Origin of the sequence: Sphingomonas sp., assembly GCF_029239295.1 — a bacterium.
In the GTDB taxonomy this organism is placed as follows: Bacteria; Pseudomonadota; Alphaproteobacteria; order Sphingomonadales; family Sphingomonadaceae; genus Sphingomonas.
In genome coordinates, this window is sequence record NZ_JAQZBC010000003.1 from 167,846 (window position 1) to 214,177 (window position 46,332).

Below are 46,332 nucleotides of genomic sequence, written 5' to 3' on the forward strand. Positions count from 1 at the left end.
CGAGGTGATCGCCTGTTCGCCGCAGGCGCTGGGCGCGGAGCTTGCCCGGCTGGCGGCGGCGGAAGTGGTCGCGGCGGAAGGGAGCGACGCGCCGGCGACGGTGTGGCGGCCGCGCGGCGAATTCGACAGCGCGCGGGGCGAGGAGCGGTTGAAGCGGCTGCACGGCGTGGCGACGCTCGACGGCTTCGGCCAGTTCGATCGCGCGATGCTGGCCGCGGCGGGCGGGCTGATCGCCTACCTCGACCATAATGGGAAGGGCACGCTGCCGTTCCTGCGCGCGCCGGTGATCCGCCGCAGCGCCGAGACGATGGCGATCGACGCAGCGACGCGCGAGAGCCTGGAGCTGACCTGCACCGCCGGCGGCACGCGCAAGGGCAGCCTGCTCGATGCGGTGGACCGCACGGTGACCGGGGCGGGCGCGCGGCTGCTGGCGGCCGACATCGGTGCCCCGCTGATGGACAGGGCAGCGATCGAGGCGCGGCTGGCGCTGGTGACGCTGTTCCACGACGATGGCGACATGCGCGCCCGGCTGCGCGAGCGGTTGCGTGCGCTGCCCGATATCGGCCGCGCGATCGGGCGGCTGGTGGCGGGGCGAGGCAGCCCGCGTGATCTGGGGCAGCTGCGTGACGGACTGGACGGCGCGTGGCTGCTGGCGGAGACGCTGCAATCGATCGAGGCGCAGCTGGTGGACGGGGCAGGCAGCGATCTGCTCGCTCAGCTGACCCCGCGGCTGCGTGGGCATGGCGAGCTGATCGACCTCCTCAAGCGCGCACTGGTGCCTTCGCCGCCGATCGACGCGGCGAACGGCGGCTTCATTGCCGAAGGCTATGACGCGGCGCTCGACGACCTGCGCGATGCGGGATCGGGCGGGCGCAAGGCGATTGCGGCGCTGGAGGCGCGCTATCGCACCGAGACCGGGATCAACGCGCTGAAGATCCGGCACAACAATGTGCTTGGCTATCATGTCGAGGTGCCGGCGAAGAATGCCGAGGCGCTGATGAAGCCCGACAGCGGCTTCACCCATCGCCAGACGATGGCGGGCGCGGTGCGCTTCAACGCGCCCGAGTTGCACGAGGTGGCGAGCCGGGTCACGCAGGCGGGGGCGCATGCGGTGGCGGCGGAGGCGGCGCATCTCGAGGATCTGATCGCGGCTGCGCTCGCCCGCGCCGAGCCGATCGCGGCGACGGCGGATGCGCTGGCGCGGCTGGACGTCGCGGCCGGGCTGGCGGAGCGCGCGGCGGAGGGCGGCTGGGCGCGGCCCGCTCTGGTGGAGCATCCGTGCTTCGAGATCATCGGCGGGCGGCATCCGGTGGTGGAGGCGGCAGTGGCGAAGGCAGGCGAGCGGTTCGTCGCCAACGACTGTACGCTGTCCGAAACGTCGCGGCTGTGGCTCGTGACGGGCCCGAACATGGGCGGCAAGTCGACGTTCCTGCGCCAGAATGCGCTGATCGCGGTGCTGGCGCAGGCCGGGAGCTATGTGCCCGCGACGAGCGCGACGTTGGGGCTGGTCGATCGGCTGTTCAGCCGCGTCGGCGCGTCGGACAATCTGGCGCGCGGGCGATCGACCTTCATGGTCGAGATGGTGGAGACCGCCGCGATCCTGGCGCAGGCGACGCCGCAGAGCTTCGTGATCCTTGACGAGGTGGGGCGCGGCACGTCGACCTATGACGGGCTCGCGATCGCCTGGGCCGTGGTGGAGGCGATCCATGAGGACAATCGCTGCCGCTGCCTGTTCGCGACGCATTACCACGAACTGACGCGGCTGGCGGAGCGCTGCGACGCGCTGTCGCTGCACCATGTGCGGGCGCGCGAGTGGAAGGGCGAGCTGGTGCTGCTGCACGAGTTGGCCGATGGGCCGGCGGATCGCAGCTATGGCCTCGCCGTCGCGCGGCTGGCCGGGATGCCGCCGGCGACGGTGGCGCGCGCGAAGGCGGTGCTGGCGAAGCTGGAGGCGGGGCGCGCCAAGACGGGCGGGCTGGCCGCGGGGCTGGACGATCTGCCGCTGTTTGCCGCCGCTGCGGCCGCCGTGCCGGAGGAGACGGTGGATCCGCTGCGCGCGGCGGTGGAGGATCTGGATGTCGATGCGCTCTCCCCTCGCGAGGCGCTGGACCAGCTCTATCGGCTGAAGGGTATCGTGCGGGAGGCGTGAAGGCACGCGCGCCCGCTTGATCCCCTGCCGCCGCGCCCCGATATGCGGGCACGATGAAGGACACACTTACCCCCAAGGCAATCGTCGCCGCGCTTGATGCGCATATCATCGGCCAGAAGGACGCGAAGCGCGCCGTGGCGGTGGCACTGCGCAACCGCTGGCGGCGGCAGAAGCTTAGCCCCGATCTGCGCGACGAGGTGACGCCCAAGAACATCCTGATGATCGGTCCCACCGGCTGCGGCAAGACCGAGATCAGCCGCCGCCTGGCGAAGCTGGCTGATGCGCCGTTCGTGAAGGTGGAAGCGACCAAGTTCACCGAGGTCGGCTATGTCGGCCGCGACGTGGAGCAGATCGCGCGCGACCTGGTCGAGGAAGCGGTGCGGCTGGAAAAGGAACGCCGCCGCAACGCGGTGAAGGACAAGGCCGAGGAAGCGGCGATGGACCGGCTGCTCGATGCGCTGGTCGGCAAGGATTCAAGCGCCGCGACGCGCGAAAGCTTCCGCCAGCGCTTCCGCGACGGGCATCTCGACCAGACCGAGATCGAGCTTGAGCTTCAGGTCGCGCCCCAGATGCCGTTCGAAATGCCGGGTGGTGGCCAGATGGGGATGATCAACCTAGGCGAGATGTTCGGCAAGCTGGGCGGCGGGCAGACCAAGCGGCGCAAGCTGCTGGTGCCGGCAGCATGGGAAAAGCTGGTCGAGGAAGAGGCCGACAAGCGGCTCGACCAGGACGAAGTGAGCCGCGTGGCGCTGGCTGATGCCGAGGCGAACGGGATCGTCTTCCTCGACGAGATCGACAAGATCGCGGTCAGCGACGTGCGCGGCGGATCGGTGAGCCGCGAAGGCGTGCAGCGCGATCTGCTGCCGCTGATCGAGGGCACGACCGTCTCGACCAAATACGGCCCGATGAAGACGGACCATATCCTGTTCATCGCGTCGGGCGCGTTCCATGTCGCGAAGCCGAGCGATCTGCTGCCCGAGCTTCAGGGGCGCCTGCCGATCCGCGTCGAGCTGAAGGGCCTGACCGAGGACGATTTCGTCGCCATCCTGTCCGACACCAAGGCATCGCTGCCGGCGCAATATAAGGCGCTGATCGGCACCGAGGGCGTTGAGGTCAGCTTCACCGAGGATGGCATTCGCGCGGTTGCGCGGATCGCGGCCGAGGTGAATGGCGAGATCGAGAATATCGGTGCACGCCGGCTGCAGACGGTGATGGAGAAGCTGCTGGAAGAAGTGAGCTTCGAGGCGGAGGATCGCGCGGGCAGCTCGGTCATCGTCGATGCGGCCTATGTCGAGCAGCATCTCGCCGGTGTGGCGCGCAACACCGATCTCAGCCGCTTCGTGCTGTAACGGCATTCCCCCCTTTTCCGCAGTGCGCGGGAAAGGGGGGGATGGGTCAAATGGCCAATTCTTGGCGCATCAGCGCAGCATAGCGTTTGGCGTGGTGATCAGTCGCGCCGAACTGTTGCTCGATTGCAGTGGCGCGGCGGAAATAATGGCCGACGGCGAGTTCGTCGGTCATGCCCATCCCCCCGTGCAGCTGAACTGCATTCTGCCCGACGAAACGGACCGCGTCCGACACGGTTGCCTTTGCCGCCGCGACGGCTCGCGATCGCTGCGCCGCCGGGCCTTCCACATGAAGCGCCGCGAGATAGGCGGCTGAGGTCGCCTGTTCGGCGGCGATGAACATATCGACCATGCGGTGCTGCAGCGCCTGGAAGCTGGCGAGCGGCTGCCCGAACTGCTCGCGCTCCTTGGTGTAGGCGACGGTATCGTTCAGCATCTTGCGGGCGAGCCCGGCGGCCTCCGCGCACAGGGCGGCGATCCCCTCATCACGCGCCTGTTCCAACAGCGGCAGTGCGCTGCCTTCCTCGCCGAGCAGTGCGTCGGCCGGCACGGTGACGGCAGTGAACGTCAGGTCGGAGGCCGGTAGCCCGTCGATCAGCGCATAATCATGCCGCGACAGGCCAACGGCATCGGCGGGTACCAGGAACAGGGACACGCGGCGCACGTCGCGCGCGCTGCCAGCGGTGCGGGCCGTGACGAGCAGCCAGTCTGCCCCCGGCGCGCCGGCTACGACAACCTTCTCACCATCAAGGGTCCAACCGTTTCCGCTCTGTCGCGCAATGGTCGAGACTGCCTCCAGCGCCTGCCGGCTGTCGGCTTCGCCCGCGGCCAGCACGGCGCGGACGCTGCCATCGGCGAGCTGCGGCAGAAGCGCACCGGCGCGCTCTCCGCTTGCCCGCCTCAGCAGGCCGGCCGCGATCACCGCGGTTTCGATATAGGGAACGGGTGCCAGTGCCTCGCCCAGCGCATCGGCGATCACCATGGTTTCGACCGCGCCGCCGCCGAGGCCCCCGGCTTCCGCCGGCAACGCCGCACCCAGCACGCCCAGATCACGCCCCAGCGCCTGCCAGAGTGCCTTCGCATCCCGCGGGCGATGCGGATCGAACGCGAAGCTTTGCGCCAGATAGCGCGTGAGCGTGTCGCGCAGCATCACCTGCTCGTCGCTGAGCGAAAGATCCATGGCCCTCTCCCGTCTTATTCTTGGAACGCGCTATGAATTGGCGCGGGAGCGGACGCAAGGCTCAGTCGGCGGCGACGGGGCCTGTGCCATTCGCTGCCGGGCGGCGGCAGAGCCACACGATGATCAGCAGCGCACCGCTGAGCCAGGCGGAGAGGCGGAAGAGGTCGGTCGAAGCGAGCAGATACGCTTGGCCAACCATCTGCCGCGTGATCACCGCGGCGGCCTGCGTTGCGTTCAGCCCCAGGTTCATCAGCGCCTCGCTCGCCATCTGATAGGGCACACCATTGCCGACGGCTTCCGACAGACGGCCCTGATGCAGTGCCTCGCGCCGGTCCCACGCCGTGGTGATCATCGATGCGGCAAAGGCGCCGGCGACGATACGGGTGAAGTTGGACAGGCCGGTTGCCGAGGGGATCCTTTCCGGCGGGATGCGATCGAGCGAGATGGTCAGCATCGCGAGGAAGAAGGTCGACATGGCGACGCCCTGCACCAGCAGCGGCAGGACGAAATCCCAGAAGCCGGCATAGGTCGTGTAGCCCGAGCGCATCCAGTAGCTGATCGCAAAGGCGACAAAGGCCACGCTTGCCAAGATCCGCGCGTCGATCTTGCCCGACAGCCGCGCGCTGAGCGGCGTTAGGAGCACGGCGACGATCCCGCTGGGTGCCGCCACCAGCCCCGCCCAGGTGGCGGTATAGCCAAGCTGCGTCTGCAGCCACAAAGGCAGCAGCAGGATGTTGGCGAAGAACACCGCATAGCCCAGGCAGAACGCGAGATTGCCGATCGCGAAGTTGCGGTTGGTGAACAGCGACAGATCGACGATCGGATTGGCGTCGGTCAGTTCCCAGATCAGCCAGGCGATGAAGCCAACGCCGGCGATCACCGTCAAAACGACGATCATCGGATCGTTGAACCAATCGGCGTTCTTGCCGAGATCGAGCATGACCTGAAGGCAGCCGACCCACAGCACCAGCAGCACCAGCCCGATCGTGTCGATCGGCACCTTGGCGGTCGGCGTCTCGCGGTTCTTCAGGTTCGACCAGCAGATCGCGATGGTGAAGATGCCGAAGGGCACGTTGATCAGGAAGATCCAGCTCCAATGGTAATTATCGGAGATGTAGCCGCCCAGGATCGGCCCCATGATCGGCGCGACCAACGTGGTCATCGACCAGATGCCAAGCGCGGTGACGCGCTTTTCCGGCGGGAAGACGGAGATCAGCAGCGCCTGGCTTCCCGGCATCATCGGGCCGGAAACGGCTCCCTGAAGCACGCGAAAGGCGATCAGCGAAGGGAGGCTCCACGCGATGCCGCACAGGAAGGAGGCGACCGTGAACAGCGCCAGCGAGACGCAGAACGTGCGCACCACGCCAAAGCGGCGCATCAGCCAGCCGGTGAGCGGCACCGAGATCCCGTTGGCCACCGCAAAAGCAGTGACGATCCAGGTCGAATTGTCCGAACTGACACCCAGATTGCCGGCGATCGTCGGCAGCGAGACGTTGGCGATCGTGGTGTCGAGCACCATCATGAAGGTGCCGAGCGCCAGCGCGAAGGCGACCAGGCCAAGCCGCGCGCCGGCCAGCGGCACCGGCTGAGCGGCGGCGGGCGCCGCGGCGCTAGCCATGCGACCACCCCATCACCATCGGCAGAGGGGATAGCGAGCGCGCCATCGGATCAGCGGTTCGCCGCGATGATCTGCGCGATCTTCGCCTCCACCGCCGGATCAGCCTCGGAGAAGTTGCCGCGATATGGTTGCGCTGCCGGCTGCGCGAGGCGCGGCCCGCGGGTGTTCGCCGTGTCCACCGTTGCCATCACCGACAGGCCGATCCGCAGGGGATTGGCGCGCAGTTCCTTCGGATCGAGCATGATGCGCACCGGCACGCGCTGGACGATCTTGATCCAATTGCCGCTGGCGTTCTGCGGCGGCAGCAAGGCGAAGGCATTGCCGCTGCCCGCGGACAGCCCGACCACGCGACCGTGGTACACGACATCATCGCCATAAGCGTCGGCCACGACCGTCGCTGGCTGGCCAATGCGGATATCCTTCAGCTGCGTTTCGCGGAAGTTCGCATCGACCCACAGGCGCCCCAGCGGCACGACAGCCATCAGCGGCGTGCCGGCCGCGATCTGCTGCCCGACCTGTGCCTGCCGCTGCGCGACGACGCCATCGATCGGCGAAACGATGTGCATGTGGCTGCGGACGATCGCTGCGCGCCGATAATTGGCGATGGCAGACAGCACGGCGGGGTTGGTGCCAACGGCCGTTCCCTGCACGGCGGCCTGCGCCTGGGTGCGGCGGCTGCGCGCGAGGTTGAGCGCGGCGCTGGCGACCTTCACCTGATCGGCGGCATGGCTCAGTTCCTCGCCAGACACTGCGCCTTCGCGCGCGGCGCCCTGGCGGCGGGCATAATCGGCGCGGGCCGCGGCGAGCTGTGCCTCCGCCTGCACCACGGCGGCGTCGGATTCGCCAACGCGCGAGAAGTCCGACCGCGTGCCGCGCACCGCGCGCGCCAGTTCCGCCTCCGCCGCGGCGAGATTGACGTCGGCGGTCAGCGGATCGAGGTCGATCAGCGGCTGTCCGGCCTTCACGGCCTGTGTGTTGTCGGCATGCAGGGCGACGATCGTGCCCGGGTCGCGCGCGGTGATCGCCACCACGTCACCGGCGACATAGGCGTCCTCGGTCTCCTCCTCCGGCTTCGCCAGCAGGAAGTGGAACACCGCCCAGATCGCCAGGCCGACCAGAACAATGATCGCCAGACCCAGCAGCAGGCGGCGACGCAGGGCGGGGCGGCCGGCGGGCGGCGGCGGGGCAGCGGTGTCGGTCATGGCGTCGGGGTCCGCGTGAGAAGGGTCGGTCGGGAAGGATCGAAGCCGCCCCCCAGGGCGACGGCGAGCCGCGCGCGCGCCGCCAGCGCATCCACCGCCAGGGTGGCCCCGGCAAGCTGGGCGTCGAGCAGGCGAATGTCGGTATCTATACCGCTCAGCCGCGAATCGAGGCCGGCGTTGATGCGGATCGCGTTCAGCCGGTTGGTCTCCGCAAAGCCGCGCACGACCGCAGCCTGAGCGTTGGCCTCGCGCGTCGCGGCATCGATCGCCGCCAGCGCGTCGGCCGCTTCGCGCACCGCGCGCACCACATTGGTGTTGTAATCGGCGATAGCCACATCGACCCCCGCGGTGGCACCTTCGAGGTCGGCGCGGAGCCGCCCCGCGTCGAAGATCGGCAGGTGAAGCGCACCGCCGAGACCGAGCGTCCCCGCCTCCGGATCGAACAGATTGCCGATCCCCACCGCCTGCAATCCCGCCAGCGCGATCAGGTTGACGTTCGGGTAGAAGGCGCGCCGCGCCACTTGCCGGCCCGCGGCGGCGGCATCCACCCGCGCGGCGGCGGCGGCAATGTCGGCCCGCCTGGCGATCAGGTCAGCGGGGATGGTCGTGGGCAGCGTCAGGCTGGCTGGATCGACCAGCCGGGTCGCGCCGATCCCTGCGGCATAGTCGGGGCCGCGCCCAACCAACGCGGCCAGAGCATTGGCGGCGAGTATGCGCGCCGCCTCCGACCGGGTCAGCGCCACGCGCGCTTGCGCCAACAGGGTGCTCGCGGCCTGAACGTCGATCTGGCTGGCGAGGCGGTTCTCGCGGCGCACGGTGACCAGCCGAAGCGCGCGCTCGCGAGTCGCGATCGTCTGGCGCGCCAGTGCGCCGACTCGTTCGGCGCGGGCAATTTCGGCATAGGTTGAAACGACCGACCCGGCGAGCATCAGGCGGGCAGCCTCGGCGTCCAGCGCGGTTGCCGCAAGCGACGCGCGCGCGCCTTCGATGGCGGCGCGCTGGCGCCCGAACAGGTCGAGGTTCCACGACAGGTTCGCCGTCGCATTGCCAAGGAAGCGGACACTGCCGGCGAAGGGCGGCGGGATGGTGTAGCGGCCTGAAATCCGCGCTTCCTGCGCGGTGACGTCGGCGGTGAGATCAGGGTCACGTTCCGCATCGCGGCGGGCCAGCGTGGCCTGTGCCTGCCGCACGCGGGCCAGCGCGGCGTCCAGTGTCGGGCTGCCGGCAAGCGCATCGGCGACGACCCGGTCGAGCTGCGGATCGCCGAACGCGGTCCACCATTGCGGGTCGATCACCGGCATCGGGGTGTTGCTCAGCCCCAGGTCGGCCGGGGCCCGCTGCGTCAGTTGCGGACGACTGTCCGGCGGGGTGCAGGCAGCGAGCCCGATCGACAGTAGCGCCAGCCCCGCCACCATCCGCACGGCCCGTCTACGCCGGCCGGTGGCAACCGCAATCGCCTTCATCCCTGGCATGCGTCGCTTTCCTCCATCGTCGTGCGCAGGCGCTGCAACATCCTCACCAGATCCTCCGCCTCGCTCTCGCTCCAGTCGCCAAGGAATCCGTTCCAGCAAGCGATCACCTTTTGCTTGGCGGACAGCGCCGCCGCGCGGCCGTCGTCCGTCAGGGTCAGCCGCACGACGCGTCGATCGCTCGGATCGCGCTGTCGCTGGACCCATCCATTTGCCTCGATCTGGTCGATGATCCGGGTCATCGCGCCCTTGTCGTGCGCCATGCGCCGGGCCAGCCCCGCGCAGGTGTCGGCATGATTGAAGTAGAGCGACACCAGCGTCATCCACTGGGTGGCGCTCATCCCTTCCTCCGCCAGCGTGCGATCGATTGCGGCCACGCTCATCTGGTGGATTACCCGCACCAGATATCCCGGCGACACATCGGGATAGAAGCTGGAGTCGCTGAAGATCATTTCCGTTGCTTAGGCAACCATTGCCTGGGCAGTCAATATTCGTGACGAAATGTTGCCCGCTTCCGCCGGGGCCGCGGGGGCGCTACGCTCCGCCCATCTGTATGGAGTTTCCCGCCTTGCGTCTGATGACTCGTCTCGCCGCCAGTGCCGCGGCGATCGCGCTCGCCATTCCGGCCGTTGCGCAGAACGCCCCCGCCACCTCGGCCACCCCTGCCCCCCCCCTTGCCGCTGCGCCTGCCACGGCCGGCACTGCGGCGGCGATGCCAAAGGCCGCGCCGGTCGCCGATCTCGTCAAGGCGATCGACATCCCTTACGAGCAGTTCACGCTGCCCAACGGCCTCCGGGTGGTTGTCCATACCGATCGCAAGGCGCCGGTCGTGGCGGTGTCGGTCTGGTACGACGTCGGCTCCAAGCATGAGCCGAAGGGAAAGACGGGCTTCGCCCATCTGTTCGAACATCTGATGTTCAACGGCAGCGAAAATGCGCCGGGCGACTTCTTTGAACCGCTCAAGCAGGTCGGCGCGACGGACCTCAATGGCACGACCTATTTCGATCGCACCAACTACTTCGAAACGGTGCCCACCGCGGCGCTGGAACAGGCGCTGTACCTTGAAAGCGATCGCATGGGCTGGCTGACCGGCGCGATCTCGCAGGCGGTGCTCGATGAGCAGCGCGGCGTCGTCCAGAACGAAAAGCGCGAAGGCGACAACCAGCCTTACGGTCTGGTCCCCTACAAGCTGATCGAAGGCGTGTTCCCCGCGGATCACCCTTACGGTCACAGCACGATCGGTTCGATGGCCGATCTGGACCGCGCGTCGCTCGACGATGTGAAGAGCTGGTTCCGCGACCATTATGGGCCGAACAATGCGGTGCTGGTGCTCGCGGGCGACATCGACGTTGCGACCGCGCGGCGCCTCGCCACCAAATATTTCGGCCCGATCAAGCCGGGCCCGAAGAGCGTCGCGCCGGCCGCACCCGTGCCGGTGCTCGCGCAGGCGAAGAGCGAAGTGATGAAGGATCGCGTCGCTGCGCCGCTGGTGGTGAAGAACTGGCCGGTACCCGGCCTCAACGATCCCGCTGCCCCCGCGCTGGAAGTGGCCGCTTATGTGCTCGGCGGGCTCGCCAGTTCGCGCTTCGACAATGCGCTGGTGAAGGGCGACAAGACTGCGGTTCAGGTCAGCGCCAACTATTCCGATTTCGCGCAGGTCGGGACGTTCAGCATTCAGGCGGTGGTCCGCCCCGGCGTCGATCCCGCGGTGGTGCAGAAGCGCCTCGATGAACTGGTCGCGGACTTCATCCGCAATGGCCCGACCGCCGATGAGGTGCAGCGCACGCTGACGACGATGGTGTCGCGGCGGATCGGCGGGCTCGAATCGGTCGGCGGCTTTGGCGGCAAGGCCGTCGCGCTGGCCGAGGGCGCGCTCTATTCGAACGATCCCGGCTTCTACAAGAAGCGGCTCGCGGAACTCGCCGCGCAGACGCCCGCCAGCGTGAAGGCGGCGGCGCAGCAATGGTTGAGCCGGCCCGGCTACACGCTGACCGTCGTTCCCGGCGAACGCGATGCTTATGACGAGGCGCAGGTGCCGCCGGCCGCGCCGCAGACCGCCGCACCTGATGTTCCGGCCAAGGGTACGCGAGAGCCGATGCCCAAGGTGGGTGAGGTTGGCGCGCTCGCCTTCCCCACCGTGCAGCGGGCGAAGCTGCGCAACGGGATCGAGCTGGTCTACGCGCAGCGTACCGCGGTGCCGGTCACGCAGATCGTCGCCAGCTTCGATGCCGGCACCGCTGCGGATGACGCCAAGCGGCTGGGCACGCAGGCGATGACCCTGGCGATGATCGATGAAGGCACCACCCGGCTGAACTCGATCCAGCTGGCGGAGGCGAAGGAGCGGCTGGGGCTCGACATCTTCACCGGATCGTCGCCCGACCGCACCACCGTCAGCTTCCGTGCGCCCAGCGCCAATCTGGCGCCCGCCGTCGATGTGTGGGCGGACCTGCTGCGCGCGCCGACGTTTCCGGAAAGCGAGTTGCCGCGCGTGCGTGGCCAGTTGCTGGCGCAGATCGCGCAGGAACTGACCGATCCGGCCGGGCTGGCCCGGCGGGTCGTGTCACCGATCGCATACGGCGCGGGCAGCCCCTATGCCAAGAATGTCGGCACCGGCGATGCCGCCGCCGTCCAGGCACTGACGCGCGATGATCTGGTCGCCTTCCAGCGCGCCTGGCTGCGGCCGGAGAAGGCCAAGATCTTCGTGGTCAGCGACCGTCCGATGGCGGAGGTGCAGCAGGTGCTGAACGCTCGCCTCGGCGATTGGCAGGGCACCGGTCCGGCCGGGACCAAGGTGTTCCGCGAGGATCGCAGCCTGCCGGCGCCGCGCGTGATCCTGATCGATCGACCGGACTCGCCGCAGTCCCGCATCACCGGCGCGCTGCGCACCAACCTGCGCGGCACGCAGGATCTGCTGCCGGTCATCACGGCGAACGATGCGCTTGGCGGCGACTTCCTGGGCCGTATCAACATGGACCTGCGCGAAACCAAGCATTGGTCCTACGGCGCCTACGGTGGCTTCCAGCGCAACGCCTTTGCCGCACCCTATCTGATCAATGCGCCGGTGCAGGCGGACAAGACGGGGCCGGCGATCACCTCGCTGCAGCAGGAAATCAGCGCCTTCGTCGGTGACAAGCCGCTGACCCAGGCCGAATTCGATCGCAGCATCACCGGTGCGATTCGATCGCTCGCCGGCAATTTCGAGACGGCTGGCGACGTGCTGGGGGCGATGCAGGCGAACGACCTCTACCAGCGGCCGGACAATTATTACGTTACGTTGCCGCAGGCTTATCGCGCGATGACCCGTGACGAACTGGTCGGCGCAATCCGTAGCGTCATCGATCCGAACCGTTTCGTTTGGGTCGTCGTGGGCGACGCCAAGGTGGTCCGGCCGCAACTTGACAGTGTCGGACTGCCGGTTGAGGTGATGAGCGCTGCGTCCGTGGCGGGCGCCCCACAGGAGAGAGAATGATGGCTGGAGTCGATGGTACCTACGACGTCGTTGTGAAGTCCCCGCTGGGCGACCAGAAGTCGACGCTGACGGTGAAGAGCGACGGCAGCACCTTCACGGGCACCAATTCGGGCGCGATGGGCGCGGCGGATGTCTCGGGTGAGGTGAACGGCAACACGCTGACCTGGAAGCAGCAGATGACCGTTCCGATGCCGATGACGCTCGACATGAACGTGACGATCGACGGCGACACCGTCTCCGGCACGGTTGGCGCGGGCGCATTCGGCAGCTTCCCGCTGACCGGCACCCGCACCGCCTGAACCGAATACCGCCGCCCCGATCACGTGATCGGGGTGGCGCGATCCTTGGGGGGCGCCCTGCGGCGGCTATTCGCCGTCCGGTCGCGTGAAATCCCCGGTCCGCACTGCGCCGTCACGCTCATAGACGGCCATGATCACGCCCGTCCCGCTGACGCGATGATCCACCAGCCGCAGCCCGGCGGGTGAGCCGCCGGTGAGTGCGCGCCGGCCTTTGCCGAGGATGATCGGCACGATCGTCAGGAACAATCGGTCGATCAACCCGGCGCCCAGCAGCGCAGGATACAGCTGCCCACTGCCCTGGATCAGCAGATCCGGCCCGTCTTCCTCGCACAGGCGAGCAACCGCGGCAGCGGGATCGCCCACCAGCGCCTGTGATCCCTGCCAGCCCAGCGTCTCGGGGTTTGAGGTGACGACGTATTTGGTGATCCGGCCAAAACGTTCTCCGACCGGGTTGCCCACGTGGCGCGGCCAGTAATCGGCAAAGATATCGTAGGTGCGCCGGCCCAACAGCAAATCATATTCGGCGCCCATGATGTGTTCACCGATGAAGTCGCTGGTCGCATCATCGTCGTAGCCGGCCATCCACCCGCCGTGCGCAAAGCCGCCGCTGGGGTCTTCGTCCGGCCCGCCCGGTGCCTGGATCACCCCGTCGATCGACATGAACAGGCCACCGGTGATCTTACGCATCGTCTCGCTCGCTCCGACGCGCCTGTTCGATCGCCGCTATGCCGATTTTGCGCATCGTCATCATCGCCTCCATCGCGCGCCTTCCAGCGGCGGCGTCCGGATCGGCAAGGGCATCCATCAGCGCGCGCGGCGTAATCTGCCACGAAAAGCCCCACCGGTCCTTGCACCAGCCGCAATCGCTTTCTTCCCCGCCATTGCCGACGATCGCGTCCCAATAGCGGTCGGTTTCCTCCTGCGTGTCGGTCATCACCATGAAGCTGACTGCTTCATTGGGCGTGAAGGCCGGCCCGCCGTTCAGGCCGATGAAGGGGCGCCCCAGCACGGTGAATTCGACCGTCAGTTCACCGCCCGCGGGCATCGACGGATTGTCCGCCGGCGCGGTCCGGACGCTGCCGACGTGGCTGTCGGGAAAGGTCGCGGCGTAGAAACGCGCCGCCGCGCTTGCCTGGCCACGGTCGAACCACAGGCAGGTCGCCAGTCGATCCGCGACCATCGGCGGCCGCTGGCGTGGGTCGCCCGTGCTCATGCCGCGGCGCCTGGTGCGGCGATGCCAAAGGCCGCGCCATCGGGGTCGCTCGCCACGATCACCCGGTCCCCGCCGGGCACTTCCATTGGCCCGACGTGAACGGTGCCACCGCCAGCGGTCACGGCCGCCGCGGCTTTCTCGATGTCGGGTGCGCGGAAATAGAACAGCCAGCCGGGGGTCGGCTGATCCGCGTTCACGTTCATCGTCGCGCCAAATGTCTCTCCGGCCGCGGCGGCAAAGATGTAATCGCCCGCCGCGTCCGGCATCGTCATCTTGTCGGGAAAGGTCCAACCGAACACGTCCGCGTAAAAGGCGTTGCCGGCGACCTGATCGGTGGTGACCAGTTCGTGCCAGTTGCATTTGCCCATGCCGGTGCGTTCCCATGCCGTGCTGGGCGCGTCGACCGCGCCGCGCATCACGTAGAACGGGTTGCCCTGCGGATCGGCGACCATCGCCAGCCGGCCGACGCCCTGCATGTCGAACGCGGGCAGATGGACGCTGCCGCCAGCAGCAGTGATCGCCGCGACGCTGGCATCGACATCGTCGACCCCGATGTAGAACAGCCACGCCGGCCTGGCACCGCCAGCCACCATCTCGGGCGCCAAATGCATCATACCGCCGACGTTGCTGCCGTCCGCGGTGACGAGCATCCGGTAATCCGGGCCCTCCCCCGGCCTGGGGCCGACCGTCCATCCGATCGCCTGGCCATAGAATTCGGACGATCGCTCGGGATCGGTCGTCAACAGCTCATACCAGATCGGGGTGCCGTGCTTGTTGCGCATCTCCTGTCTCCCTGCGCTCAGCCGTCGACCACCGGGACGAAGCCGCCGAACATCATGCGCTTGCCGTCGAACGGTCGATCCTCGCCGGCGGACATCCGCTCATCGTTCATCAGCGCTTCCCAGCCCCGGTCGCGCACGGCCTTGGACGGCCATTCGACCCATCCGAAGGCGACCGTTTCGCCGTCCTGCACGCGCGCGGCGCGATGAAAGTCGGTGACCTTTCCGACCGGCACGTCGTCGCCAAAGGCGTCGACCACGCGGCTGGCGCCATGATCCAGGAAAGCGGCGGCGGATGCTTCGGCGAAGCGGCGATATGCCTCTTTCCCGTCCTGGGCGACCGGCAGCACCACGCCATCGACATAGCCGCAGTCGCCGCCCGGCCCCGCCGCGCAGACCACCTCGAAACCGCCATAGATCATGCGCTGCCCGTCAAAGGGCATCGGGCCCAGCTGCTCCATCCGCGGGTCGCTCATCATCTGTTGCCCGGCGGCATCGCGCGTCGCCTTGTCGGGATATTCGATCCAGCTGAACAGAACGGTTTCGCGCTCACGCGCGTCTACCGCCTGCCACAGATCGTTGATCTCGCCGCGGGGCACATCGTCGCCCCATGCCTCGACCACGCGTACCGCGCCAAATTCCTCCAGCAGGCCGCGCGCCGCATCGGCATGGGCGATATAGCGGTCCTTGTTTTCGCTTGGCGCGACCACGACGAACCCGTCGACATAGGTCATGCTGCCGCTCCTTCACGACTCGCGAGCCAGGCGGCGATCTCCGGCGGCGGCGCGCCGGTAAAGCCCGCCAGCTGATCGGCAAGCGCGCGCTGGAACGCGGGCCGCGCCGTGCCGCGCGCGACATAGGCGCGCAGATTGTCGTACGGATCGAGGTAACCGTCATCCTCCAAGATCCGCACTACGGACACCATCAGCAGGTCGCCTGCGGTGAAGGTCTCATCTTCCAGCCACGTCCGATCGCCCAGCCGGCGTGACAATTCCTCCAGCCGTTCGTGGATGCGGGCCTCGACCGACGGGAGGCGCGGGCGTGACCAGGGCTCGTCGGCCTCGAACAAGGTGGCGATGGCATGGTCCATGATCGGTGGCTCGACGGTGTTGAGCGCGGCGAACATCCATTCGATCGCCCGCGCGCGTGCGGCGGGATCCTCCGGCAGCAACGTGCCGTACCGATCGGCGATGTGCAGGACGATCGCCCCGGATTCGAACAGCACCAGCCCGTCCTGCTCATAAGTGGGAACTTGCCCAAAGGGCTGGCGCTGCCGGTGCTCGGGGTGCTTCTGGCCGCCCTGTGTCAGATAGGCGACGTCATAGGGCTGGCCCACTTCCTCCAGCGCCCAGCGCACGCGAAGGTCGCGCACTTGGCCTTCGGCAAAGGGCGGCACCCAATCGAATGCCGTGATCGTTGGCAGTTCCATCCTCTCGCTCCTTTATTGTGTCGTCCGGGCCGCATGATCGCTGGGCGGCAGGTGCAGCCATCGGCGACGGTGCGCCTGCGTTCAGGCGTCACCCTCCTTCTTGGTCCCTTTCAGCAGCGCGACGACCGCCATGGCGTGGCCGTGGCCAAGCCCCAGGTCAGACTTCAGCTGTTCGACCATGGCCATCGGCTTGATGCCGGGCGCCAACGTGTCGCCGGCGGTCCAGCCATTCGCGACCCCATTGCGCGCAGATCGCCGGGGCTCTTCCCGGTCTTTTGCTCGATCGTGTCTAGATAGGCCTGGAATGACATGATGCCGCTTTCCTCAGGCGGCGCTGGCGTCGGGTTGCCCCATCGCCTGCTGCGCGGCCACCATATCCATGAACATCGGTTCCCAGACATGGCCGTCGGGATCCTCAAAGGCGCGACCGTACATGAATCCCATGTCCTGCGGCTCGCGGGTTTCGCGCCCACCCGCTGCGATGGCGGCATCGGTGATCCCATCCACCTCATCCCGACTGTCACGCGAGATGGCGAGCAGCACGCCGCTGGTCGTATGGGCGTCGATCAGCGTCTTGTCGGTGAAGGTCGCGTAGAAACCGCGATCGAGCAGCATCACGCTGATCTCGTCGGACCACACCATCGCCGACGCATGCTCGTTGGAGAACATGGGGTTCAGCGTGAAGCCCAGCGCTTCGTAAAAGGCGGTTGAGCGCGGCACGTCGGTCACCGGCAGGTTGACGAAGATCGTCCTGGCCATCGCACCTCTCCCTTGCGACTCGTTGCTTGTGGTTTGTGCGCTCGGCAGTTATCAAAAGCAACAATGAAGTCAGAAAAAGTAACAACTGAGGTTTCGGGCAAGCGGCGCTGGTATGACGACGCCTGCGGCACCGCGCTGGCGATGGAATTGGTTGGCGAGCGCTGGTCGATGCTGATCGTGCGCGAATTGATGTTCGGTGCCCGGCGCTTCGGTGAACTGAAAGCATCGTTGAACGGGATCAGCGCGAATGTGCTGACACAACGGCTGGAGGGGTTGGAGGCAGCGCACATCCTGAAACGCCGCCGCCTGCCGCCGCCGGCCAGCGTGCAGGTCTATGAACTCACCCCATGGGGCTATGAAGCCGAAGGAGCGATCAAGGCGCTGGGCGCTTGGGCAGCACGCTCGCCGGATCATGATCCGATGCTGCCGCTGTCGGCGGCGTCGATGATGCTGTCGCTGCGCACCATGATCCAGCCGCAGCGCGCCAGAAGCAGGCCGAATTGTGCCGTGGCCTTCACGTTCGCGGCCGAATCGTTCCTGGCGCGGCTGGTCGATGGCGACTTGCCGATCGTCCGTGGGGAGGGGGAAGCGGATGTGCATTTCACCACCAGCCCGCGGATCATGGCCAATATCGTCTACGGCAAATGGCCGATCGAGGAGGCTGAGGCGGCCGGAGAACTCGTTTTCGCCGGCGATCGCGCCCTGGCGCGGCAGTTCATCGACCTCTTCCACCTGCCGGCAAAGGCAAAGGTTGAATAACCACCGAACTCGGGCCTAAGGCGTTCGTGTTAATTGCGAGGCGCGCATGACCGATATTCCGAACACGCTTCCCGACAGCCGCGAAACGACGATCCTTGATGCGCCCGACAAGATGGTCAGCGTGCGCGAAATGTTCGGGATCGACAGTGACATGCAATGCCCCGCATTCAGCGAGGCGGACGAACGGGTGCCCGATCTGGACCCGGCCTATGTGTTCGATCCGGACACCACGTTGGCGGTGCTGGCGGGTTTTGCCCACAACCGCCGTGTGATGGTGCAGGGCTATCACGGTACCGGCAAGTCGACGCATATCGAGCAGGTGGCGGCGCGGCTGAAGTGGCCGTGCATCCGCATCAATCTCGACGCGCACATCAGCCGTATCGACCTGATCGGTCGCGACGCCATCGTGTTGAAGGATGGCCAGCAGATCACCGAATTCCGCGAAGGCTTGCTGCCCTGGGCGCTGCAGACCCCGACCGCGCTGGTCTTCGACGAATATGACGCTGGCCGTCCGGACGTGATGTTCGTGATCCAGCGCGTGCTGGAAACCGAGGGCAAGCTGACGCTGCTCGACCAGAACCGCGTGATCCGCCCGAACCCCTATTTCCGTCTGTTCGCCACGGCGAACACGGTCGGCCTCGGCGACACGAGCGGGCTGTATCACGGCACGCAGCAGATCAACCAGGGTCAGATGGACCGCTGGAACATCGTCGTCACGCTGAACTATCTGCCGGCCGCAACTGAGGCCAACATCGTGCTCGCCAAGTCGGGCGAATATGACAAGCCTGATGGCCGCAAGCAGGTGGAGGACATGATCCGCGTCGCCGACCTGACCCGCAAGGGCTTCGTCAACGGGGATATTTCCACGGTGATGAGCCCGCGTACGGTGATCACCTGGGCGCAGAATACGCTGATCTTCAAGGATGTCGGCTTCGCGTTCCGCCTCTCGTTCCTGAACAAGTGCGACGAGGCGGAACGGCCGCTGGTCGCCGAATACTACCAGCGCGTGTTCGGCAAGGACCTGCCGGAAAGCGTGGTGGGCAAGGCTTGATGCCGCGGGAGGCCTGACCCACCTTGTTGACCGGGATGGCACGGCTGGCGACACCTGCCCTCACGATCCGCGCGGTGTGCGGCCCTGATCGGGCTGCCCGCCGCGCCGGGTTCTCCCATGTACTTCGCGACGCCGCCATGGCGTGCAGGGATCACAGCTGATGGCCACCGAAACCCCGCTTGATCGGTTCAAGAACGTGCTCGGCGGCGCCTCGCGCGCGCTGTCGGAGGAGCAGGAGCTTGAACTCGCCTTCACCGCTGACGCCCCCGCGCAGTCGGGCAAGCATCTGAAGGTGCCGATGCCGGCGCGTAGCCTGCCGGCCGATCAGGTGGCCGAAGCACGCGGCTTTGCGGACGGTTTTGCGCTGCGGCTGAAGCACCATGATCCGGCGATGCACGCGCGCGGCGCGCCGCCCGAGGCGGTGGCGCGCGCTGTCTTCGATGCCGTCGAAGGGGCGCGGGTCGAGGCGCTTGGCAGTCGCGGCTATGCCGGGATCACCAACAATCTGGCGCAGGCGCTCGATGTTCGCCTGCGCGCCGACCCAATCACCCGCGCCCGCACCCGTGATGAAGTGCCGCTGTCGACGGCGCTGGGGCTGTTGGTGCGCGAGGCGCTGACCGGGCAGCAGGCGCCCGCCAGCGCGGCCCCGGGCCTCGCCTTGGTTCGCGACTGGATCAACGAACGGGCCGATCTCAGCGGCATGGCGCTGGCGCTCGATGATCAGCGTGCCTTTCAAAGCCTGGCGATGAAGCTGCTCGAGGATCTGGAGCTGGTCGAAGGAGACCAGGCACCGGAGGACTCGGACGACGGCGGCAGCGAGGATGAGGGCACCGACAGCGAACAGCAGGACGAAGGGGAAGAAGGCGAGAGCCAGGACGGCGAAGGGCAGGCCGAGTCCGAGCAGCGCGGCGAACAGCGCGAGTCCGACGATACAGAGGGGGAGGGGCAGGAACAGGGCGAGGACAATCTCGACGATCTCGACGGTGATCCCAGCGACGATGGGGAGGAGGGCATGCAGCCCGTCCGCCCGAATCGACCGACGACCGATTGGTCGCCTGACTTCGACTATAAGGTGTGGACCACCCAGTTCGACGAGGTAATCGCCGCTACCGAATTGTGCGACACTGACGAACTTGCGCGGCTGCGTGGTTATCTCGACCAGCAGCTTGTGCCGCTGCAGGCGGTGGTGTCGCGGCTGGCGAACCGGCTCCAGCGGCGGCTGATGGCGCAGCAGAACCGGTCATGGGATTTCGACCAGGAAGAAGGGTTGCTCGACGCCGCGCGGCTCGCCCGCGTTGTCATCAATCCCATGCAGTCGCTGTCGTACAAGGTGGAGAAGGACACAGAGTTCAAGGACACGGTGGTTACCCTCCTGATCGACAATTCCGGGTCGATGCGCGGCCGCCCGATTTCGATCGCGGCGATCAGCGCGGACATCCTGGCGCGCACGCTGGAGCGTTGCGGCGTCAAGACGGAGATTCTCGGCTTCACCACCCGCGCGTGGAAGGGCGGGCAGAGCCGCGAGACATGGCTGGCCGCCGGCCGGCCGCCACAGCCGGGTCGTCTCAACGACGTTCGCCACATCGTCTACAAGCAAGCCGACGAGCCGTGGCGTCGCGCCCGCAACTCGCTGGGCCTGATGATGCGCGAGGGGTTGCTGAAGGAGAATATCGACGGAGAGGCGCTGCTGTGGGCGCACAGCCGCCTGATCGCCCGCCCCGAGGAACGCCGCATCCTGATGGTGATCTCCGACGGTGCGCCGGTCGACGATTCAACGCTGTCGGTGAACAGTGGATCGTATCTGGAGCGTCATTTGCGGCAGGTCATCGACTGGATCGAGCGCCGTTCCCCGGTGGAGCTAATCGCGATCGGGATAGGGCACGATGTGACTCGCTATTATAACCGCGCCGTCACGATCATGGATGCGGAGCAACTCGGCGGAACGATCATCGAACAATTGGCGGCGCTGTTCGACGCGGAGTGAGCGGTCGGCGGCGAGTCTACATGGACGTCGCTCGCCACCTGTCACTCAATGGCCGTAGCGCTTGATCCCGCGGCGGCGCAGCTTGTCGCGCTTGCGACGTTGGACCACCGTGGTGATGACCGGTATGGCAATGACCACCGTCAGGCCGATCAGCGCGTAGGCAATCATATCCCGGCTAATATCGATCACGGCATTTATCCAAACAGGTGAACAGTTCGTCGCAACAACGTGTGACACCATGGTGCTGCAAAGAAAAGCGAAGAATGAACCAGTTACGGTCTGATCACCGGTTCATGATACCGCCTAAAAAGCCGGATCGGGCCTAGTTCTGGTTAATGCGTGGTGAGTTGCTGGTGTGATCCGAAGCCTGCGTTGATTTCAGGTAAGCCTATGCATGTGAGAGCGGTGCGATCTCTCGTCCGGTGGATTGCGCGGCCATGGTGGCGACTGGTTGATGCCCTGCCAGACACTGCGTAGAGCGGCCTGACCGGCAGCGAACCGGACTGCCGTAATGAGGGCCATGCATGCGTATCACGATGATCGGTTCGGGCTATGTCGGACTCGTTTCGGGAGCCTGTTTCGCCGATTTTGGTCATCAGGTGACCTGCGTCGACAAGGATGAACGCAAGATCGTGGCGCTTCATGCCGGGCGCATGCCGATCTACGAGCCGGGGCTCGATCAGCTCGTGGCGAACAATGTCGCGGCCGGGCGGCTGACGTTCACGACCGATCTTGCAGCCGGGGTCTCCGGTGCCGACGCCGTGTTCATCGCGGTCGGCACGCCGTCGCGCCGCGGCGATGGCCACGCCGACCTCTCCTACGTCTATGCCGCCACCGAGGAAATCGCGCGTGCCGCGACCGGCCCGTTGGTCGTGGTCACCAAGTCAACCGTCCCGGTCGGTACTGGGGACCGCGTGGAGCAGATCCTGCGCGACACTCGACCGGACGTCGATTTCGCGGTTGTGTCCAATCCCGAATTCCTGCGCGAAGGCGCGGCGATCGGCGATTTCAAGCGCCCCGATCGGATCGTTGTCGGTACCGATGATCCGCGCGCCCAAGATGTGATGAGCGAAATCTATCGGCCGCTGTATCTGGGCGAAAGCCCGATCCTGTTCACCGGTCGCCGCACGTCTGAACTGACCAAATACGCCGCCAATGCGTTTCTCGCGACCAAGATCACCTTCATCAACGAAATGGCGAACCTGTGCGAAGCGGTCGGCGCCGACGTGAAGGACGTCGCGCGCGGCATTGGGCTCGATAATCGCATCGGGCGCAAGTTCCTGCATGCCGGGCCGGGCTATGGTGGCTCCTGCTTCCCCAAGGACACGCTCGCGCTGCTCAAGACGGCGGAGGATTACGACACGCCAGTGCATGTCGTTGAGGCCGTGGTGAAGGTGAACGACGCGCGCAAGCGAGCGATGGGGCGCAAGGTGCTCGCGCAGCTTGGCGAGGATCCGCGCGGCAAGACCGCGGCCATCCTTGGCCTGACGTTCAAGCCCAATACCGATGACATGCGCGACGCACCGTCGATCGCAGTCGTCCAGAGCCTCGTCGATGCCGGGGTGGCGGTAAAGGCCTATGATCCCGAAGGGATGGAAGCTGCCCGGTCCGTGATGCCCGCATCGATGCAATATTGCAGCGGCGCGTATGAAGCGGCCGAGGGTGCCGACGTCGTCGTGATCGTGACCGAATGGGATGCCTTCCGCGCGCTTGATCTGCGGCGCCTGAAGGCGGTCATGGCCGCGCCGGTGCTGGTTGACCTGCGCAACATCTATGATCGCGAAGATGTGGAGCGCGCCGGCTTCCACTACACGGGCGTTGGCCGGTGACGCGCCCGCGCATCGCAGGTCTGCTCGAAACCGCGCTGTATGTCGATGACATGGCGCGCTCGGCGCGGTTCTTTCGCGATGTGCTGGGTCTCGCCCCGATGATCGAGAGCGATCGCCTGACCGCATTCGATGCCGGTCATGGCGGCGTTCTGCTGGTATTCGCTCGTGGCCAATCGACCGAGGATGTGACCGTGCCCGGCGGCACGATCCCGGGCCACGATGGGCATGGGCCGTTGCACATGGCGTTCGCGATTGGCGCGAACGAGGTCGAGGCGTGGCGCACGCACCTTGCCGAGCACGGCGTCGAGGTGACGCAGGAGGTCAGCTGGCCGGCGGGCGGACGCAGCCTGTATTTCAACGACCCGGATGGCCATGTTCTGGAGCTTGCCACGCCGGGCCTGTGGAAGAACGACGCGGATCGGCCTGGTCGGGGCTGAGCAGCCGATGCTTCCGCGAACAGCATTCGCGAGAGCGTGCCCGTGCTATCACACATTCCCGGTAACCGCCGCTGCCCGATCGCCTGCGGCTTGACGGCGGAGTCCACCAGGCAGATTATCGCCCCGGCTGATTTCACGACATTGTTGGGGGCGTAGAGGCATGGCGAGCAAGGCGCAGACGTCCTTGTGGCGTGAAACGGTGAAGGCGGGTGCGGTGCGCAGCGGCGCATTGGCCACGGCAATCATCCTGTTCGTCGCGACCGCGCTGATGGCCATTGCCCTGGCCAGCTATCGGCCGGGCGACGGATCGCTGAACACGGCGTCCGCTGGCGTGACCGGCAATCTGATCGGCGTGCCTGGCGCATGGTTCGCGGATCTTGCGCTTACCATCTTCGGCCCCTCGGTGGCGCTTCTCCTGCCAGTTCCGGCCATCGTTGCCATGCGCTTGTGGCGTGATCGGCCCGCCGGCGCGTGGAAGCGAATGCTGCGGCAGGCAGTCATCGGCGTTGCGCTGATGGCAACTGCGCTCGCCTGTGTCTCCGACGATGCCGTTCTCGCGCTGCCGTTCGGCTGGGGCGGGGCGATTGGCCTCGGCGGCGTGGCCTTGGCGCGCTGGGCGCTGGCGTTCGCTAACAATCCGCAGATCACGTGGTGGGGCATCATCGCGCTGGGCGTCGTGTGTGGGCTCGCCGGGGCGATCGTGTGGGGACGAAGCCTTGAGGTGGACCTGCCGCGCAGCTGGCTGTCACGCCGCCGCCCGCGCCTGGCGTTGCGCCCGGCCGACGCGGGTTGGGACGAAGACGGCACTGACGATACCGCCGACGAGCTGCCGCGTCGGGGGATCGAGCCGCGCGCTTCTGCAATCCCGGATTCACGCCCGGCGCCCGTCATCAACGATCGCCCCGCGCCCCCGCCGACAGGCAGCAGCACGAAGGAGCAGCGGCAGGCAAAGCTTGCGCTGCGCGACGATTATGAGCTGCCGACGCTCGATATGCTGACGCCAGCGCCGCCGTCGCAGAATGCGCAGATCGACAAGACTGCGCTGGAACGCAACGCACGCCTGCTGGAAACCGTGCTGGACGATTTCAACGTGAAGGGCTCGATCGTCGAGGTGCGCCCCGGTCCGGTCGTGACGATGTACGAGCTGGAGCCCGCACCGGGCATCAAGGCCACGCGCGTCATCAGCCTCGCCGACGATATCGCCCGCAACATGAGCGCGATCTCGGCGCGCGTCGCGACCATTCCCGGCCGCACCGTGATCGGCATCGAACTGCCCAATCCGAAGCGTGAAACGGTGTCGCTCCACGAGCTGATCGGCAGCCAGGCATTCGAGGATCAGAACGCGCAGCTGCCGGTAATCCTGGGCAAGAACATCGCCGGCGATCCGGTGATCGCCGATCTCGCGCCGATGCCGCACTTGCTCGTCGCCGGCACGACCGGCTCGGGCAAATCGGTCGGCCTCAACGCCATGATCCTGTCGCTGCTCTATCGGCTCACCCCCGACCAGTGCCGAATGATCATGATCGATCCCAAGATGCTCGAATTGTCGATGTATGACGACATTCCGCATCTTCTCTCCCCCGTTGTCACCGACCCGGCGAAGGCGGTCCGCGCACTCAAATGGGCGGTGGAGCAGATGGAGGATCGCTATCGCCAGATGTCCTCGCTCGGCGTGCGCAGCCTCGGCGGCTTCAACGAAAAGGTCCGCGCGGCGAAGGCCAAGGGCACCCCGCTCGGCCGCAAGGTGCAGTCCGGCTGGGACGAGAACGGCCGCCCGGTCTATGAGGAGGAACAGCTCGATTATCAGGTGCTGCCGCAGATCGTCGTGATCGTTGACGAGCTGGCCGACCTGATGATGACCGCGGGCAAGGAAGTCGAATTTCTGATCCAGCGCCTTGCGCAAAAGGCGCGCGCGGCCGGCATCCACCTCATTATGGCGACGCAGCGCCCCTCGGTCGACGTCATCACGGGCGTCATCAAGGCGAACTTGCCGACCCGCATCAGCTTCCACGTCACGTCGAAGATCGATTCGAGAACCATCCTGGGCGAACAGGGCGCCGAGCAGCTGCTGGGCAAGGGCGACATGCTTTACATGCCCGGCGGCAAGGGAATCGTGCGCGTCCATGGCCCCTTCGTCAGCGACGAGGAAGTGCAGACCGTCACCGATCACTGGCGTTCGCAGGGGACGCCGGACTATATCTCCTCCGTTACCGAGGAGCCGGAACAGAGCTTCGAGATCGAAGGCGCGCCGACTGGCGAGGATTCGGCCGAGGACCAGCAATATCGCGCGGCGATCCAGCTGGTGTGCGAAAGCCAGAAGGCGTCGACGTCGTGGCTGCAGCGCCAGCTGCGCATCGGCTACAATTCGGCGGCGCGACTGATCGAGCGGATGGAGAAGGACGGCATCGTCAGCCGCCCGGATCATGTCGGCCGGCGCGAGGTGCTGCGCGATACGGAAGGGCATCCGGTCTGAGCGCTGGGCGCTCGGGCTGCCCTTATTGACTACGTCCGTAATCAGTGCGACCACAGTTGTAGTTGCAGGAGAGTCGAGTCGTGGCCGAACGGATCAGCGATGCCGAACATGCGGTGATGGAGGTGCTGTGGGACGAAAGTCCGCTCAGCGCTCAGGACGTGGCAGAGCGGGTCGATCCCGACCGCGGCTGGAGCGCCAACACGGTGAAGACCCTGCTTGGCCGGTTGCTTGCCAAGAACGCCATCACGCATGAGGAAGATGGCCGGCGCTATCTCTATCGCCCGGCGGTGCAGCGCGGCGATTATGTCGCGGGCGAATCGCGGCGGCTGATCGATCGCCTGTTCGGCGGCAAGCTGACCCCGCTGGTCGCTCACCTCGCCGAGCGCGACGAACTTTCTGCGCAGGACATCGCGGAAATCGAATCGCTCCTGAAGGCGCTGAAACAATGAGCGCGGTTGCAGGATGGGCAGGCGTTCCTTGGATGGTCGAGGCGCTTGCCGCCTCCGCATTCCTGATCGCCTTGGTCCTGTTGGTGCGCGGCCCGGTACGCCGCACCTTCGGCGCCCCGGTCGCTTACGCCCTCTGGTCGCTCCCGCTGCTGCGGCTCTTGCTGCCCCCACTGCCGGACAATGTGCGGGAGCAAGTGGCCGCTCCCATAACCCACGCCTTCGCCGCCCCTATCACCCAGGTCGGCCAGCAGGTGACGGTGCTCATCGTCCCTGCCGCCGGCGACGCTGCCGCGCCCTCGTTCCTCACGCTCGGTTCTTCCCTTGCCGCGCTGTGGGTGCTGGGCGCGGCAGCGTTCATCGGCTGGCACGTGCTGGCCTATCATCGCTTCCGCCGGCGCCTGCTGGCGCGGGCGAGCACGGTTGATCGCATCGACGGTGTCACCATCGTCGAAAGCGCGGCGGCGACCGGTCCGCTCGCCTTCGGCGTGCTGCGCCGCTTCGTCGCCTTCCCGCGTGATTTCGCGGCGCGCTACGACGCGGACGAGCGGCGGCTCGCGCTGGCGCATGAACTTGGCCACCACGCGCGCGGCGATCTGGTCGCCAACTGGCTCGCGCTCGCGGTGTTGGCGCTGCACTGGTTCAACCCGCTCGCCTGGTACGCCTTTCGCGCGTTTCGCGCCGATCAGGAGATGGCCAATGACGCGCGCGTGCTGGCGCGGCTCGGCAGCGGCGCGCGCCACGCCTATGCCTGCGCGATCGTGAAGGCGGCGCATGGCGGCGCAATCGCCGCCGCCTGCCACCTGCATACCGTCGACGATCTGAAGGGGCGTTTGCGGATGCTGGGCGCGTCCCGCATGTCCCGCTCCCGCACGCTCGTCGGCTTGGCCGCGGTATTCGCCACCGGCGCCGGCGCGCTCGGCCTCACCGCGTCGGGGACGAAGGCCGCTGAACGGGTGCGCGCGAGTGTCGAGACGGCCGCCAAGGCAGCGCTGCCGGACGTCGCACCGACGATGGCGCCGGCCGCGGCGGCGGACGTTCGCGTCGTGGTCGAGCGCGACGGCAAGCGCCGGGTGCTTGAGGGTGAGGCCGCAAAGGCCTGGGTTGAGGCCAATCCGTTGCCGGAACCGCCCCGGCCTCCGGCGCCGGCAGGCCATACGCAGGCCGATGCTGCCCCGGCGATTCCGGCCAACCCACCGGCACCGCCAGCCGCTCCGCTCCCGCCCGCGGCACCCGCCGAATGGAGCGGCGCTCGTGCGCGGCCCGCGGCCGGGATGGTCCCCACCATCCGCTCAGCGGCGTGCGACGGCGATGTGGTCGGACCGACGGTCGTGCATGACACGGACCACGGTCACCCGCGCGTGACGATCTGCACTGATCGTATCGAACGCCACACCGCGCGGGCGCAAGGCGAGGCGCAGCGCCGGGCCGATGCCGCGCTGCGTGAGGCCGACATCGCCCGGCGGGTCGCCATGGCCAGTGCCCGGGAGAGTATCCTCGCCGCACGGGCGGCGATCCGCGCCAATGGCCATCTGACAGGTGCCGAACGCCATCAAGCGCTTCAGGAGCTGGAGCAGGAAGCCGCCCGGATGGCGGAGGAAGCGCATCCCTGATCGGTGCCGCTGATCGGCGCGCCCTTGCCATCATCGGACGAAGCGGCCATCTGCCGTCGCATGGAGGCACCGCCAACCGGTATTCCGATCGCGCTTGAGCCGCTCGTGACGCGCGTGCTCGCGCCCAATGCCTCGGCCTACACCTATACGGGTACGCAGACGCACATTGTCGGGACGACCGACCTGGCGATCATCGATCCCGGGCCGGCAGATGATGCGCATCATGCCGCGCTGCTGGCGGTGGTCGCGGGTCGCCCGGTACGCGCCATCGTCATCACCCACCACCATCGCGATCACAGCCCGGGTGCGCCGCGGCTCGCGCGGGAACTTGGTGCGCCCGTCATCGGCGCCGCGCCGTTCGCGCTGGAGGATGATGGTCCCCGGTCGGACGCGTCGTTCGATCATGATTATGCGCCGGATCGCGTGCTGGCGGAGGGGGAAACGATCGCGGGCGACGGCTGGACGCTGGAAGCGATCGCGACGCCCGGCCACACCTCCAACCACCTTGCCTTTGCCCTGCCAGAAACAAAGGCGCTGTTTTCTGGTGACCATGTGATGGGGTGGGCGACGAGCGTCGTTTCTCCGCCCGATGGCGACATGACCGCCTATATGGCCAGCCTCGACAAGCTGATCGGTCGCGACGACCGGATCTATTATCCCGGCCACGGGGAGGCGATCGAGCGGCCGCAGCGCCTGGTTCGTGGCTTGTTGGGCCATCGCAAGCAGCGGGAGGGGCAGATCCTGCGCCTGCTTCGCGCTGGGACCGATCAGATCCCCGCAATGGTCGAGAAGATGTACGTCGGGATTGATCAGCGGCTGTATCCGGCGGCTGAGCGATCGGTGCTGGCGCACCTCATCGATCTGCAACGGCGGGCGCTGGTGCGCGGGGACGACGCGCGGTGGGAAAGCGTGGATGCGGGCTGACGGGCGGTCGGTCGCGATCGCCGCCGTTGGACTGGCCATCGCCTTTGCGATCATCGTCGCGACCATCGCCAGCTATCGCTGGTGGGATGATCACCACGTCGTTGCGACCGATGATAACGGCCTTGCTGTCGCCCGGGTCGTTGCAGCGACGCTCCATACCAGCGCCGACCTACGGGTCAGCCGCCTCACCGGAACGGTTCAGGCGACTGGTGCGACCAGTCGGCTGTGGGGCTGGCTCACGTCGACGCGCGTGGTGAAGGCGCCGTTTGAGGTCGACTATTTCGTCAACGTCCGCCGCCTCGATCCGGGCGACTTCCGCTACGACGCCGACAGGCGAACCCTGACGGTCGAGGTGCCGGATGTGCGGCCCGGCAAGCCGAACATCGATCATGCGCGCGTGACGCTGGACCAGACGAGCGGGGTTTATGTGTCGCGTGATGCGATGACCGATCTGCAGCGCCGCGTGGCATCGACCGCCGCCACTGCCGTGGCCGAACGTGCGGCCGATCCGGAGAATATGACCAAGGCGCGGGAGAATGCACGCACCGCCATAGCGCGGCTTTTCGGCGGCGCTCTGTCGGCCGCCGGGTTGCCCGTGCGGGTCGACGTGCGTTTCGCCGGGGAGCCGGGGGCGGGGAATAACGAACAATGGGATATGAGCCGCAGCCTTCAGGAAGTGCTGGCGAACGCGCAATAGGGGGCGGCCGGGGATACACGCCCAAGGCGATGCTATCTTGATCGAAGTCTTCAGCCGGGCCATCTGCGTCGGCATGGAACAGCCGCAGAACCTCATGGGCGTCGACATCCGCGCCGAGATCGAACGCCTCCGCAAGGAGCGCAATGCGGTGATCCTCGCGCATTATTATCAAAAGCCCGAGATTCAGGACATTGCGGATTTCGTCGGCGACAGCCTCGACCTCAGCCGCAAGGCGCAGGCAACCGATGCCGATGTCATAGCCTTTTGCGGTGTGCGCTTCATGGCGGAGACAGCGAAGATCCTCTCGCCGCAAAAGACGGTGATCCTGCCCGACATGGATGCCGGCTGTTCGCTGGAGGACAGCTGCCCGCCCGATCAGTTCGCTGCCTTCCGCGCCCAGCACCCCGACGCCATCGCGCTCACCTACATCAACTGTTCGGCGGCGGTGAAGGCGTTGTCCGACGTGATCGTCACATCATCGTCGGCGGAAAAGATCCTGTCGCAGATTCCCAAGGACCAGAAGATCATCTTCGGGCCGGATCGCAACCTTGGCGGCTATCTGGCGCGCAAGACCGGGCGTGACCTGATCCTGTGGCCGGGCGTGTGCATCGTGCATGAGGCATTCAGCGAAACCGAGCTGCTGAAGCTGAAGGCGCAGCACCCCGGCGCGCCGATCGTGGCACATCCGGAATGCCCGGCGGTGATCCTCGACCATGCTGATTACGTCGGGTCGACGCGCGGCATCCTGGAATATGCCATGGCAATGCCGGGCGACACGCTGATCGTCGCGACCGAGCCGCACATCATCCACCAGATGGAAAAGGCGCTGCCGAACAAGACCTTCATCGGGGCGCCTGGTGCGGACGGCAACTGCAATTGCAACATCTGCCCGTACATGGCGCTCAACACGATGGAGAAGCTCTACGTCGCGCTGCGCGACCTTCAGCCTCGGATCGAAATGGAAGAAGATCTGCGGGTGAAGGCGAAGAAGAGCCTCGACGCCATGCTTTCGATGGCGAGCGGCACGATTGGCCAGGGTGATCTCGGCCCCGCGCGCGTCACCGGCGACTGATCCTCACGCGATAAACGCTGTCATTCCGGCCTGAGGGGGAGTGGCGGCGGCGGGCGGGCGGCGGATGCCGCCCGAGCCTTCAACGGCGCCGCTAAGCCGCAGCCATCAGGCGGCGGCGCGCACCGCGTCGCAGATCCGGTCAACCACCGCCTCCACCTGTGCGGCGTCTTCGCCCTCGGCCATGACGCGGATCACCGGCTCCGTTCCGGAAGGGCGGATCACGAGCCGGCCGCTATCGGCCAATTCGGCCTGCGCCGCAGCGATCGTCTGCTGAACGCTGTCGACCTCCAGCGGCTTGCCGCCGCGCGCATACTTCACGTTCTTGAGCAATTGCGGCAGCGGATCGAACCGGTGCAGCACTTCGCTCGCCGGAGCACCCGTACGTTGCACTTCGGCCAGGATCTGCAGCGCCGCGACCAGACCGTCGCCAGTAGTGCCGTAATCCGACAGGATGATGTGCCCCGACTGCTCGCCGCCGACATTGTACCCGCGCGCGCGCATAGCCTCCAACACGTAGCGATCGCCGACGGAGGTGCGCACCAGCCCTAGACCCTGCGCGGCAAGATGCCGCTCCAGCCCGAGGTTCGACATGATCGTCGCGACGAGGCCGCCCCCGGCCAGCGCGCCGCGGCGGGCGAAACTGGTCGCGATCGTCGCCATTAACTGGTCGCCATCAACGACCCGGCCATGTTCGTCGACGACGATTAGCCGGTCGGCATCACCGTCGAGCGCGATCCCAATCGCCGCGCCGCTCGCCACCACCGTTTCGGACAGGGTCTGCGGTGCGGTGGAGCCGACGCGGTGGTTGATGTTCTTGCCGTTGGGCTCGACGCCGATCGCCACGACCTCCGCGCCAAGCTCCCACAGAGCCGATGGCGCCACCTGATAGGCCGCGCCGTTTGCGCAATCGATCACCACCTTCAGCCCGTCGAGCCGCAGATCGGCCGGGAAGGTGGATTTCGCAAAGTGGATATAGCGGCCGCGCGCATCCTCGACGCGGCGGGCCCGGCCGATGTCGCCGGCGGCGGCCAGCGCCACTTCGCCATCGATCAGCGATTCGATGGCGAGCTCTGCCTCGTCGGACAATTTGTAGCCGTCCGGGCCGAACAGCTTGATCCCGTTGTCGTCGTAGGGATTGTGGCTCGCGGAGATCATCACGCCCAGATCGGCGCGCATCGACTGGGTCAGCATCGCCACGGCCGGGGTCGGCAGCGGGCCGAGAAGGACCACGTCCATGCCGACCGCAGTGAAGCCCGCGACCAGCGCGTTTTCGAGCATATAGCCGGACAGTCGCGTGTCCTTGCCGATCACGACGCGGTGACGATGATCGCCGCGAACGAAGTGGGCGCCGGCCGCCATGCCCACCTTCATCGCCATTTGTGCGGTCATGGGCGAGATGTTGGTAAGGCCACGAATGCCGTCCGTGCCGAAATACTTGCGTGCCACGCTTCGTCTCCACCCTTTTGTATCCCGGCGCGCTCACGATCACCGGCGCAACTTCAGGACAGGCTTGCTCCGGCCCTCTTGGTGCCGCAGAACCATTACTTTCTTGGCTCTTGCCGCGTGGTGGGCTGAGGGACAAGTCCCAGGTGACGAACAGTTCGAAAGGCGTGATGTCCCAATCTACTCGCATTCTCCTGGCGCTGATCGCCGGGCTGGTCGTCGGCATCCTCCTCGCCGCTTACGCGCCCGGATCGGTCGATCCGACGATCGCGGTGGCGCAGCCGGTGGGGCAGGCGTGGCTCAACGCGCTGCAGATGACCATTGTCCCGCTGGTCTTCTCGTTGCTGGTGACAGGCGTCGCGGCGACCGCCAAGGCGGCGCAGGCTGGTCGCCTCGCGGGGCGCGCGGTGGCGCTTTACGTTGGCGTCATGGTAGCGTCGGCACTGTCTGCCGCTTTCCTCACACCCCTGTTCCTGGAACTGGTGCCGCTGCCCACGGATTCTGCGGCGGCGCTGCGTGCCGCGCTGACCGGGGTCGGCCCCAATCCGCCTGTGCCGCCGCTCGGTGAATTCCTTGCCGGCATTATCCCGAACAATATCATCAAGACCACCGCCGACAGCAATTTCCTGTCGATGATCATCTTCGCGCTGATCTTCGCCTTTGCCCTGATGCGCATCGACGTCGAGCTGCGCGAGTTGCTGGTGCGGGTATTCACCGCCGTGCGCGATACGATGCTGGTGGTAATTGGCTGGGTGCTGTGGATCGGCCCGATCGGCGTGTTCGCACTGGCGCTCGTCGTCGGCGCGCGGGCTGGAAGCGGCGCGTTCCATGCGCTGGTCCATTACATCCTGATTGTCGCTTCGGTCGGTCTCGTCGTGACGCTGTGCGCCTATCCGATGGCGATGTTCGGCGGGCGGGTGTCGCTGGCGCGCTTCTCGCGAGCCGTCCTGCCCAGCCAGGCTGTAGCGGTGTCGACGCAATCCTCGCTGGCGTCGCTGCCCGCCATGCTGGCCGGCGCGCAGTCGCTGGGCACCCCCGTCACCACGGCGGGCGTCACACTGCCGCTCGCGGTCGCGCTGCTGCGCGCGACGGGCCCGGCAATGAATTTCGCCGTGGCGATCTATATCGCGCATTGGTTCGGCGTGCCGCTGTCGCTGGGTACGCTGGCGGTCGGGACCCTCGTGGCGGCGCTGATGTCGTTGGGCGCGGTCAGCCTGCCCGGCACGGTCAGCTACGTCAGCTCTGTCGCGCCGGTCTGCGCCGCGATCGGCGCTCCTGCTGCGCCGCTCGGGCTGCTGGTTGCGGTCGAGACGCTGCCGGACATCATGCGCACGCTGGGTAACGTCATGTGGGATCTAGCCACCACGCTGACGCTGGCACGAGGTGAACGCACCCCTGCTGACGAGGCGGATGCGCTGGTGGAACAGATGATCGACTAAGCGCAGGCGCTCACGTCGCAGGTCAGCGACGCAGCGCCCAGCGCAGAACGTTGCTCATGCCACGCGCACCCATACGAATGGCGGGGCGGCCGATCGCGCTCGGCGTGCGGCCGTGCATCGACGCAGCCCAGGGCGGCAGGAGTTCGATCCCTGCCGGTGCGACGATCGCCAGCGCGCCGGTGGTCATCGCATCGGGGCCAGTTGCCAGCAGGGCGTCCGCCACTTCGCGGGTGCGCGCGTCAAAGCGAAGGTCGCGCCGGACGTCACGGTAATAAGAATCCATCGCGCGTCTTGATGTCGGTACATCCTGCGCGCCCAGACGCTCGGCGATGGTGGCGGTTTCCGCCAGATAGCGGTCCTGCTCCGCCCCGGTCAGCGATGGATCGCGGTAGCGCACATAGGCGCGCAGGAAGCTGTCGACCTCGGCCACATGGACCCAGGTGAGAAGTGCCGGATCATTGGCATCGTAGGGCGTACCGTCCGGCAGCGTTCCCGATACCCGATCGTGGATTGATCGAACGCGATTGATCGCCGCTGTTGCGGATGCCGTGCTGCCAAAGGTGGTGAGCGCAATGAACTGAGCGGTGCGCCGCAGGCGCCCCAGTCGGTCGCGGCGGAAATCGCTGTGATCCCAGACACCGGCGAGAGCCAGCGGGTGCAGCATCTGCAGCAGCAACGCCGACACCCCGCCGATCATCATCGCGGAAAAATCGCCATGCACCCGCCAGGCGATCGATCCTGGGCCGAACAGCCCCGGATCGCCGGGTGGTCGCGACAGGTCGACCGAACCCGAACCGACAAGCGCACGGATGCGCCCGCCGATCGCGTCACGCACGCCGGGCAGCGATGCTGCCCGGTTCATGCAGGCTTATTCCTCGCCAGCTGCTGGCGCTGCCGGCTTGCGGCCGCGCTTCGCGCCGCCGGCCTCATTGCCCTTGCGGGTCATGCCCGGCTTGCGACCGAGGCCGATCTTCTTGGCCATTGCCCGGCGCGCTTCCGAGTAATTCTCGGCAACCATCGGATAATCAGGCTTCAGGCCATAACGCTGGCGATATTCCGCTGGCGTCAATCCGTGGCCGGCAAGATGCCGGCGCAGCGTCTTGTACGGCTTCCCGTCGATCATCGAAATGATGTGATCCTTGGAAGCAAGCGACTTACGCACAGAAACGGCCGGCGTGTATTCGCCGACGGGTTCTTCATCGGTTGCGATCTGCGTGTTGGTCGACAGCTGATTCACCGCTTCGTGCATCTTGTGCAGAAATCCCGGCACCTCATCGCTGGATGCACGCGTGTTAGGATTCGACAGCCAAGCGATGGTCAGCTCCGTGGCCAGCTCAACCGCATTGATGTCGGCGGAATCTTCGGTCATTTGTACACTCCTTACTTTTTTGTTGCCTAATCGCGCCAACTGTGCGGGTCAACAAAATCGTTGATCGAAAACATCGCTTTCTCTTGAAGTGGTATCGCGTTCTAAAATTTTAGTCGGAACTTTGTTCTTAGGGAAAACCACAATTAACTACATTCATCCTGGGTTAACCCTTTGTAGGTAATAGTAGTTACCCCTCGCCGACTGCGTTCATGGATCGTATCGCACGGCAATGGTGCCAATTCGCTCTTCATCCGTATCTCCGGCCTTCGCCTTTCTGGTTGCGGCACTCGGCATCGCGCTGTTTTCAGTAATGGACGCGGTGATGAAGGGGTTGGTGCTGGCGATCGGTGTCTACAACACCATGCTCTGGCGATCCTTCGGCAACGTTGCGCTGGGTGCCGTCGCATGGGGCGTGGTGGGTGTTCGCCGCCCAAGTCGCCGCGCAATGCTGCTTCATCTCGGACGTGGATCAATCACTTGCGCGATGGGACTGCTGTTCTTCTGGGGACTGGCGCGTGTGCCGATGGCGCAGGCCATTGCCCTGTCCTACATCGCGCCGATCCTCGCGCTGATCCTCGCGGCCTGGTGGCTGCGTGAGCGTGTATCGATCAGGACGATAGGCGCGGTAATTGCGGCCAGCCTAGGTATTGCGACCATTTTGGCGGGACAGGCACAAACGGCGCTGGGCGCGGAGGCATTCGAGGGGGCGGTCGCGATCCTCGCGTCAGCGGTGCTCTATGCCGTTAACCTGATCCTTACGCGGCTACAGTCGCTTGCCGCCCGCCCGGCGGAAACCGCCTTTTTCCAGTCGGGCGTCATTCTGCTGATCCTGATCGCCGCTGCGCCGTGGCTGGCCGTGCTGCCGCCAACTGCGACACTCCTGCCGCTCGCCGGGGCGACGCTGCTCGCCTTTGCGTCGATGATGCTGCTGTCGTGGGCCTATGGTCATGGCGAGGCGGGTTATCTGGCGATGACGGAATACACGTCCTTCGTGTATGCGGCTGTGCTCGGCTTCCTGGTCTTTGGCGAGCGTGTGTCACCCTATACGCTCGTCGGGGCCAGCGTGATCGTCGTCGCGTGTATCGTGGCCGCCCGCCGGCGTGACATTGCGGCGCAAACACTGGAACAGGCGGCATGACTATCACCATCCGTGCCGCCGAACCCGCAGACGTTCCCACCATCCTTCGTTTCGTACGCGAACTCGCCGCCTATGAGCGCGAACCCGACGCCGTCGAGGCGACGGAGCCGATGTTCTACGACGCGCTGTTCGGCGCCGCTCCTGCGGCCGAGGTGCTGATGGCGGTGCGCGATGGCGTCAGCATCGGCTTTGCCTTGTTCTTCCACACCTTCTCGACATGGACCGGGCGGCGCGGACTGTGGCTGGAGGATCTCTACGTCACGCCCGACGCGAGGGGCTCAGGCGCAGGCGCGGCATTGCTGCGTACATTGGCGCAGATCGCACTCGATCGCGATTGCCCGCGGCTGGAATGGACCGTGCTCGACTGGAACACCCCGGCGCTTGAGTTCTATCGTGCCAAGGGCGCCTTGCCGCAGGCGGAATGGACGACCCAGCGAGTGACCGGCGCCGCGCTCCACCAGCTCGCCGGCCGGGCATCCTGATGGCCTGAACGCAAAAACGGGCGCCGCTCCGGTGTAGAGCGGCGCCCGTCGGTCGTTCAGCGGAAAGGGATCAGCGACCGGCTACGTCGTGATCGTGGGGTTCCTCACCCTGCTTCTTCGCTTCATTGTAGCGCTCGATCGCTTCAACCGTGATCTGGCGTGCCTCATCGGCGCCGCCCCACTTGCCGATACGGACCCACTTCTTCTTTTCCAGATCCTTATAGTGGGTGAAGAAGTGTTCGATCTGCTCGAACACGATCTCGGGGAGATCGTCCTTCTCGCCGACCTTGGAATAATAAGGGAAGGTCTGGTCGACTGGCACGCAGACGAGCTTCTCGTCGCCGCCGGCCTCATCCTCCAGGTTCAGCACCGCGATCGGCCGCGCGCGCACGACGCAGCCCGGGATGAACGGCGAGCGCGAGACGACCAGCGCGTCGAGCGGATCACCGTCGGGCGACAGCGTGTGCGGCACGAAGCCGTAGTTCGCCGGATAGCGCATCGGCGTGTGCAGGATGCGATCGACGAACAGCGCACCGCTGGCCTTGTCGAACTCATATTTCACCGGCTCGCCACCGGTCGGCACTTCGATGATGACGTTCAGGCTGTGCGGCGGGTTGTCGCCCGTCGGCACCATGTCGATGCGCATGCTGTAAGTCCCTTGTCCTTGAATGTGTCTGGTTGCAGCCCCGGGTCAGCGCGGCGAGAGCAGCCGGTCCAGACCGGCCTCTGCTGTGCCGATCTTTTCGAGCCGCGGGTAGCGCAGCCCGCCGCGCCAGTCGAGCGTCACCTGACGGTAGTTGTCGCCGTTCTTGACCCACAATTGCACCGGCTGCTGGCTGTCCTTGGCAGCGGCGATCGCCGCCTTCAGTCGGTCGTCCGAATAGCTCTGGCCGTTGACCGAGACGATTGTGGTGCCGATCGTCAGCCCCGCGTCGAACGCCGGCGATCCCCAGGTGACGCCGGTGACGTCGCCGCCCTGGCCCACGACGAAGCCGCCGGAATAGGTGAGGTCGGTGTTCTTGCGGGTCTTTTCATTCGCGCGGAACGATGCGGTCGGCTCGGCCGAATATACCAAGCGGTAGCCGTTGCGCTCGAACCCGGAGAGCGGGGCGCCCTTGGCATTTTCGTTCAGCCGCTGCGTCAGCAGCCCGCGCCAGTCATGCGGCTGGATCTTGTCCAGCGTCGCGACCACGTCGTCAAACTCGTAGGTCAGAACGCCCCAATCGCCGTCACGCATGCCGAAGAAGGCGCGGGCGAAATCGTCGATCGACTTTTTGCCGCCTGACAACTGGCGCAGCAGCGAATCGACCTCCAGCCAGACCAGCAGGCCCTCGTTGTAATAATCCTCGCTACGCTGCCAGCTCGTCCAGCCCTTGGGCCGGCGGGCGGAGATCACCGGATCGTTGGTGGTGTCGATCAGCGCGCGCCACTGCCGCGCCGGCTGGCTGTCATACAGCGCCGCGATCGCCGCCAGCTGATCCAGCGTATCCTGCTTGGAAACGAGGCCCGAACGCGCCTGCAGGACATAACCCCAGAATTGCGTCTGCCCTTCATACACCCAGAGCAGCGAATTGCGCATCGGCATGCGGAAATCGGGCGTCCACGAATCCGCGCCGCGCCGGAACTTGCCGTTCCAGCTGTGGGTGAATTCGTGCGGCAGCAGGTTGCGCCGGCCGGGACCATCATTCCACTTGGTGAAATAGCCCGGCGTCACGCCGTTCTCGCTCGACCGGTGATGCTCCAGCCCGATGCTGCCGAGATTGTCGGTGATCGACACGAGGAAGGTGTAATTGTCGTAATGCTGCGCGCCGAACGTCTTCACCGCCTGATCAACCAGTCGCTTGTGCGCGTCGATCTGCGCCGGCGTGGCGGCAAGCTCGCCCGGCGTGTCGGCATAGACGGCCAGCTTCACCCGGTTGCTGAGCGGCCAGGTCTTGCCATAGCGCCCCGCGAGAATCGGCGAATCGACAAGGGTGTCATAGTCGGTCGTCTGGTAGCTGTAGGTCGAACCGTTCACCTTGGCCGGCAGCGCGCCTGCCGCGGTCCAGCCGTCGGGATAGGTCACCGTCATCTGGATCGGGATCTGCCGGGTGAAATAGCCGGCCGGATACAGGCTCACCGAATTGGGCTGGAGGCTCAGCATCTCGGGCGTCATCACCACGCGGCCCTGGTCGGGCTTGGTGGCCGAGATGAACTGGAAGCTCGCCTCGATCGTCTTGGTGCCCTGCGGCACATCGAGGTCGAAGGCGTAGACGTCGACCGTGTCGCGCGTCCACGGGATGACCTTGCCGTCGGCCTTGAACACCAGCCCAGCCAGCTTCTCGATCTCGCCGCGCGGCCCGTGCTTGCCGGGCAGCCATGCCGGGTACAGCAACACCGTCGGCCCGGCCTTCGCCACCGGGATCGTCTGCGTCACGCGAAAGATGCGGCGACCGATGTCGGTCGCATCGACCTTCAGCGCGATCGTGCCCGGATAGGGCTGGTCAACCGGCGCCGGAATCGTGTCGACGATCGGGGAAGGCTGCGGGGTCGAGTTGCCGGCGGGAACCTGGGCGACAACGGCGGCAGTGGACGCGAGCAGCGCGCCCGCAATGACGATACGGAACATGGCTGACCCCGCTAGCGTCCAAAGCCGCGAAGCTCAATTGCCCAACATGTTGATCGTGAAGGCGACCACGCCCAGGTTGAAGATGAATGCCGCCAATCCGTGGCCGATCACCACGCGGCGCATGGCACGCGACTGGATCGCCACATCAGCCGTCTGGAACGTCATGCCCAGCGTGAAGGCGAAATAGATGAAGTCCCAATAATCGGGGGAATCGCCGCTCGGGAAATCCAGCCCACCCGCATCTTCGCCCTCCACCCGGGTGTAGAAGAGATGCGCGTAATGCAACGCGTAGACGGTGTTCGAGAACAGCCATGCCGCTGCGAGCGTCGTGATGATCAGCACCCGATCCCGGCCCCCGCCCCCTGTACCCAGCTCGCTAGCGACAGCCACCAGGATCACTGCCGTCACCAGCGCGGTCAGCACCAATAATGCCGTTCGATTGGCATCATTCTCCTGCGCCGCGCGGCGCATGTCTGCCGTCTTGTCGTCCAGCAGGGGCAACAGAGAAAGGAGGAACAGCACGCTGGCCGTGTCAAAGCCGATCATCAGCACCCGGCCGGCGGGCGCTCCGGCCAAGGCAGCGGCGGTACAGGCCATGATCAGCAAGACCGCGAATGCCAGAAAGCGCGGGGGAGCGATCGTGTTGCCGACCTGCCAGCCGCTGCGCGCTCTTGTCATGCGTCAGGTGCTAGCGCGCCGCGCCACGCGCGCCTAGATGCCGCCGTGATGGCCCGTATCCAGACTCCCAACCGCGTGCGCGGCACGCAGGACATTTTCGGCAGCGAACAGCGTCGCTTCGCGCAGGTGCTCGACACCTTCGATCGCGTGCGCAAGCTCTATTGCTTCCAGCGCGTCGAGATCCCGATGTTCGAGGCGACCGAGGTGTTCGCCCGCTCGATCGGCGAGACGACCGATGTCGTGTCGAAGGAAATGTACACTTTCCCTGATCGCGGCGGCGATTCGCTGACGCTGCGGCCGGAATTCACCGCCGGCATCGCGCGCGCCTATCTGACTGAGGGGTGGCAGCAGTTCGCGCCGCTGAAGGTCGCGACGTCGGGCGCGGTGTTCCGCTACGAGCGCCCGCAGAAGGGCCGTTATCGCCAGTTCCACCAGATCGATGCGGAGATCCTGGGCGCGCCCGAGCCCGCCGCCGATGTCGAGTTGCTGACGCTCGCCGATCAGCTGCTGCACGAACTCGGCATCGCCGATGGCGTGACGCTCCAGCTCAACACGCTGGGCGATGCGGAAACGCGCGACGCATGGCGTGCAGCACTGGTCGCGCATTTCGAGGCGCACCGCGGCGATCTGTCCGAAGACAGCCTCGCCCGGCTGGACAAGAACCCGCTGCGCATCCTCGATTCGAAGGACCCGCGCGATCGCCCGATCGCCGATGCCGCGCCGGGGATCGACGATTTCCTCACCGAAGAGGCACGCGCCTTCTTCGACGCGGTGACGGCGGGCCTCGATGCGGCGGGCGTGAAGTGGACCCGCAACGACCGGCTGGTCCGCGGCCTCGATTATTACCGCCACACCGCGTTCGAATTCGTCACCGATCGGCTCGGCGCACAGGGCACCGTTCTCGCCGGCGGGCGCTACGACGGCCTCGTCGAAAGTCTCGGCGGCCAGCCGACGGCCGGTGTCGGCTGGGCGGCCGGTGTCGAGCGACTGGCGATGCTGCTGGAGGAGCCGGAGTTCGCCGGCCCGGTCAACGTGATCGCGGAAAGCGCGGGGCTTGAGCTGCTGGCGACGGCGGCGGTGGCCGCGCTGCGCCGTGGCGGCGTGGCGGCGGAAGCGACGATCGAGGGCAGCCCGCGCAAGCGCTTCGACAAGGCGCTGAAGCGCAAGCCGTCGCAGACGATGAGCCTGTCGCTGCGGGACGGCGCACTTCAGGTGTCGCAGCGCGGCTATGGCGCCGCGCAGGACGAGATCGATCAGGTGCGCGCCATCATCGATCCGGTGATTGCGGCGCATCAATGACCGCCATTTCGCTGGACCGCATCCGCCAGATCGAGGCGCGGCGTGACGAACTCGCCGCGCTGATGGCGACCGGCGACTTGCCGGGCGACCGCTTCGTCGCGGTGTCGAAGGAATATGCCGAGCTGGAGCCAGTCGCGCAGGCGGCGGCCGAGGTGCGCCGCCTGCGGCAGGAGGCCGAGAGCCTCGCGCACATGACCGGCGACGGCGATGCCGAGCTTCGCGCCATGGCCGAGGACGAGCTGCGCGAGAACAAGGTCGCGCTCGAGGCCGCCGACCGCAAGCTCGCGCTCGCGCTGCTGCCGCGCGACGCGGCGGACGAACGCTCGGCGATGCTCGAAGTGCGTGCTGGCACTGGCGGTGACGAAGCCGCGCTGTTCGCCGGCGACCTGTTCCGCATGTACCAGCGCTATGCGGAGCGCCAGGGGTGGCGGATCGAGCTGATCTCCGCCTCCGAAAGCGACGCCGGCGGCTACAAGGAAGTGGTCGCATCGGTCACCGGCACCGGCGTGTTCGCGAAGCTCAAGTTCGAAAGCGGCGTGCACCGCGTGCAGCGCGTGCCCGTCACCGAAAGCGGCGGGCGGATTCACACCTCCGCCGCCACCGTCGCGGTGCTGCCGGAGGCGGAGGACGTCGACTTGCAGATCGACGACAAGGATCTGCGGATCGACATCTATCGCTCGTCCGGCCCGGGCGGCCAGTCGGTCAACACCACCGATTCCGCGGTGCGCATCGTCCACATCCCCACGGGGCTGACGGTGATCCAGCAGGACGAAAAATCGCAGCACAAGAACAAGGCGAAGGCGCTGAAGGTGCTGCGCACGCGGCTGTATGAGCTGGAGCGCGAGCGGCTTCATGCGGAACGCGCCGGCGCGCGCAAGTCGATGGTCGGCAGCGGCGATCGCTCGGAGCGGATCCGCACCTACAATTTCCCGCAAGGCCGCGTCACCGATCACCGCATCAACCTGACGCTGCATCGCCTGCCCGAAATCCTCGCCGGCGACATGGATGAGCTGATCGGCGCCTTGATCGCGGAGGATGAGGCGGAGCGGCTGGCCACGCTCGATGGTTGAGGAACCTGCCGGTGCTGAATATGCGGCGCCAGGCGGTGCCCGTGCCGCGCTGGCCGCCGCCGCAGCCCGATTCAACTTCTCTGAAACGCCGCGGCTCGACGCCGAGCTTTTGCTGGCCCATGCGCTTGGCCTATCGCGCGAGCGACTGTTGCTGACCCTTTCCGATCAACCGGTTCCGCCAGCCTTTGCCGCGCTGGTTGATCGTCGCGCGCAGCATGAACCGATCGCCTATATCACCGGCACACGCGCCTTCTGGACCATCGATCTTCAGGTAGCCCCCGGTGTCCTGATCCCGCGCCCGGACAGCGAAACGCTGATCGAGGCGGCGGTCGCTCATTTCGCGGGCGCGCCGGGCCCCCGCACGATCCTTGATCTGGGTACCGGATCAGGCGCGCTGCTGCTCGCCGCGCTAGATCAATGGCCCGACGCGACTGGCGTCGGCATCGATGCCTCTCCCGCCGCGCTGGAGATCGCCACCATCAATGCGGCGCGCATTGCTCCTGGCCGGGCGGTGATCCGCTCGGGCGACTGGCATGGCACCGGCGAGCGATTTGATCTGGTGTTGTGCAATCCACCCTATGTGGCGCTTGATGTCCCCATCCCGGCAGAGGTCGCGGAGCACGAACCGGCGTCGGCGCTCTATGCGGGGAAGGACGGACTGGCGGACTATGCCCGTATTGCGCCACTGCTTGGGCGGCAGATCGCCTTTGGCGGTGTCGCCTGTGTTGAGATCGGCGCCGATCAGCGGCAGACCGCCGGTGCACTGTTCACCGCGCAGGGGCTCCACGTCACTTGCCGACAGGACCTTGCCGGACGTGACCGTTGTCTGGTGATCAAGCCTTGAAATGATGGGATCTGTTCACAATATTTCGCTTTGAGATAGCCCGCTCAGCAGCTATGGCGAGCGCAGGGGCACGCAAAATCAACATTGTCTGTTGAATTTGGGCGGATCGCCCACCCTTCGTCATCAGCCGCTGCAGTCCGGCGGCCATGGCAGGCCTTGAAGGTTCGGTGTTTTGCGCCGCTTCCGCCCGGGCCGGGGATTGTTGCACCGAATATCCCGGGAGCAAGGCCGTTTTTGGTTTGAGGACGAGGACAGTAATTTGATCAACAACCGTCAGAACGGCCGTCGTCGCGGCCGCGGTGGACAGCGCCCGCAAGGTGGCGGAAGCCAGGGTTCACGCGATAACGGCAATCGGATCGACAGCCGTGCGCGCGGCAATGCCAGTCAGTTGTACGAAAAGTACAAGAACATGGCGTCGGACGCGCAGCGCCAGGGCGATCGGGTAAACACCGAATATTACCTCCAGTTCGCCGACCATTATTTTCGCGTCCTCGCCGACCAGCGTGGCCGATACGACGATAATAATCGTGAACGCCGCCCGCAGAACGATTTCGACGGCGACGAGGATTATGGCGACGAGGGCGATGCGATCCGTGCGGACGAGCAGGGCCGCGGCAACCAGGACGATCGTGGTGGCGAGCGTGGCTCGCGGCAGCGTGACGATCAGCGCCCCCGCGCCCATCGTGATGATGAGCAGCGGGCGGATGGTGAGCAGGGCAATGCGCAACGCTCCGACAATCGCCGGCAGGACGATCATCGTCGACCCGAAGGTGATCGCCAGCGTGAGCGTCGTCCGCGGTACGCGGGGGCACGTGAGGGCCAGCCGCGCGAGGAATATGCCGCTGAGCAGCCCCAGTCGACGGGCGACGGCGAGGGCTATGCCGACGCGCGCGTAACGGCGAGCGACTCCGACAACGCGATGGGTCAGCCACCCGTCCGGGACGAGGCTTCCGCGGAAGCATCGGCGCCCAAGCGTCGTGGTCGTCCGCGCAAGGTAGTGGCCGAAGATGGTGACCAGCTCGGCTTTGACGCCAGCGCGTTGCCGCCGGCGATCGGTGGCGAGGAAGCGGCGGGCGATGCAGCGCCTAAGCCTCGCCGACGTCGTTCGATCGCGACCCCGGCTGAGGTCGAGGCCTGACACCGCACGATCCGCGATAAACGATCAAGAGGCCGGTGGCGCGAAAAGCGTCGCCGGCCTTTTCTGTGTGTGACGCCTCAATCTCTCGATGCGAGGCGCACCCGTCAGCGGCCGGTGGGATCCCCCGCGCTGTCAGACTCCTCGAAATCGCGCGTGTCGACGGCCTCGTCGTGGCCGGTCCCTGAGGACAGGAAGGTCAGGCCCATCAGCGCCCCCGCCATGAGGACTGATCCGGTAACACCGCCCACCGTTGCCAGCGCAGCGATCCAGTTGAGTTCGCCGTAAGCGCGTCCCACCAGCCAGATCGCGATCACCGATGCGATCACGCCGATGGCGCCGCTCCAGCTCAGCAGGCGGCGAAAGCGCGCCCAGGCAAAGCGGGCGTATTCAGGGTCATCGAGACGGCTCATGCTTTCCATTTGCCGCGAAATGGCGCAGTCTTCCAGCAAGAAGGCGCCCGCGATCGGCTCCTGAGCCGTCGCACGGGTCCCCAGGACGAGGAGAGAGGTGTTGACGATCGCGGCAATCCTGAGCGGCAAGGGTCACGACATCGTGACGGTAACGGCGGGCGATTCGGTCCGAGATGCCGTGGCGCTGCTGGCGACCCGGCGGATCGGCGCCGTTCCCGTGATGGATGGGGACAATGTCGCCGGGGTCTTTTCCGAACGCGACGTGATCTATTGCTTGAAGGAGGGCGATACGAGCGTACTCGATCGCCGCGTGCGCGATGTGATGACCGCGCCGGCCGTGACTGTATCGCCAGAGGATGCGGTGATGGGCGCGCTGTCGCTGATGACCCGGCGCCGAATCCGCCACCTGCCGGTGATCGAGCGGGGGCGGATGATCGGCATCGTCTCGATCGGCGATCTCGTCAAATACCGCATCGATCGCGTCGAGGCGGATGCGGCGGCGATGCGCGACTATATCCAGCAGGCGTGATCGGGCCTCACACGCGGTTCCGGACGAGAGCGACCGTTTCGCGGACTAGCGGCCGGGCGAACAGGATTAGCATGGCGCCGTAGATTGCCGCCCCGACGCTCACCAGCAACAACAGCCGCGGTACTGGCGCCCAACCAACCGACCGGTCGACCAGAACCACGATCGCTGCCATCACGCCGGCCGCCAGCAGGGAAGGGGCAATCGCCCGGGCAATGTCGCGCAGGCGGGCGCCGATTACCGGCAGCGCCAGCGAACAACTGATCGCAAGATACAACGGGTAGCAGAGGATCCATGTCAGGCTGAGCCCGATTACCCCCCATTGAACGCCGATCAGGAAGCCTGTCGCCAGGATGACCGATCCGATGGCACCCGTGCGCACGCCAATGCCCGGACGCCCCATCGCGTCGCACGCTGGCGAGAACAGTACCTGAAGCGTCATGAAGGGCATCGCGAGCGCCAGCAGTTGAACGACCGGTGCCGCTGCCGCCCATTTTTCGCCCAGCATCACCAACACCAGTGGCTCGGCCGTTACCGCAAGACCGACATAGAAGGGCAAGGCGGCGAGCATCACGATCCGCACGCCTTTGACGAACGCGGCCGCCGTGGCGGTTCGATCATGCTGGATGCGGGCAAAGGCGGAAAAGGCGACCTCGTTGAGCGGCGGCACGAATTTCGAGACGAAGATCTGCGCCAGGAACAGGCTGGTCGTATAGATGCCCAGATCGTGGATGGTCAGGTGGCGACCGGCAATGAAGACGTCGGCCTGGCTCTGCAGAAACCAAAACAGCTGGCTGGCGGCCATCATGCCGCCAAATCGGGCAAGCGCACCGGCGCCGCGGAAGTCGAACACCGGCCTGATCCACATCCGCGCGGCGATCGTTATTCCGGCGGCGCGCGCGGCAAACAGCATCATCGGCGCGAACACCAGCGTCCATACGCCCCAACCTGCGAAGGCGCCGGTCAGCGCCGTGGCGGCGCCCACCACCGATGACAGAATATTCACACGCCCCTGCAAGCGGAAGTCCATCTCGCGGCTCAGCAATGCCTGCGGCAGCGCGATGAAGGGCGTCGCGATATAGATCAACGCCTGCACGCGCAGCAGGTGAGCGACCTCCGGCTGGCGGTAGTACGCCGCAGCAAGGGGCGCGAGCATAAACTGGGCGGTGCCCAAAGCTAGATTCAGCACGATCAGCATGCCGAACAATTGCCGGACTTGGCGCTCGGTAATGTCGCGCTGCTGCACCACGGCACTCGCCAGGCCATAGCCGTTCAGCATGTTGAGGAAGGCCATCACCACCCCCGTCATGGCGAACAGGCCATAGTCACCCGGTGACAGGATCCGGATGACCAGAAAGGTCGACGCCCATTGCACCAGCTGGGCTGCGATCTGCGTCCCCGAGCGCCAGATAACGGCGTTGCGCACCTGACTGGCGAGCGATTCGACCTGATCTGGCGGGCTGATGGGGGAGACCATGTCGGTTCCGCTACAGCTGTGTGACTTCACGGCAAGTTAAAACCGGCGGAAAACCGTTGTTTTTGAGGGTGAGTGTAGGAAAGTTGTAAAAAGTGTTTGACGGGTAGGTTGGGTGCACCTAGATGGGTGTCACCGCAGCGGTGGCCCGGACGGGTTGCTGGAGTGGTTAGCGAAAACAAGGCGCCATGGCCGCCCCGGTAAAAGGGGGTTAGCT

Annotated in this window: 45 protein-coding genes and 1 pseudogene (1 of these 46 running past the window's edge); 23 read left to right on the forward strand and 23 right to left on the reverse strand. The window is 66.3% G+C overall.

The genetic code is table 11. From position 1 onward, the window contains the following. Both mutS and hslU read left to right on the forward strand, forming a co-directional pair. Nucleotides 1-2,149: the 3' portion of a DNA mismatch repair protein MutS gene (gene mutS, locus K0S66_RS04670; RefSeq protein WP_301074040.1), read on the forward strand. Its footprint begins 446 nt before the window's first position; the window shows 2,149 of its 2,595 coding nt (coding positions 447-2,595); its start codon lies off the left edge, out of view; the stop codon is at nucleotides 2,147-2,149. Between the two features lie 53 nt (nucleotides 2,150-2,202). Next, nucleotides 2,203-3,498 carry an ATP-dependent protease ATPase subunit HslU gene (gene hslU / locus K0S66_RS04675; RefSeq protein WP_301073976.1) on the forward strand — a complete coding sequence of 432 codons (1,296 nt, stop codon included), beginning with the start codon at nucleotides 2,203-2,205 and terminating at the stop codon, nucleotides 3,496-3,498. Between the two features lie 46 nt (nucleotides 3,499-3,544). Here the strand turns inward: hslU and K0S66_RS04680 are convergent, their stop codons facing one another. The 5 genes from K0S66_RS04680 to K0S66_RS04700 form a co-directional block, all read right to left on the reverse strand. Next, a complete protein-coding gene (locus tag K0S66_RS04680) occupies nucleotides 3,545-4,675 on the reverse strand; it encodes an acyl-CoA dehydrogenase family protein (RefSeq protein WP_301073977.1) in 1,131 nt (376 codons plus the stop codon). A gap of 61 nt (nucleotides 4,676-4,736) precedes the next feature. After that, nucleotides 4,737-6,293 carry a DHA2 family efflux MFS transporter permease subunit gene (locus tag K0S66_RS04685; RefSeq protein WP_301073978.1) on the reverse strand — a complete coding sequence of 519 codons (1,557 nt, stop codon included), beginning with the start codon at nucleotides 6,291-6,293 and terminating at the stop codon, nucleotides 4,737-4,739. Between the two features lie 50 nt (nucleotides 6,294-6,343). Next, nucleotides 6,344-7,495 (reverse strand): efflux RND transporter periplasmic adaptor subunit, encoded by a 1,152-nt coding sequence (locus K0S66_RS04690; RefSeq protein WP_301073979.1) that lies wholly within the window; start codon nucleotides 7,493-7,495, stop codon nucleotides 6,344-6,346. Continuing rightward, nucleotides 7,492-8,967 (reverse strand): efflux transporter outer membrane subunit, encoded by a 1,476-nt coding sequence (locus K0S66_RS04695; RefSeq protein ID WP_301073980.1) that lies wholly within the window; start codon nucleotides 8,965-8,967, stop codon nucleotides 7,492-7,494. The genes K0S66_RS04690 and K0S66_RS04695 overlap by 4 nt, the downstream gene beginning before the upstream one ends. After that, complete coding sequence (locus K0S66_RS04700; protein ID WP_301073981.1) at nucleotides 8,955-9,416, reverse strand: MarR family transcriptional regulator; 462 nt, start codon at nucleotides 9,414-9,416, stop codon at nucleotides 8,955-8,957. Before K0S66_RS04700 ends, K0S66_RS04695 begins: the two co-directional genes overlap by 13 nt. Nucleotides 9,417-9,541: 125 nt before the next feature. Between K0S66_RS04700 and K0S66_RS04705 the strand changes: the two genes are divergently transcribed. After that, complete coding sequence (locus tag K0S66_RS04705; RefSeq protein WP_301073982.1) at nucleotides 9,542-12,433, forward strand: pitrilysin family protein; 2,892 nt, start codon at nucleotides 9,542-9,544, stop codon at nucleotides 12,431-12,433. Then, nucleotides 12,433-12,732 carry a hypothetical protein gene (locus K0S66_RS04710; protein ID WP_301073983.1) on the forward strand — a complete coding sequence of 100 codons (300 nt, stop codon included), beginning with the start codon at nucleotides 12,433-12,435 and terminating at the stop codon, nucleotides 12,730-12,732. The genes K0S66_RS04705 and K0S66_RS04710 overlap by 1 nt, the downstream gene beginning before the upstream one ends. Before the next feature lie 66 nt (nucleotides 12,733-12,798). On the opposite strand, the gene K0S66_RS04715 is transcribed toward K0S66_RS04710, so the two are convergent. The 8 genes and pseudogenes from K0S66_RS04715 to K0S66_RS04750 form a co-directional block, all read right to left on the reverse strand. Continuing rightward, nucleotides 12,799-13,419, reverse strand: a complete 621-nt coding sequence (locus K0S66_RS04715; RefSeq protein ID WP_301073984.1) for a dihydrofolate reductase family protein — start codon at nucleotides 13,417-13,419, stop codon at nucleotides 12,799-12,801. Next, the gene (locus tag K0S66_RS04720; protein ID WP_301073985.1) at nucleotides 13,412-13,945 is read right to left on the reverse strand and encodes a VOC family protein; all 534 of its coding nucleotides are present in this window, start codon (nucleotides 13,943-13,945) and stop codon (nucleotides 13,412-13,414) included. Before K0S66_RS04720 ends, K0S66_RS04715 begins: the two co-directional genes overlap by 8 nt. Further along, nucleotides 13,942-14,727: a VOC family protein gene (locus K0S66_RS04725; RefSeq protein WP_301073986.1), complete on the reverse strand. Its 786-nt coding sequence runs from the start codon at nucleotides 14,725-14,727 to the stop codon at nucleotides 13,942-13,944. Before K0S66_RS04725 ends, K0S66_RS04720 begins: the two co-directional genes overlap by 4 nt. Nucleotides 14,728-14,744: 17 nt before the next feature. Continuing rightward, a complete protein-coding gene (locus K0S66_RS04730) occupies nucleotides 14,745-15,146 on the reverse strand; it encodes a DUF1428 domain-containing protein (protein ID WP_301074041.1) in 402 nt (133 codons plus the stop codon). Then, nucleotides 15,129-15,458: pseudogene (locus K0S66_RS04735) on the reverse strand (DUF1428 domain-containing protein); the annotation flags it as partial. The gene K0S66_RS04730 and the pseudogene K0S66_RS04735, both read right to left, overlap by 18 nt. Further along, nucleotides 15,455-16,153: a glutathione S-transferase family protein gene (locus tag K0S66_RS04740; RefSeq protein WP_301073987.1), complete on the reverse strand. Its 699-nt coding sequence runs from the start codon at nucleotides 16,151-16,153 to the stop codon at nucleotides 15,455-15,457. The gene K0S66_RS04740 and the pseudogene K0S66_RS04735, both read right to left, overlap by 4 nt. An 81-nt stretch (nucleotides 16,154-16,234) precedes the next feature. Further along, on the reverse strand, nucleotides 16,235-16,339 hold the full coding sequence (locus K0S66_RS04745; protein ID WP_301073988.1) for a DUF4287 domain-containing protein: 105 nt from the start codon (nucleotides 16,337-16,339) through the stop codon (nucleotides 16,235-16,237). Nucleotides 16,340-16,477: 138 nt separating this feature from the next. Beyond that, the gene (locus tag K0S66_RS04750; protein ID WP_301073989.1) at nucleotides 16,478-16,912 is read right to left on the reverse strand and encodes a VOC family protein; all 435 of its coding nucleotides are present in this window, start codon (nucleotides 16,910-16,912) and stop codon (nucleotides 16,478-16,480) included. A gap of 63 nt (nucleotides 16,913-16,975) precedes the next feature. Between K0S66_RS04750 and K0S66_RS04755 the strand changes: the two genes are divergently transcribed. From K0S66_RS04755 to cobT, 3 genes are all read left to right on the forward strand, one after another. Continuing rightward, a complete protein-coding gene (locus tag K0S66_RS04755) occupies nucleotides 16,976-17,671 on the forward strand; it encodes a helix-turn-helix domain-containing protein (protein ID WP_301073990.1) in 696 nt (231 codons plus the stop codon). Nucleotides 17,672-17,717: 46 nt separating this feature from the next. Beyond that, nucleotides 17,718-18,722, forward strand: a complete 1,005-nt coding sequence (gene cobS / locus K0S66_RS04760) for a cobaltochelatase subunit CobS (protein ID WP_301073991.1) — start codon at nucleotides 17,718-17,720, stop codon at nucleotides 18,720-18,722. 160 nt (nucleotides 18,723-18,882) lie between these two features. Continuing rightward, nucleotides 18,883-20,706 carry a cobaltochelatase subunit CobT gene (cobT, locus tag K0S66_RS04765; RefSeq protein WP_301073992.1) on the forward strand — a complete coding sequence of 608 codons (1,824 nt, stop codon included), beginning with the start codon at nucleotides 18,883-18,885 and terminating at the stop codon, nucleotides 20,704-20,706. 45 nt (nucleotides 20,707-20,751) lie between these two features. Here the strand turns inward: cobT and K0S66_RS04770 are convergent, their stop codons facing one another. Next, a complete protein-coding gene (locus K0S66_RS04770; protein ID WP_301073993.1) occupies nucleotides 20,752-20,895 on the reverse strand; it encodes a hypothetical protein in 144 nt (47 codons plus the stop codon). Nucleotides 20,896-21,230: 335 nt separating this feature from the next. Between K0S66_RS04770 and K0S66_RS04775 the strand changes: the two genes are divergently transcribed. From K0S66_RS04775 to nadA, 8 genes are all read left to right on the forward strand, one after another. Then, the gene (locus tag K0S66_RS04775) at nucleotides 21,231-22,535 is read left to right on the forward strand and encodes a UDP-glucose/GDP-mannose dehydrogenase family protein (RefSeq protein WP_301073994.1); all 1,305 of its coding nucleotides are present in this window, start codon (nucleotides 21,231-21,233) and stop codon (nucleotides 22,533-22,535) included. Further along, nucleotides 22,532-22,972 carry a VOC family protein gene (locus K0S66_RS04780; protein ID WP_301073995.1) on the forward strand — a complete coding sequence of 147 codons (441 nt, stop codon included), beginning with the start codon at nucleotides 22,532-22,534 and terminating at the stop codon, nucleotides 22,970-22,972. Before K0S66_RS04775 ends, K0S66_RS04780 begins: the two co-directional genes overlap by 4 nt. Before the next feature lie 160 nt (nucleotides 22,973-23,132). After that, nucleotides 23,133-25,445: a DNA translocase FtsK 4TM domain-containing protein gene (locus K0S66_RS04785; protein WP_301073996.1), complete on the forward strand. Its 2,313-nt coding sequence runs from the start codon at nucleotides 23,133-23,135 to the stop codon at nucleotides 25,443-25,445. A gap of 80 nt (nucleotides 25,446-25,525) precedes the next feature. Beyond that, entirely contained in the window at nucleotides 25,526-25,894 is a 369-nt protein-coding gene (locus tag K0S66_RS04790) for a BlaI/MecI/CopY family transcriptional regulator (protein WP_301073997.1), read from the forward strand. Beyond that, entirely contained in the window at nucleotides 25,891-27,504 is a 1,614-nt protein-coding gene (locus K0S66_RS04795) for a M56 family metallopeptidase (RefSeq protein WP_301073999.1), read from the forward strand. The genes K0S66_RS04790 and K0S66_RS04795 overlap by 4 nt, the downstream gene beginning before the upstream one ends. 60 nt (nucleotides 27,505-27,564) lie before the next feature. Beyond that, entirely contained in the window at nucleotides 27,565-28,428 is an 864-nt protein-coding gene (locus K0S66_RS04800) for an MBL fold metallo-hydrolase (protein ID WP_301074000.1), read from the forward strand. Further along, a complete protein-coding gene (locus K0S66_RS04805; RefSeq protein WP_301074001.1) occupies nucleotides 28,418-29,125 on the forward strand; it encodes a DUF4230 domain-containing protein in 708 nt (235 codons plus the stop codon). The genes K0S66_RS04800 and K0S66_RS04805 overlap by 11 nt, the downstream gene beginning before the upstream one ends. 73 nt (nucleotides 29,126-29,198) lie before the next feature. Next, nucleotides 29,199-30,197 (forward strand): quinolinate synthase NadA, encoded by a 999-nt coding sequence (gene nadA / locus K0S66_RS04810; RefSeq protein WP_301074042.1) that lies wholly within the window; start codon nucleotides 29,199-29,201, stop codon nucleotides 30,195-30,197. 105 nt (nucleotides 30,198-30,302) lie between these two features. Here nadA and glmM read toward each other — a convergent pair whose 3' ends face one another. Then, nucleotides 30,303-31,643 (reverse strand): phosphoglucosamine mutase, encoded by a 1,341-nt coding sequence (glmM, locus tag K0S66_RS04815; RefSeq protein ID WP_301074002.1) that lies wholly within the window; start codon nucleotides 31,641-31,643, stop codon nucleotides 30,303-30,305. 167 nt (nucleotides 31,644-31,810) lie between these two features. On the opposite strand from glmM, the gene K0S66_RS04820 reads away from it, so the two are divergent. Next, a complete protein-coding gene (locus tag K0S66_RS04820) occupies nucleotides 31,811-33,079 on the forward strand; it encodes a cation:dicarboxylase symporter family transporter (protein ID WP_301074003.1) in 1,269 nt (422 codons plus the stop codon). A gap of 22 nt (nucleotides 33,080-33,101) precedes the next feature. Here K0S66_RS04820 and K0S66_RS04825 read toward each other — a convergent pair whose 3' ends face one another. Together K0S66_RS04825 and K0S66_RS04830 are read right to left on the reverse strand one after the other, a co-directional pair. Further along, nucleotides 33,102-33,941, reverse strand: coding sequence for an oxygenase MpaB family protein (locus tag K0S66_RS04825; RefSeq protein WP_301074004.1), 840 nt, complete (start codon nucleotides 33,939-33,941; stop codon nucleotides 33,102-33,104). Between the two features lie 6 nt (nucleotides 33,942-33,947). Then, nucleotides 33,948-34,448 carry a MucR family transcriptional regulator gene (locus K0S66_RS04830; protein WP_301074005.1) on the reverse strand — a complete coding sequence of 167 codons (501 nt, stop codon included), beginning with the start codon at nucleotides 34,446-34,448 and terminating at the stop codon, nucleotides 33,948-33,950. 229 nt (nucleotides 34,449-34,677) lie between these two features. Here K0S66_RS04830 and K0S66_RS04835 point away from each other — a divergent pair, with 229 nt between their 5' ends. Both K0S66_RS04835 and K0S66_RS04840 read left to right on the forward strand, forming a co-directional pair. Beyond that, entirely contained in the window at nucleotides 34,678-35,586 is a 909-nt protein-coding gene (locus tag K0S66_RS04835) for a DMT family transporter (RefSeq protein WP_301074006.1), read from the forward strand. Further along, nucleotides 35,583-36,068, forward strand: coding sequence for a GNAT family N-acetyltransferase (locus K0S66_RS04840; RefSeq protein WP_301074007.1), 486 nt, complete (start codon nucleotides 35,583-35,585; stop codon nucleotides 36,066-36,068). The genes K0S66_RS04835 and K0S66_RS04840 overlap by 4 nt, the downstream gene beginning before the upstream one ends. Nucleotides 36,069-36,138: 70 nt before the next feature. On the opposite strand, the gene ppa is transcribed toward K0S66_RS04840, so the two are convergent. From ppa to K0S66_RS04855, 3 genes are read right to left on the reverse strand one after another with little or no spacing between them, the layout of a single operon-like run. Continuing rightward, nucleotides 36,139-36,714 carry an inorganic diphosphatase gene (gene ppa / locus K0S66_RS04845; protein WP_301074008.1) on the reverse strand — a complete coding sequence of 192 codons (576 nt, stop codon included), beginning with the start codon at nucleotides 36,712-36,714 and terminating at the stop codon, nucleotides 36,139-36,141. Nucleotides 36,715-36,759: 45 nt separating this feature from the next. Next, on the reverse strand, nucleotides 36,760-38,676 hold the full coding sequence (locus K0S66_RS04850) for a peptidase M61 (protein ID WP_301074009.1): 1,917 nt from the start codon (nucleotides 38,674-38,676) through the stop codon (nucleotides 36,760-36,762). A gap of 33 nt (nucleotides 38,677-38,709) precedes the next feature. Further along, the gene (locus K0S66_RS04855) at nucleotides 38,710-39,354 is read right to left on the reverse strand and encodes a DUF1345 domain-containing protein (protein WP_301074010.1); all 645 of its coding nucleotides are present in this window, start codon (nucleotides 39,352-39,354) and stop codon (nucleotides 38,710-38,712) included. 48 nt (nucleotides 39,355-39,402) lie between these two features. Between K0S66_RS04855 and hisS the strand changes: the two genes are divergently transcribed. The 4 genes from hisS to K0S66_RS04875 all read left to right on the forward strand — a co-directional run bounded on the left by hisS (nucleotide 39,403) and on the right by K0S66_RS04875 (nucleotide 43,705). Continuing rightward, on the forward strand, nucleotides 39,403-40,653 hold the full coding sequence (hisS, locus tag K0S66_RS04860; protein WP_301074012.1) for a histidine--tRNA ligase: 1,251 nt from the start codon (nucleotides 39,403-39,405) through the stop codon (nucleotides 40,651-40,653). Continuing rightward, nucleotides 40,650-41,723, forward strand: coding sequence for a peptide chain release factor 1 (prfA, locus tag K0S66_RS04865; RefSeq protein WP_301074014.1), 1,074 nt, complete (start codon nucleotides 40,650-40,652; stop codon nucleotides 41,721-41,723). The genes hisS and prfA overlap by 4 nt, the downstream gene beginning before the upstream one ends. Further along, on the forward strand, nucleotides 41,716-42,567 hold the full coding sequence (prmC, locus tag K0S66_RS04870) for a peptide chain release factor N(5)-glutamine methyltransferase (protein WP_301074015.1): 852 nt from the start codon (nucleotides 41,716-41,718) through the stop codon (nucleotides 42,565-42,567). The genes prfA and prmC overlap by 8 nt, the downstream gene beginning before the upstream one ends. A gap of 259 nt (nucleotides 42,568-42,826) precedes the next feature. Then, nucleotides 42,827-43,705, forward strand: coding sequence for a DUF4167 domain-containing protein (locus tag K0S66_RS04875; protein ID WP_301074016.1), 879 nt, complete (start codon nucleotides 42,827-42,829; stop codon nucleotides 43,703-43,705). Nucleotides 43,706-43,809: 104 nt separating this feature from the next. On the opposite strand, the gene K0S66_RS04880 is transcribed toward K0S66_RS04875, so the two are convergent. Continuing rightward, complete coding sequence (locus K0S66_RS04880) at nucleotides 43,810-44,154, reverse strand: hypothetical protein (RefSeq protein ID WP_301074017.1); 345 nt, start codon at nucleotides 44,152-44,154, stop codon at nucleotides 43,810-43,812. A gap of 61 nt (nucleotides 44,155-44,215) precedes the next feature. Between K0S66_RS04880 and K0S66_RS04885 the strand changes: the two genes are divergently transcribed. Continuing rightward, complete coding sequence (locus K0S66_RS04885) at nucleotides 44,216-44,644, forward strand: CBS domain-containing protein (protein ID WP_301074018.1); 429 nt, start codon at nucleotides 44,216-44,218, stop codon at nucleotides 44,642-44,644. A 7-nt stretch (nucleotides 44,645-44,651) separates the two neighbouring features. On the opposite strand, the gene K0S66_RS04890 is transcribed toward K0S66_RS04885, so the two are convergent. Continuing rightward, entirely contained in the window at nucleotides 44,652-46,118 is a 1,467-nt protein-coding gene (locus tag K0S66_RS04890; RefSeq protein WP_301074019.1) for a lipopolysaccharide biosynthesis protein, read from the reverse strand. A gap of 26 nt (nucleotides 46,119-46,144) precedes the next feature. Beyond that, nucleotides 46,145-46,332: hypothetical protein (locus K0S66_RS04895; protein ID WP_301074020.1), on the reverse strand; the 188-nt coding region annotated here is incomplete at its 5' end.

Bases quoted from the DNA above. Each gene is read 5' to 3' on its own strand.
- K0S66_RS04745 (WP_301073988.1), bottom strand. From the start codon at position 16,339: ATGGCCATGGTCGAACAGCTGAAGTCTGACCTGGGGCTTGGCCACGGC.
- K0S66_RS04685 (WP_301073978.1), bottom strand. From the start codon at position 6,293: ATGGCTAGCGCCGCGGCGCCCGCCGCCGCTCAGCCGGTGCCGCTGGCC.
- ppa (WP_301074008.1), bottom strand. From the start codon at position 36,714: ATGCGCATCGACATGGTGCCGACGGGCGACAACCCGCCGCACAGCCTG.
- K0S66_RS04755 (WP_301073990.1), top strand. From the start codon at position 16,976: ATGAAGTCAGAAAAAGTAACAACTGAGGTTTCGGGCAAGCGGCGCTGG.
- K0S66_RS04850 (WP_301074009.1), bottom strand. From the start codon at position 38,676: ATGTTCCGTATCGTCATTGCGGGCGCGCTGCTCGCGTCCACTGCCGCC.
- cobT (WP_301073992.1), top strand. From the start codon at position 18,883: ATGGCCACCGAAACCCCGCTTGATCGGTTCAAGAACGTGCTCGGCGGC.
- K0S66_RS04690 (WP_301073979.1), bottom strand. From the start codon at position 7,495: ATGACCGACACCGCTGCCCCGCCGCCGCCCGCCGGCCGCCCCGCCCTG.
- K0S66_RS04740 (WP_301073987.1), bottom strand. From the start codon at position 16,153: ATGGAACTGCCAACGATCACGGCATTCGATTGGGTGCCGCCCTTTGCC.
- K0S66_RS04800 (WP_301074000.1), top strand. From the start codon at position 27,565: ATGGAGGCACCGCCAACCGGTATTCCGATCGCGCTTGAGCCGCTCGTG.
- K0S66_RS04725 (WP_301073986.1), bottom strand. From the start codon at position 14,727: ATGCGCAACAAGCACGGCACCCCGATCTGGTATGAGCTGTTGACGACC.
- prmC (WP_301074015.1), top strand. From the start codon at position 41,716: ATGGTTGAGGAACCTGCCGGTGCTGAATATGCGGCGCCAGGCGGTGCC.
- K0S66_RS04720 (WP_301073985.1), bottom strand. From the start codon at position 13,945: ATGAGCACGGGCGACCCACGCCAGCGGCCGCCGATGGTCGCGGATCGA.
- K0S66_RS04830 (WP_301074005.1), bottom strand. From the start codon at position 34,448: ATGACCGAAGATTCCGCCGACATCAATGCGGTTGAGCTGGCCACGGAG.
- K0S66_RS04840 (WP_301074007.1), top strand. From the start codon at position 35,583: ATGACTATCACCATCCGTGCCGCCGAACCCGCAGACGTTCCCACCATC.
- K0S66_RS04705 (WP_301073982.1), top strand. From the start codon at position 9,542: ATGACTCGTCTCGCCGCCAGTGCCGCGGCGATCGCGCTCGCCATTCCG.
- K0S66_RS04835 (WP_301074006.1), top strand. From the start codon at position 34,678: ATGGTGCCAATTCGCTCTTCATCCGTATCTCCGGCCTTCGCCTTTCTG.
- K0S66_RS04700 (WP_301073981.1), bottom strand. From the start codon at position 9,416: ATGATCTTCAGCGACTCCAGCTTCTATCCCGATGTGTCGCCGGGATAT.
- K0S66_RS04680 (WP_301073977.1), bottom strand. From the start codon at position 4,675: ATGGATCTTTCGCTCAGCGACGAGCAGGTGATGCTGCGCGACACGCTC.
- nadA (WP_301074042.1), top strand. From the start codon at position 29,199: ATGGAACAGCCGCAGAACCTCATGGGCGTCGACATCCGCGCCGAGATC.
- K0S66_RS04820 (WP_301074003.1), top strand. From the start codon at position 31,811: ATGTCCCAATCTACTCGCATTCTCCTGGCGCTGATCGCCGGGCTGGTC.
- cobS (WP_301073991.1), top strand. From the start codon at position 17,718: ATGACCGATATTCCGAACACGCTTCCCGACAGCCGCGAAACGACGATC.
- K0S66_RS04710 (WP_301073983.1), top strand. From the start codon at position 12,433: ATGGCTGGAGTCGATGGTACCTACGACGTCGTTGTGAAGTCCCCGCTG.
- hslU (WP_301073976.1), top strand. From the start codon at position 2,203: ATGAAGGACACACTTACCCCCAAGGCAATCGTCGCCGCGCTTGATGCG.
- K0S66_RS04805 (WP_301074001.1), top strand. From the start codon at position 28,418: ATGCGGGCTGACGGGCGGTCGGTCGCGATCGCCGCCGTTGGACTGGCC.
- K0S66_RS04825 (WP_301074004.1), bottom strand. From the start codon at position 33,941: ATGAACCGGGCAGCATCGCTGCCCGGCGTGCGTGACGCGATCGGCGGG.
- K0S66_RS04695 (WP_301073980.1), bottom strand. From the start codon at position 8,967: ATGCCAGGGATGAAGGCGATTGCGGTTGCCACCGGCCGGCGTAGACGG.
- K0S66_RS04855 (WP_301074010.1), bottom strand. From the start codon at position 39,354: ATGACAAGAGCGCGCAGCGGCTGGCAGGTCGGCAACACGATCGCTCCC.
- K0S66_RS04785 (WP_301073996.1), top strand. From the start codon at position 23,133: ATGGCGAGCAAGGCGCAGACGTCCTTGTGGCGTGAAACGGTGAAGGCG.
- K0S66_RS04775 (WP_301073994.1), top strand. From the start codon at position 21,231: ATGCGTATCACGATGATCGGTTCGGGCTATGTCGGACTCGTTTCGGGA.
- K0S66_RS04715 (WP_301073984.1), bottom strand. From the start codon at position 13,419: ATGCGTAAGATCACCGGTGGCCTGTTCATGTCGATCGACGGGGTGATC.
- K0S66_RS04730 (WP_301074041.1), bottom strand. From the start codon at position 15,146: ATGATCTATGGCGGTTTCGAGGTGGTCTGCGCGGCGGGGCCGGGCGGC.
- K0S66_RS04750 (WP_301073989.1), bottom strand. From the start codon at position 16,912: ATGGCCAGGACGATCTTCGTCAACCTGCCGGTGACCGACGTGCCGCGC.
- hisS (WP_301074012.1), top strand. From the start codon at position 39,403: ATGGCCCGTATCCAGACTCCCAACCGCGTGCGCGGCACGCAGGACATT.
- prfA (WP_301074014.1), top strand. From the start codon at position 40,650: ATGACCGCCATTTCGCTGGACCGCATCCGCCAGATCGAGGCGCGGCGT.
- K0S66_RS04890 (WP_301074019.1), bottom strand. From the start codon at position 46,118: ATGGTCTCCCCCATCAGCCCGCCAGATCAGGTCGAATCGCTCGCCAGT.
- K0S66_RS04795 (WP_301073999.1), top strand. From the start codon at position 25,891: ATGAGCGCGGTTGCAGGATGGGCAGGCGTTCCTTGGATGGTCGAGGCG.